The 54,873-nt window shown below is 68.9% G+C and carries 60 protein-coding genes, 1 tRNA gene and 1 pseudogene (2 of these 62 running past the window's edge); 31 read left to right on the top strand and 31 right to left on the bottom strand.

Annotated elements, in window-relative coordinates; all coding sequences use genetic code 11:
- The 5 genes from QSK25_RS31450 to QSK25_RS31430 form a co-directional block, all read left to right on the top strand.
- Positions 1 to 1,217 carry the 3' portion of an NAD(P)/FAD-dependent oxidoreductase gene (locus QSK25_RS31450; RefSeq protein ID WP_285643606.1) on the top strand. It extends 109 nt beyond the left edge of the window, so 1,217 of the gene's 1,326 nt are visible here — the last part of the coding sequence; the start codon falls outside the window, past its left edge; the stop codon is at positions 1,215 to 1,217.
- A 221-nt stretch (positions 1,218 to 1,438) separates the two neighbouring features.
- Positions 1,439 to 1,561: a hypothetical protein gene (locus QSK25_RS31445; protein ID WP_256238980.1), complete on the top strand. Its 123-nt coding sequence runs from the start codon at positions 1,439 to 1,441 to the stop codon at positions 1,559 to 1,561.
- Positions 1,558 to 2,661: an ATP-grasp domain-containing protein gene (locus QSK25_RS31440; protein WP_285643604.1), complete on the top strand. Its 1,104-nt coding sequence runs from the start codon at positions 1,558 to 1,560 to the stop codon at positions 2,659 to 2,661. Before QSK25_RS31445 ends, QSK25_RS31440 begins: the two co-directional genes overlap by 4 nt.
- 118 nt (positions 2,662 to 2,779) lie before the next feature.
- A tRNA-Leu gene (locus tag QSK25_RS31435) sits at positions 2,780 to 2,853 on the top strand.
- A 327-nt stretch (positions 2,854 to 3,180) separates the two neighbouring features.
- Complete coding sequence (locus tag QSK25_RS31430; RefSeq protein ID WP_285643603.1) at positions 3,181 to 4,284, top strand: MrcB family domain-containing protein; 1,104 nt, start codon at positions 3,181 to 3,183, stop codon at positions 4,282 to 4,284.
- A 10-nt stretch (positions 4,285 to 4,294) separates the two neighbouring features.
- On the opposite strand, the gene QSK25_RS31425 is transcribed toward QSK25_RS31430, so the two are convergent.
- The 6 genes from QSK25_RS31425 to QSK25_RS31400 all read right to left on the bottom strand — a co-directional run bounded on the left by QSK25_RS31425 (position 4,295) and on the right by QSK25_RS31400 (position 9,301).
- Positions 4,295 to 5,794, bottom strand: a complete 1,500-nt coding sequence (locus QSK25_RS31425) for a hypothetical protein (RefSeq protein ID WP_285643602.1) — start codon at positions 5,792 to 5,794, stop codon at positions 4,295 to 4,297.
- Between the two features lie 13 nt (positions 5,795 to 5,807).
- The gene (locus tag QSK25_RS31420) at positions 5,808 to 6,350 is read right to left on the bottom strand and encodes a DUF3558 family protein (RefSeq protein WP_285643601.1); all 543 of its coding nucleotides are present in this window, start codon (positions 6,348 to 6,350) and stop codon (positions 5,808 to 5,810) included.
- Positions 6,351 to 6,367: 17 nt separating this feature from the next.
- Positions 6,368 to 6,757, bottom strand: a complete 390-nt coding sequence (locus QSK25_RS31415; RefSeq protein ID WP_285643600.1) for a hypothetical protein — start codon at positions 6,755 to 6,757, stop codon at positions 6,368 to 6,370.
- A 99-nt stretch (positions 6,758 to 6,856) separates the two neighbouring features.
- Positions 6,857 to 7,615 (bottom strand): ESX secretion-associated protein EspG, encoded by a 759-nt coding sequence (locus tag QSK25_RS31410; protein ID WP_285643599.1) that lies wholly within the window; start codon positions 7,613 to 7,615, stop codon positions 6,857 to 6,859.
- A 265-nt stretch (positions 7,616 to 7,880) separates the two neighbouring features.
- A complete protein-coding gene (locus tag QSK25_RS31405; protein WP_285643598.1) occupies positions 7,881 to 8,564 on the bottom strand; it encodes an SDR family NAD(P)-dependent oxidoreductase in 684 nt (227 codons plus the stop codon).
- Positions 8,561 to 9,301 (bottom strand): inositol monophosphatase family protein, encoded by a 741-nt coding sequence (locus QSK25_RS31400; protein WP_285643597.1) that lies wholly within the window; start codon positions 9,299 to 9,301, stop codon positions 8,561 to 8,563. Before QSK25_RS31400 ends, QSK25_RS31405 begins: the two co-directional genes overlap by 4 nt.
- Before the next feature lie 117 nt (positions 9,302 to 9,418).
- Here QSK25_RS31400 and QSK25_RS31395 point away from each other — a divergent pair, with 117 nt between their 5' ends.
- Positions 9,419 to 10,264, top strand: a complete 846-nt coding sequence (locus QSK25_RS31395; protein ID WP_285643596.1) for an SGNH/GDSL hydrolase family protein — start codon at positions 9,419 to 9,421, stop codon at positions 10,262 to 10,264.
- Here QSK25_RS31395 and QSK25_RS31390 read toward each other — a convergent pair.
- The 6 genes from QSK25_RS31390 to pqqA form a co-directional block, all read right to left on the bottom strand.
- On the bottom strand, positions 10,218 to 11,357 hold the full coding sequence (locus QSK25_RS31390; RefSeq protein ID WP_285643594.1) for a PucR family transcriptional regulator: 1,140 nt from the start codon (positions 11,355 to 11,357) through the stop codon (positions 10,218 to 10,220). The two genes, QSK25_RS31395 and QSK25_RS31390, sit on opposite strands and share 47 nt — an antisense overlap.
- 14 nt (positions 11,358 to 11,371) lie before the next feature.
- Positions 11,372 to 12,247 carry a pyrroloquinoline quinone biosynthesis protein PqqB gene (gene pqqB / locus QSK25_RS31385; protein WP_285643593.1) on the bottom strand — a complete coding sequence of 292 codons (876 nt, stop codon included), beginning with the start codon at positions 12,245 to 12,247 and terminating at the stop codon, positions 11,372 to 11,374.
- Positions 12,244 to 13,329: a pyrroloquinoline quinone biosynthesis protein PqqE gene (gene pqqE / locus QSK25_RS31380; RefSeq protein WP_285643592.1), complete on the bottom strand. Its 1,086-nt coding sequence runs from the start codon at positions 13,327 to 13,329 to the stop codon at positions 12,244 to 12,246. The genes pqqB and pqqE overlap by 4 nt, the downstream gene beginning before the upstream one ends.
- On the bottom strand, positions 13,322 to 13,585 hold the full coding sequence (gene pqqD, locus QSK25_RS31375) for a pyrroloquinoline quinone biosynthesis peptide chaperone PqqD (protein WP_285643590.1): 264 nt from the start codon (positions 13,583 to 13,585) through the stop codon (positions 13,322 to 13,324). The genes pqqE and pqqD overlap by 8 nt, the downstream gene beginning before the upstream one ends.
- Complete coding sequence (pqqC, locus tag QSK25_RS31370; RefSeq protein WP_285643588.1) at positions 13,585 to 14,280, bottom strand: pyrroloquinoline-quinone synthase PqqC; 696 nt, start codon at positions 14,278 to 14,280, stop codon at positions 13,585 to 13,587. Before pqqC ends, pqqD begins: the two co-directional genes overlap by 1 nt.
- Before the next feature lie 78 nt (positions 14,281 to 14,358).
- On the bottom strand, positions 14,359 to 14,481 hold the full coding sequence (gene pqqA, locus QSK25_RS31365) for a pyrroloquinoline quinone precursor peptide PqqA (protein ID WP_166045134.1): 123 nt from the start codon (positions 14,479 to 14,481) through the stop codon (positions 14,359 to 14,361).
- Positions 14,482 to 14,821: 340 nt separating this feature from the next.
- Between pqqA and QSK25_RS31360 the strand changes: the two genes are divergently transcribed.
- Positions 14,822 to 15,814, top strand: coding sequence for a PQQ-dependent sugar dehydrogenase (locus QSK25_RS31360; protein ID WP_285643586.1), 993 nt, complete (start codon positions 14,822 to 14,824; stop codon positions 15,812 to 15,814).
- A 13-nt stretch (positions 15,815 to 15,827) separates the two neighbouring features.
- Here the strand turns inward: QSK25_RS31360 and QSK25_RS31355 are convergent, their stop codons facing one another.
- The 3 genes from QSK25_RS31355 to QSK25_RS31345 all read right to left on the bottom strand — a co-directional run bounded on the left by QSK25_RS31355 (position 15,828) and on the right by QSK25_RS31345 (position 19,130).
- Positions 15,828 to 16,976 carry a polysaccharide deacetylase family protein gene (locus tag QSK25_RS31355; protein WP_285643584.1) on the bottom strand — a complete coding sequence of 383 codons (1,149 nt, stop codon included), beginning with the start codon at positions 16,974 to 16,976 and terminating at the stop codon, positions 15,828 to 15,830.
- 70 nt (positions 16,977 to 17,046) lie between these two features.
- Positions 17,047 to 17,757 carry a class F sortase gene (locus QSK25_RS31350; protein ID WP_285643582.1) on the bottom strand — a complete coding sequence of 237 codons (711 nt, stop codon included), beginning with the start codon at positions 17,755 to 17,757 and terminating at the stop codon, positions 17,047 to 17,049.
- On the bottom strand, positions 17,742 to 19,130 hold the full coding sequence (locus QSK25_RS31345) for an MSCRAMM family protein (protein ID WP_285643580.1): 1,389 nt from the start codon (positions 19,128 to 19,130) through the stop codon (positions 17,742 to 17,744). The genes QSK25_RS31350 and QSK25_RS31345 overlap by 16 nt, the downstream gene beginning before the upstream one ends.
- 319 nt (positions 19,131 to 19,449) lie before the next feature.
- Here QSK25_RS31345 and QSK25_RS31340 point away from each other — a divergent pair, with 319 nt between their 5' ends.
- The 3 genes from QSK25_RS31340 to QSK25_RS31330 all read left to right on the top strand — a co-directional run bounded on the left by QSK25_RS31340 (position 19,450) and on the right by QSK25_RS31330 (position 21,081).
- Positions 19,450 to 20,253 (top strand): Bax inhibitor-1/YccA family protein, encoded by an 804-nt coding sequence (locus QSK25_RS31340; RefSeq protein ID WP_285643578.1) that lies wholly within the window; start codon positions 19,450 to 19,452, stop codon positions 20,251 to 20,253.
- A 69-nt stretch (positions 20,254 to 20,322) separates the two neighbouring features.
- Positions 20,323 to 20,658: a HEAT repeat domain-containing protein gene (locus QSK25_RS31335; RefSeq protein ID WP_285643576.1), complete on the top strand. Its 336-nt coding sequence runs from the start codon at positions 20,323 to 20,325 to the stop codon at positions 20,656 to 20,658.
- Between the two features lie 51 nt (positions 20,659 to 20,709).
- The gene (locus tag QSK25_RS31330; protein ID WP_285643575.1) at positions 20,710 to 21,081 is read left to right on the top strand and encodes a GNAT family N-acetyltransferase; all 372 of its coding nucleotides are present in this window, start codon (positions 20,710 to 20,712) and stop codon (positions 21,079 to 21,081) included.
- Positions 21,082 to 21,087: 6 nt separating this feature from the next.
- On the opposite strand, the gene QSK25_RS31325 is transcribed toward QSK25_RS31330, so the two are convergent.
- The 3 genes from QSK25_RS31325 to QSK25_RS31315 all read right to left on the bottom strand — a co-directional run bounded on the left by QSK25_RS31325 (position 21,088) and on the right by QSK25_RS31315 (position 23,653).
- Positions 21,088 to 21,297: a hypothetical protein gene (locus QSK25_RS31325; RefSeq protein ID WP_285643574.1), complete on the bottom strand. Its 210-nt coding sequence runs from the start codon at positions 21,295 to 21,297 to the stop codon at positions 21,088 to 21,090.
- 174 nt (positions 21,298 to 21,471) lie between these two features.
- Entirely contained in the window at positions 21,472 to 22,692 is a 1,221-nt protein-coding gene (locus tag QSK25_RS31320; protein WP_285643573.1) for an acetyl-CoA C-acetyltransferase, read from the bottom strand.
- Between the two features lie 91 nt (positions 22,693 to 22,783).
- Positions 22,784 to 23,653, bottom strand: a complete 870-nt coding sequence (locus QSK25_RS31315) for an SGNH/GDSL hydrolase family protein (RefSeq protein ID WP_285643571.1) — start codon at positions 23,651 to 23,653, stop codon at positions 22,784 to 22,786.
- 117 nt (positions 23,654 to 23,770) lie between these two features.
- Between QSK25_RS31315 and QSK25_RS31310 the strand changes: the two genes are divergently transcribed.
- The 3 genes from QSK25_RS31310 (at position 23,771) to QSK25_RS31300 (ending at position 27,611) form a co-directional block, all read left to right on the top strand.
- Positions 23,771 to 25,141, top strand: coding sequence for a cystathionine beta-synthase (locus tag QSK25_RS31310; RefSeq protein WP_285643569.1), 1,371 nt, complete (start codon positions 23,771 to 23,773; stop codon positions 25,139 to 25,141).
- Positions 25,142 to 25,231: 90 nt separating this feature from the next.
- Entirely contained in the window at positions 25,232 to 26,350 is a 1,119-nt protein-coding gene (locus tag QSK25_RS31305) for an RDD family protein (protein WP_285643567.1), read from the top strand.
- A gap of 115 nt (positions 26,351 to 26,465) precedes the next feature.
- A complete protein-coding gene (locus tag QSK25_RS31300; RefSeq protein WP_285643565.1) occupies positions 26,466 to 27,611 on the top strand; it encodes a cystathionine gamma-synthase in 1,146 nt (381 codons plus the stop codon).
- Positions 27,612 to 27,668: 57 nt separating this feature from the next.
- Here the strand turns inward: QSK25_RS31300 and QSK25_RS31295 are convergent, their stop codons facing one another.
- Entirely contained in the window at positions 27,669 to 27,911 is a 243-nt protein-coding gene (locus QSK25_RS31295) for a hypothetical protein (protein ID WP_285643564.1), read from the bottom strand.
- A gap of 54 nt (positions 27,912 to 27,965) precedes the next feature.
- Positions 27,966 to 29,147: a 4-hydroxyphenylpyruvate dioxygenase gene (hppD, locus tag QSK25_RS31290; protein WP_285643562.1), complete on the bottom strand. Its 1,182-nt coding sequence runs from the start codon at positions 29,145 to 29,147 to the stop codon at positions 27,966 to 27,968.
- Between the two features lie 74 nt (positions 29,148 to 29,221).
- On the opposite strand from hppD, the gene QSK25_RS31285 reads away from it, so the two are divergent.
- Positions 29,222 to 29,731: an Lrp/AsnC family transcriptional regulator gene (locus QSK25_RS31285; RefSeq protein ID WP_285643560.1), complete on the top strand. Its 510-nt coding sequence runs from the start codon at positions 29,222 to 29,224 to the stop codon at positions 29,729 to 29,731.
- Between the two features lie 28 nt (positions 29,732 to 29,759).
- On the opposite strand, the gene greA is transcribed toward QSK25_RS31285, so the two are convergent.
- Positions 29,760 to 30,254, bottom strand: coding sequence for a transcription elongation factor GreA (gene greA, locus QSK25_RS31280; protein WP_285643559.1), 495 nt, complete (start codon positions 30,252 to 30,254; stop codon positions 29,760 to 29,762).
- Positions 30,255 to 30,440: 186 nt separating this feature from the next.
- Entirely contained in the window at positions 30,441 to 30,863 is a 423-nt protein-coding gene (locus QSK25_RS31275) for a DUF4307 domain-containing protein (RefSeq protein WP_285643557.1), read from the bottom strand.
- Between the two features lie 96 nt (positions 30,864 to 30,959).
- Between QSK25_RS31275 and mca the strand changes: the two genes are divergently transcribed.
- Positions 30,960 to 31,829 carry a mycothiol conjugate amidase Mca gene (mca, locus tag QSK25_RS31270; RefSeq protein ID WP_285643555.1) on the top strand — a complete coding sequence of 290 codons (870 nt, stop codon included), beginning with the start codon at positions 30,960 to 30,962 and terminating at the stop codon, positions 31,827 to 31,829.
- 2 nt (positions 31,830 to 31,831) lie between these two features.
- Entirely contained in the window at positions 31,832 to 32,098 is a 267-nt protein-coding gene (locus QSK25_RS31265; protein WP_502881910.1) for a hypothetical protein, read from the top strand.
- Here the strand turns inward: QSK25_RS31265 and QSK25_RS31260 are convergent.
- The 3 genes and pseudogenes from QSK25_RS31260 to QSK25_RS31250 form a co-directional block, all read right to left on the bottom strand.
- Positions 32,095 to 32,853 carry a nucleotidyltransferase domain-containing protein gene (locus QSK25_RS31260; protein WP_285643553.1) on the bottom strand — a complete coding sequence of 253 codons (759 nt, stop codon included), beginning with the start codon at positions 32,851 to 32,853 and terminating at the stop codon, positions 32,095 to 32,097. The two genes, QSK25_RS31265 and QSK25_RS31260, sit on opposite strands and share 4 nt — an antisense overlap.
- The gene (locus QSK25_RS31255) at positions 32,850 to 33,464 is read right to left on the bottom strand and encodes a nucleotidyltransferase domain-containing protein (RefSeq protein ID WP_285643551.1); all 615 of its coding nucleotides are present in this window, start codon (positions 33,462 to 33,464) and stop codon (positions 32,850 to 32,852) included. The genes QSK25_RS31260 and QSK25_RS31255 overlap by 4 nt, the downstream gene beginning before the upstream one ends.
- Positions 33,465 to 33,493: 29 nt before the next feature.
- Positions 33,494 to 34,228: pseudogene (locus QSK25_RS31250) on the bottom strand (metallophosphoesterase); the annotation flags it as partial.
- A gap of 103 nt (positions 34,229 to 34,331) precedes the next feature.
- Between QSK25_RS31250 and QSK25_RS31245 the strand changes: the two are divergent.
- A complete protein-coding gene (locus tag QSK25_RS31245) occupies positions 34,332 to 36,308 on the top strand; it encodes a thioredoxin domain-containing protein (RefSeq protein ID WP_285643549.1) in 1,977 nt (658 codons plus the stop codon).
- 52 nt (positions 36,309 to 36,360) lie between these two features.
- Entirely contained in the window at positions 36,361 to 36,915 is a 555-nt protein-coding gene (gene abmR / locus QSK25_RS31240; protein WP_285643548.1) for an ATP-binding transcription factor AbmR, read from the top strand.
- Here abmR and QSK25_RS31235 read toward each other — a convergent pair.
- The gene (locus QSK25_RS31235) at positions 36,908 to 37,801 is read right to left on the bottom strand and encodes a DMT family transporter (RefSeq protein ID WP_285643546.1); all 894 of its coding nucleotides are present in this window, start codon (positions 37,799 to 37,801) and stop codon (positions 36,908 to 36,910) included. The two genes, abmR and QSK25_RS31235, sit on opposite strands and share 8 nt — an antisense overlap.
- A gap of 47 nt (positions 37,802 to 37,848) precedes the next feature.
- Between QSK25_RS31235 and pdxR the strand changes: the two genes are divergently transcribed.
- Complete coding sequence (gene pdxR, locus QSK25_RS31230) at positions 37,849 to 39,201, top strand: MocR-like pyridoxine biosynthesis transcription factor PdxR (protein ID WP_285643544.1); 1,353 nt, start codon at positions 37,849 to 37,851, stop codon at positions 39,199 to 39,201.
- Here the strand turns inward: pdxR and QSK25_RS31225 are convergent.
- Entirely contained in the window at positions 39,198 to 39,329 is a 132-nt protein-coding gene (locus tag QSK25_RS31225) for a hypothetical protein (protein WP_285643542.1), read from the bottom strand. The genes pdxR and QSK25_RS31225 overlap by 4 nt on opposite strands.
- 91 nt (positions 39,330 to 39,420) lie before the next feature.
- Between QSK25_RS31225 and QSK25_RS31220 the strand changes: the two genes are divergently transcribed.
- From QSK25_RS31220 to QSK25_RS31200, 5 genes are all read left to right on the top strand, one after another.
- Entirely contained in the window at positions 39,421 to 40,950 is a 1,530-nt protein-coding gene (locus tag QSK25_RS31220; protein WP_285643540.1) for an ATP-dependent DNA ligase, read from the top strand.
- Between the two features lie 53 nt (positions 40,951 to 41,003).
- Complete coding sequence (locus QSK25_RS31215; protein ID WP_285643538.1) at positions 41,004 to 41,789, top strand: GNAT family N-acetyltransferase; 786 nt, start codon at positions 41,004 to 41,006, stop codon at positions 41,787 to 41,789.
- A 497-nt stretch (positions 41,790 to 42,286) separates the two neighbouring features.
- Entirely contained in the window at positions 42,287 to 43,726 is a 1,440-nt protein-coding gene (gene guaB1 / locus QSK25_RS31210) for a GMP reductase (RefSeq protein WP_285643537.1), read from the top strand.
- A gap of 4 nt (positions 43,727 to 43,730) precedes the next feature.
- Positions 43,731 to 44,684, top strand: coding sequence for an ABC transporter ATP-binding protein (locus tag QSK25_RS31205; protein WP_285643536.1), 954 nt, complete (start codon positions 43,731 to 43,733; stop codon positions 44,682 to 44,684).
- Positions 44,681 to 45,451 (top strand): ABC transporter permease, encoded by a 771-nt coding sequence (locus QSK25_RS31200; RefSeq protein WP_285643534.1) that lies wholly within the window; start codon positions 44,681 to 44,683, stop codon positions 45,449 to 45,451. The genes QSK25_RS31205 and QSK25_RS31200 overlap by 4 nt, the downstream gene beginning before the upstream one ends.
- Positions 45,452 to 45,504: 53 nt before the next feature.
- Here the strand turns inward: QSK25_RS31200 and phoH2 are convergent, their stop codons facing one another.
- On the bottom strand, positions 45,505 to 46,809 hold the full coding sequence (phoH2, locus tag QSK25_RS31195; RefSeq protein ID WP_285643710.1) for an RNA 5'-3' helicase PhoH2: 1,305 nt from the start codon (positions 46,807 to 46,809) through the stop codon (positions 45,505 to 45,507).
- Between the two features lie 389 nt (positions 46,810 to 47,198).
- Entirely contained in the window at positions 47,199 to 48,449 is a 1,251-nt protein-coding gene (locus QSK25_RS31190) for a DUF885 domain-containing protein (protein WP_285643533.1), read from the bottom strand.
- Positions 48,450 to 48,679: 230 nt separating this feature from the next.
- Between QSK25_RS31190 and QSK25_RS31185 the strand changes: the two genes are divergently transcribed.
- Together QSK25_RS31185 and QSK25_RS31180 are read left to right on the top strand one after the other, a co-directional pair.
- Positions 48,680 to 48,937 carry a hypothetical protein gene (locus tag QSK25_RS31185; RefSeq protein ID WP_285643532.1) on the top strand — a complete coding sequence of 86 codons (258 nt, stop codon included), beginning with the start codon at positions 48,680 to 48,682 and terminating at the stop codon, positions 48,935 to 48,937.
- Between the two features lie 87 nt (positions 48,938 to 49,024).
- Positions 49,025 to 49,294 (top strand): hypothetical protein, encoded by a 270-nt coding sequence (locus tag QSK25_RS31180; protein WP_285643531.1) that lies wholly within the window; start codon positions 49,025 to 49,027, stop codon positions 49,292 to 49,294.
- A 72-nt stretch (positions 49,295 to 49,366) separates the two neighbouring features.
- Here the strand turns inward: QSK25_RS31180 and QSK25_RS31175 are convergent, their stop codons facing one another.
- Positions 49,367 to 50,149, bottom strand: a complete 783-nt coding sequence (locus QSK25_RS31175) for an isoprenyl transferase (RefSeq protein ID WP_285643530.1) — start codon at positions 50,147 to 50,149, stop codon at positions 49,367 to 49,369.
- Between the two features lie 77 nt (positions 50,150 to 50,226).
- Between QSK25_RS31175 and trhA the strand changes: the two genes are divergently transcribed.
- Genes trhA through QSK25_RS31160 form a run of 3 tightly spaced genes read left to right on the top strand, consistent with a single transcriptional unit; the run spans position 50,227 to position 51,599 of the window.
- Positions 50,227 to 50,898 (top strand): PAQR family membrane homeostasis protein TrhA, encoded by a 672-nt coding sequence (gene trhA / locus QSK25_RS31170; RefSeq protein WP_285643529.1) that lies wholly within the window; start codon positions 50,227 to 50,229, stop codon positions 50,896 to 50,898.
- 19 nt (positions 50,899 to 50,917) lie between these two features.
- Positions 50,918 to 51,391 carry a hypothetical protein gene (locus QSK25_RS31165; RefSeq protein ID WP_285643527.1) on the top strand — a complete coding sequence of 158 codons (474 nt, stop codon included), beginning with the start codon at positions 50,918 to 50,920 and terminating at the stop codon, positions 51,389 to 51,391.
- Positions 51,327 to 51,599, top strand: a complete 273-nt coding sequence (locus QSK25_RS31160; protein WP_285643526.1) for a hypothetical protein — start codon at positions 51,327 to 51,329, stop codon at positions 51,597 to 51,599. Before QSK25_RS31165 ends, QSK25_RS31160 begins: the two co-directional genes overlap by 65 nt.
- A gap of 19 nt (positions 51,600 to 51,618) precedes the next feature.
- Here QSK25_RS31160 and QSK25_RS31155 read toward each other — a convergent pair whose 3' ends face one another.
- A complete protein-coding gene (locus QSK25_RS31155; protein ID WP_285643525.1) occupies positions 51,619 to 53,013 on the bottom strand; it encodes a class II fumarate hydratase in 1,395 nt (464 codons plus the stop codon).
- A 63-nt stretch (positions 53,014 to 53,076) separates the two neighbouring features.
- On the opposite strand from QSK25_RS31155, the gene QSK25_RS31150 reads away from it, so the two are divergent.
- Both QSK25_RS31150 and QSK25_RS31145 read left to right on the top strand, forming a co-directional pair.
- Positions 53,077 to 54,045, top strand: a complete 969-nt coding sequence (locus tag QSK25_RS31150; RefSeq protein ID WP_285643523.1) for an NAD(P)/FAD-dependent oxidoreductase — start codon at positions 53,077 to 53,079, stop codon at positions 54,043 to 54,045.
- Between the two features lie 212 nt (positions 54,046 to 54,257).
- Positions 54,258 to 54,873, top strand: the 5' portion of a protein-coding gene (locus tag QSK25_RS31145; protein ID WP_285643522.1) for a hypothetical protein. Its footprint extends 119 nt past the window's final position; the window shows 616 of its 735 coding nt (coding positions 1-616); its start codon is at positions 54,258 to 54,260; its stop codon lies beyond the right edge, outside the window.

The raw sequence follows: 54,873 nt of genomic DNA, 5'->3' as shown, positions 1-54,873 counted from the left end.
CCGTCACTGTCATCGACCCGCAGCCGCACATGACCTACCAGCCCTTCCTGCCCGAAGCGGCGGCCGGCTCCATCGAGCCGCGCCACGTCGTCGCTCCACTGCGCAAGGTGCTCAAGCGCTGCCACGTCGTCACGGGCCGCGTCACCAAGATCGAGCACGCGCGCAAGATCGTGACCGCCGAGCTGTCGGACGGCCACGTCGAGGAGATCGAGTACGACGTGCTCGTCTCCGCGCTGGGTGCGATCTCCCGCACGCTTCCGATCCCCGGCCTGGCCGAGGTCGGCATCGGCATGAAGACGATCGGCGAGGCGATCTACGTCCGCAACCACGTGCTGTCACGCCTGGACCAGGCCGCGAGCACGAACAACGCGGAACTGCGCAAGAAGCTGCTCAGCTTCGTCGTCATCGGTGGTGGCTTCGCGGGCATCGAGACGCTCGCCGAGCTCGAGGACATGACGCGGTATGCGCTCAAGTACTACGAGGGCATCAAGCCCGAAGAGATGAACTGGGTCCTGGTCGAGGCCGCCGGCCGGATCATGCCCGAGGTCTCCGCCAAGCTCGGCGCGTGGACGGTCGAGGCGCTCGAGAAGCGCGGCATGAAGATCTACCTCGACACCCGCGTGAAGTCGCTCGAGGGTGGCCACGTCATCCTCGACGACGGCACCGAGTTCGACTCCGACACGATCATCTGGACCGCCGGCATGAAGGCGAACCCGGTGCTGCGCAACACGGACCTCCCGCTCGACGAGCGCGGCCGCGTCCGGTGCACCGCCGCCATGCAGGTCCAGGGCCTCGACGGCGTGTGGGCCGCCGGTGACTGCTCCGCGGTGCCGGACCTCTCGCGCATCGAGGAGGACCCGACGGCGACGTGCGTGCCGAACGCGCAGCACGCCATCCGCCAGTCGAAGCTGCTGGCGAAGAACATCGTCGCGTCGCTGCGCGGCCAGAAGCCGAAGGACTACTTCCACAAGTACCTCGGCTCGGTCGCCGGCCTCGGCCTCTACAAGGGGGTCGCGGACGTGTTCGGCCTGCGCTTCAAGGGCGTGCCGGCGTGGTTCATGCACCGCAGCTACCACGTGGCGTTCATGCCGACCGTGAACCGCAAGCTGCGCGTGCTGATGGACTGGACGCAGGCGCTGTTCTACGGCCGCGAGATCGTGGCTCTGGGACAGATCAACGACCCGAAGTCGGACTTCGACCGCGCGGTCCAGTCCTGACGTCGTCCTGACGCACGGTTAGACCATCACTCCTTGTGAGTGACGAAGTGCCCCGAACGGGATCCCGTTCGGGGCACTTCGTTGGTCCGGAGGCGGAACTTGAGCCCCCAATCGGAGTAAGCTCCAGGGGCTGCCTTGACATTGCGTTACGTGTTTCGGAGACTACGGCTGGTGCATCACCTGAATGCGTGATTCGCCATGTGGGGAGAGAGGTGATCCCGATGTCTCTCGAGGAGCTGGCCGCACAGCTTCGTCGCGGCGAGATCGAGGACCCCGCGTTGGCGCAGTACGCCGCAGAGTACGCGCAGGCGGGGCAAGTTTTCCGCAGCAAGAAGGACGATTGAGCAGGTCGGCTGACGGGCGGGTGCCAGGTGCCCCGTCCGAGGCTGCCAGGCCTCTCCTCCTCCAGGGCCAGGAATACCTCTTCCGCTCACCGCCCAAGTGCCTGGACTTCCAGGAGCAGGTCCACCGCCTCGGCATGGTCGACGAGGGCGACGGCAACCCGCAACCGTGCGTGCTCGTCCTCGCCCGCGCAGCCGACATGGAGATGAACGAACTCTCCATCGCCTTGGCCGAACGCGGCATCCGCATGGCCCGCATCGACGCCGACCGCTGCGTGGACCTCCCCCTCTCCGTGTACACCGACCAGCCGTTGATCGAACTCGACCGCTGGCTCCTGCGCCCCCTGCTGGTCTGGCGCCGCCACTTCGAACTCTCCGCGGTCCCCGTGGAACCAGGCACCCTCGCCGGCGCCTACGCCGTCGACCAATGGGCCTCAGTGGCCAACTGGCTGTCCTCACGCGCCGACTGGGCTCATGTGAACCCCTCGCGCTTCTCAACGCACCTGGACCGCCTCACGCAGCTTTCCGACGCCTCCGCCTTCGGCCTCCGCGTCCCCCGCACGGCCGTGACAACCCGTCCAGGCCGAACGCGCCCAGGAGGCGGCGCCTGCATCGTCAAGACGGCGGGCAGGCACCTCCTGGAACCCCGCCCGGGCGTCCAGCACGGCCTCTTCCCCAGACCGCTGGAAACCTCCCGCGCCTCCGACGCCCCGGAACCGGCCCCGGTGATCGTCCAGGAGTACGTCCCGTCCGAGACGGAACTGCGCGTCTTCGTGGTGGGCGAACAGTGCATCGCCTACCAGGTGGACAAGCTCGACCCGGCCCAGCTCTGGGTGGATCCCGACGCGGTCCGCGTCACGCCGACGTCGGTACCCGCGTCCCTCTCGGACAAGTTGCTGGCCCTGGCCCGTCACTGGCGGGTGCAGGTGGCGGCGTTCGACCTGCTCGTGACCGGTGGAGACCACGTGTTCCTGGAGATCAACGTCAACTGCGACTGGCGCTGGTTCGAACACCGCGCGGACGACACCAGCGTCTCCACCGCGGTCCACGACTGGGTGGCGCTCCGCTTCAAGGAGCTCCTCGGCGCCGGGAGGGCACGCTGATGTTCGGGTCCGTTCGACGCTTACCCGGATGCTCGCTCTAGTCCAATTCGCTGGGCCGCTCGGGCGAGAAACGACCATCCGCTCACACAAGCCGACGATCAAGGCCTAGGCTCACCGCGCCCCCGTAGCCCAATCGGTAGAGGCAGGTCCCTTAAAAGGATCACAGTACGGGTTCGAATCCCGTCGGGGGTACTTCCGTTCACCTATATGGATCACCCTCTGACCTGCGAAGACGCAGTCGGGGGTGATCTTGTAACTGCCGGTGACGTCGCGTTGCGCGGTGACCGTCAGTGATCATCGTCGACGCCGCCAAGACCATTCACGGTCGCGTTCCGGTGTGGCCTTGATCACGAGTGCCCCCTGGGGACTTCGGCGACCCCTCCTGCTCGTCGATAGGCCTCACGCTGCGACGGAATGGAGTGGAATACCGGCAAGAGAGGTTCGATTGAGTAACACCCGAACGGGCGACATGCGATCTTGTGACTACTGATCGTGCTGTTGGGGGAGGGCCCGTTCTTCATGCGTGAGCACTTGCGCGCTGTTCTGCAGCTTCAGCCCGAGTGGACCTCCAAGAACACGTCCGGGATGAAGCGGCGTGGTCAGCTGGTTCGGGATCAGGTGGCGGACTGGCTGACGGAGCAGTTGCCCACGATCCAGCAGGCAGCACCGGTCGAGATCGATGACTGGCGGGCCGAGGGAAGCGACGGCACGGGCCTCAAGTCGGAGATCCCCTGGGCCCGCGTGCATTCGTTGAGCCGCTCGGACTCCGCGACCAAGGGGTGGTACGTCGTCTACCTGTTCTCCGCGCCGGGCGACCGCGTCTATCTGTCGTTGATGCAGGGTGCGACCCGCTGGCAGAACGGGGAGTTCAGGCCGCGGCCCCGACGCGAACTGCGGGAGCGCGCGCGGTGGATGCGGGCTCAGTTGGCGACGCGTCTGCTCGAGCGTCCGGACCTCGTCGACGAAATCGAGCTCAAAGCGCGCAAGACGGATCTGGGGCGGGCGTACGAAGCCGGAAATGTCGTCGCGTTCGAGTATTCGTTGGACGAACTGCCCACCGACGAGGTGTTGAAGGCCGACCTGACGTTCCTCGGCGGTGTCCTCAGCGAGCTCTACGAGATCGTCGAACGAGCCGTCGACCTTCCCGGCGAGCAGGCGCCCGAGATCGCCGACGCGGAGGTCGAGGCCGAGCGTTCAGCCGGAAAGGCCCGGCGTCGCCGTCGGCTGCGCCTCAGCTCGGCGGAACGCGTCGCGATCGAACGTCGTGCCGTCGCGGTGGCGATGGCGCACCTCGACGGGGAGGGGTACGCGGTGGACGACGTGGGAGCGAAAGAGTCCTACGACATCGATGCCCGACGTGCGGGCGAGCATCTGTTCGTCGAGGTGAAGGGCACCACGACCGTGTGGACGGACAGCTCCGAGATCGTCCTGACGAAGAACGAGGTCGACCTGCACCTGGAGCAGCACCCGAACACGATGCTGATCATCGTCAGCCGCATCGTGCTCGACCGCACCGCGACGCCGCCGACGGCCTCGGGCGGGGAGTTGCGGGTCATCCACCCGTGGCAGATCGCGGTGCCCAACCTGACACCGGTGTCCTTCCGGTACCTCGTGGGGGAGTGACGGGGCCGGGTCAGTCGTTCCAGTCGCCGATCACCGGTGGTGCGACCATCTCGTCGCTGCCGAACGTCGCGTCGGGGTCCGGCTCCAGCAGGTAGGACGGGGTGGTCCGTTCGAGGTCTTCGTCGCCCTGACCCCTTGCACCGCCCGCACCGGCCCCCATGCCTCCCATGGCGCCCGCGCCCACCGCGCCGCGTGCTCCCGCCGCGCCACCCGGTCCGACACCACCGGTGCCGCCGCGGCTGGTCGCTGCCTCACCCGGCAGCACGCCGGCCGAGCCGCCAGGGCCGAATCCCTTGGGAACACTCGATGTGGCACCGCCGGTGGCGCGCAGGCCACCTGACCCACCGATGCCTCCGCCGGAACCTCGGCCGCCGCCACCACCGGAGCCGGTTCGGCTGGTGCCCCTGTCGCCCGGCAACTGGCCGGGCAGGACACCCGGGGTGACCAGACCGGTGCGCGGATTGTTGTGGTCCGTCACGTGGTTGCCGCCCAAGCCAACGTTCTGGTTGCCGCTCAAGCCGCTGGTGTTCGTCGTGGTGTTGCTGCCGGTGTTGGTGAGCGGTGCCGTCCACGCGGAGTTCGTGGTGTCGCCCGGTCTCGGCGGCTGGGAGGCATCGCGATCGGTGTCGCCGGGGCCGGGGTTGATCGGCCGCGGCCTTGGCTGAGGTTGGGGCTGAGGTTGGGGTTGGGGCTGCGGTTCCGGCTGCGGTGGCGTTGGGGGAGCCGGAGGTGGCGGGGCGAACGCCGGTTGGGCTGTCGCGGTCTGCGCGACGGTGCGGTCGTACACCTCGACGGCGTCCGCAGCTGCCTGGTGTTGCTTCTTCTGCTCGGCGAACGCTGCCTGGTCGGCGGAGATCTGCGTCGCGAGCTGGATCGGGTCGGTGATGGCCATCCGCCGCGCGTTGGCCGCCGCAGGGTCGTACGGGACGGCCGGAGGTGGTGGCACGGTGGACTTCACGGTGCTCAAGGCCCGCGACTGCTGGGTGATCAGCGTGCCCGCCAGCTGGGCTGCCCTGCCTGCTTGGGACGCCTTGTTGCCGAGGCCCGCGATGGCCTTGCGGGCGTTCTCGGCGGCCGTGCCCTCCCAGGCGGTCTCGCTGTTGCTGATGGCCTGGGCGATCCGGCTGTGGAACTGGGTGAGCGTGTTGCCGATCGCGTTGTAGGTGTGGCCGGCCGCGCCGACCACGCCGGGATCGACCTTGGTGTTGACCATCTCGTGCAGTTGCTCGTGCGTGATGCCGAGGTAGTGCACACCCGGTGCGGCTGGGGCCTGCCGCCGCGGTACGTCCTTGCTGCCCAGTTCGACGGCCTGGAACTCCAGCAGGTCGTCGACCTGACCGTTGCCCTGGAAGAACGCGAGCAGCGGGCCGATCAACGGGCCGTGGGCGGCGAGGTTGGTTGCGACGACCTGGTCGTGGAGTTGCTGGGCGTTCTGCGCCTGACCGCGCTGCTCCAGGCCGTAACGCGTGTAGACGTCGCCGCTCGACCGACCTGGTGTCGTCTCGTTCATCGCTGATCCCGTCTCACGGAAGCTTCGGTTCGACCATGCCGGCGACCTGCAGGGCGAGGGGACATCCGTCGCCGCCGGCCACGGGGATGCTCAGCACGTCCACGCGCGATGACGACGTGACGCCGAGCGTGACCATGCACCCGCCCGAACTCCTGCCGCTGACCTGTTTCGCCGGTCGGTCACCCACCTTGATCTCGGTGATCTGGCCACCGCTCGCCTGGACCTCCTCCAAACCCAGATTCGTGCGGACCGCGATGCTGAAGCCCGTGTCGCCGATCCGCCACTGGCAGGTGTCGGCGGTGCCGACGGTCTGCCGCTTCGGATTGACGGCGCCGAGGTCGCCCGCTTCCTTCGTCGCCACCAACGAGCACGGGTCCACGCCGCTCAGCGCTACGCCGGCCGCGCTGGACGCCGTGGTGGGGGCGCTGGTCGCGGACGAACCCGTCTCCGTCGGTTCTGCCGCGGGGCGGGCCGTACCGCTGGTCGTTCCTCCGCACGCGGCCACGAACACGAGCGCGCCTGCGGCGAGGGCGGTGAGGCTGAGGCGTGCGGTCACGTGCGTTCCTCTGCAGTTCACGAGTGGGGACCGGCTTGTTTGAGGTCGAGTGCGGAGCCCCTGTCGGTGGCCTCGTACGCGTCCATCGCCTTCTGGACTTCGTTGCGGAACTCCAGCGCTTCCTGCTGGAGCTTCTTGAGGACGGTGGTCGCGCCCTGCACCGGGTCTGAGGCCACTGTGGCGATGAACGGCTTGTACACCTGTGCGGCGGGTGTCGTGCCCAGCGGCAGTTCTTCGGTGAGCTGGTCCGCTTGGAAGGCCAGATCGGAGAGGGCGTCGTACAGCTCGTTGGCCGCGTTGATCAGCGCGTCGCCGCCCGAATCGTTGATGGCCCAGCCACCACCGGCCGACTTCAGGTTCGTCAGCTCGGTCTCCCACGGAGTCAAGTCCGACCAAAACTCACTCATGACAGGCCTCCCCCAGCAGGTGTCTGAAAGTTAGCAAGCCGTCGCTCCCCGTGTCTGAGTGTTGCAGTGTGTGACCACGAGTTGGCCAGGAATTGGCCATCAGACGACCGAACGGACGATTCGGGTCAGCTGGCGGTCCAAGCCGGCGAGGTCGGACGGGGTGTAGGTCGCGTGCAGGCGGCCGTCCTGATCCGTCTCGTTCAGGACGGCGTAGCGGCCGGAGTGGGTGTCGAGCCAACCCATGGTGGTGGAGGTGCTGTTGTGGCGGCTGCGCACGGTCACAACGAAGTCGCCGCCGCCCAGACGCGGTTGGCGCAGCAGTTCGACGGCGGCGGCTCGCGGGGTCGTCGCCTGCCTCACGGTCGAGGTGAAGGTGAGTTCCGAGAAGTCCTGCTCGGGGCGCCGGGCGGGCTTCGGCGGGTCGGCCGCGACGGTGATCGACGTGCCGGGGCCCGGCTTCAGGGGCGGCAGCAGACCGATCAGGCGGCGCACCACCGCGTCTGGTTCGGCGAACGTGAAGTGCAGTGACTCGTGTTGTTGTACGGCGATCACGGCCGTGTGGTCGTCGATGGCCGCCACGGCCAGGTGGTGGTGTTGGTCGGCGTTGCCGCACATCGCGATCGACACGCGGGCCTTGGCGAACACGGTGAGCGTCCGCACCAGTTCGGGGGCGAGGTCGCCGTTGCGGATCAGGCCTCGGGCGGCCAGGTCGGACTGCGCGGTGTGGGCGAGGCGCAGGCGTTCGTCGGTCGCCGTCGCATGGTGCGGGATGGCGAACGGGAACTGGCGCACGTCGAGTTGCAGTGCTGCGCCCAGCAGGTCCAGCTCGGCGAACGTGCAGACGATCTCCCCAGCCAAGGTGGCTTCCCTCCCCCGAAAACACCCCGCTCCCCAACGGTGTGTGACCCGGCAATCATGTCGTTAGTCGCCAAATGGTCTAAGGAGCGTTACAGATTCGGGCGGGTTCCGCTGCGCTGCTCGCGGAGAACCACGCTGCTGGCCTAGCAGTTGTTCCACCTGCTCACGGTCATAGCTGCTTGCTGTGAGTGAGTGTCACGAGGGTGGGCAATTCAGGATGAACCGGACGGGTGATTTGGGGCGGTACGAAGGATGCTGTGGGTGGTCACCAGGTGGGGCGGGTCGTCACGCCGCCGTCCACCACGAGGTCGTGGCCGGTGATCCAGCGGGCCAGGTCGGAAGCGAGGAACACGCAGGCATCGCCGACGTCCGACGGCGTGCCCAACCGCCCCAACGGCGCCGCCTCCTCCCATCGGGCGACGCCCTCCGGCCATTCCGAGGCGATGCCAGGGCGGGCGATCAGGCCGGGCGAGACCGTGTTCACGCGGATGCCGCGCGGTCCGTACTCCAACGCTGCCGCACGCGCGTGCATGATCAGCGCTGCCTTCGACGCGGCGTAGTGGGCGTGGCCCGGCGCGGGGTGGGTGCCCTCGATCGACGCGATGTGCGTGACCGAACCACCGGCCGGCAGCAGCGGGGCTGCTGCCTGGGTGACGGCGAACGGGCCGAGCAGATTGGTGTCCACAACGGACTGCCACTGCGAGACAGTCATGTCCGGCAACGGTTCCACGGGCTGCACGCCCGCGTTGTTGACGACGCAGTCCAAACGGCCATGTAGAGCAAACGCGTCGGAGACCACGCGTGCCGCCGAGGTTCGCAGGTCGCCGTCGGCCAGCCCGCGGTGGCGCACGACGTGAGCGCCCGCATCCAGAAAACGATCGCAGATGCCCGCGCCGACACCGCCGCCTGCGCCGGTGACCAGGACCACCCTGCCGCTGAGATCGATCACGAGACGATGCCCTTCACGTGGGAGACCAGCCAGTCGACGATCTCACCACGGCCCGCGGCGAACGCGTTGCCGGCGACCTCCACGAACCTGCCACCCGCCTCGCGGACCAGCACGGCGCCGGCCGCCACGTCCCACGGGAAGGTGCCGATGTTGGCGACGGCGTCGGCGCGCCCGGCCGCCACCCAGGCCAACGCCAAGGCCGTCGAGTAGACGCGGCGCACGTCGGCGATCTCCAGCAGCGAGCCCAGCAGGTCCATCTCGCCCGAGTAAGGGCTGCCGGGCAACGGGATGTCGGTCAGCACGAGAGGACGAGGACCGGCGGACGGCGGGATCACCAGGCCACCGGACCGAACGGAGAACGGCACGTCGACGGCTGCGGTGAAGAGTTCGTCGCGGAACGGGTCGAGCACGCAGCCCGCGACCAGCACACCGTCCACCGCCGCGGCCACGGAGATGCACGACAACGGGATGCCGCGCACGAAGTTGCGGGTGCCGTCGATCGGGTCGACGTACCAGGTCACCGGGGCCGTGGCGCTGCCGAGCTCCTCGCCGACGACGGCCGAGCCGGGTGCGCCGGCCATCAGGGTCGTGCGCAGGAACGACTCCACCGCCAGGTCGGCGGAGCTCACCTGGTCGTAGGTGCCCTTCGACGACACGTCGACGTGGACGTCGCGCAACAGGACGGCGGCGTCCACGCAGGAGCGGGCGGCCAGGTCGAGCAGTTCGGCTGGGGTCACGGCGCTCATTGTGATCGGTCACAAACACGACCGGATGACTCTGGGCAACGTCCTACCCGCACACGTGACCTGAACCACCACGATGAGCAGACCTGACAACGACGTTGGAGGATCGGGATGCGAATCTTGGCGGGCGTGGCGGCGCTGGCGATGTTGGTCGCCGGAACAAGCACGGCGCAGGCGGACGTCGTCGAGTACGTGGCCATGGGCGATTCGGCGGCGGCCGGGCCGTTGATCCCGAACCAGGATCCGGCGCTGTGGTGCCTGCGCAGCAGCAACAACAACTACCCGCAGGTCGCGGCGAAGATCCTCAACGCGAAGCTCACGGACGTCACGTGTTCGGGCGCGACGACGGACGACTTCGCGGGTCGGCAGTTCGGGTTCGTGAAGCCGCAGTACGAGGCTCTCTCCAAGAGCACCGACCTGGTGTCGATCACCATCGGCGGCAACGACGTCGGGCTCGTGCAGACGGCACTGGGCTGCATCAACCTGCTGCCCGAGCCGATCGGGCTGTCGTGCAGGGACCGGCTCACGGCCGGTGGTGACCAGGTGGCGGCGAAGATCGCCCAGTGGGCGCCCGAGTTCGGGGCCGCGCTCGACGAGGTCAAGCGGCGGGCACCGCACGCCAAGATCCTCGTCACCGGCTACGGGACGTACGTGCGGCCCGGCGGGTGCTACCCGGTGCAGCCGATCTGGGCGCGGGACGCCGACTTCATCCAGGGCTCGGTGAACCTGTTGAGCGCCACGGCCAAGGCGGAGGCGGAGAAGCGCGGCGCGTCCTACGTGGACCTGGCGGCGGTCAGCGTCGGCCACGACACGTGCGCCAAGCCGTCCGAGCGCTACCTGGAGGGCCTGATCCCGACGACGATCGCGGCGCCGTTGCACCCCAACGCGGCGGGCATGCAGGCCTTCGGGACTACGGTCGCGCGCGCCGCGCAGCAAGCGCAGCCGTCAAAAGCGTGACGTGCTCGATGCGCGTCGGGTCGAGGCCGGTCAGCTCCGCCACGCGCCTCAGCCGGTAGTCGACGGTGTTCGGGTGCACGTGCAGCTCGGTTGCCGCGGGACGGCGTGAGCCGCGGCGGAGGTAGACCTCCAGCGTCTGCACCAGTTCCTCGGTCAGCGGTGCGACGATCTCCGCCAACGGCCCGAGCGCGGCGCTCGGCCGGGAGAGCTGGTACTCCAGCAGCACGTCGGTGAGCCGGAAGAGGCCGGGACCGGACGCCACGGCCAGCACCTCGCGCGCCAGCACGGCGGCGGTCGCGACCCCGGAGGGAGGGGCCGCGACCGCGGCCGCCGTCACCGGAACACCGGCCGCGCGCGTCACGTCCGCCACGATCCGCTCCAACGGCAGGTCCTCGCCGGGCAGCAGAGCCAGACCACCCTCCGGCGTCAAGGAGGAAAGCGGCTCGCGGCTGTGCCGTTCCAGCTCCACCCGCAACCGCCGCAGCTTGCGCCGCGACGCCACCGCCGTGTCCACACCCGGCAGCAGCTCGTCCGGGTGCGGCGGCACGGACAACGCCAGCACGACGTAAGGCCCCTGCGCCTCAACGGTTCCGGCGAGCAGGCCGGTCAGCAACGTCGCCCGCGCCGAGCGTTCGTCGTCGAACATCGTCTGCCGCTCGTCGAGGTATCCGGCGCTCACCACGGGCGTCACGAGCTGCAAGTACCGCAGTGCCAACGCGTTCAGCGCCAGCACGTCCTGCACCTCCTCCGGCCGCGCCTCGGGCACCAGCCGTTCCCAGACGACCTGGATGCCCTCGTGGTACGCCGTGAGCACCACGTCGATCGGCACGCCCTCCTCGGCCCGCCGCGCCGCCGACTCGCGCAGGAACCTCAGCTCGTCGGCCGACGGCAACTCGCCCGAGTCGAGCACGAGGGCGAACGCGCGCAACGCGTGCTCGGTGACCCGGTAGATGTCGCCGGACAGCTCCTCCGCGGGCAGCTGGGCGTACGCCGGCACGCGCTCGACCAGCGCCGACACCACCTGGCGCACGAACGACGGCATCTCCGCGACGAGCCGCGCGGCGAGTGGACGTCCACCGATCACGTAGGACATCCGCCGATTCTGGCCTAGATCTCCAGGATCGTGCCGTCCAGCGGGACTTCCACCCCCGCCTCGCGCAGTTTCGCGGACTCGGGTGAGGCCGGGTCGAGTACCGGGTTGGTGTTGTTCAGGTGCGTGTAGATCCGCCGCACGGCAGGGAATCGGCGCAGCTCAGGCAGGCTGGCCGTGATCGGCAGGTGCCCCATCGCGGCCTGCCCGGACGAGCTGCCGGTCGCCGACCCCATCTCCGACGCCGCGTAGAACGTGCCGTCCAGCAGCACGCACGAGGCACCCGCCACCACCTCGTCGAAGCCCGGCGGCCACGACGCCAGGCAGGGCGCGTAGACCAGCACCCCGCCGGTGGCCGGGTCGAAGAACCGGTAGGCCACCACCCAATGGCCGTCCACAGTGGACGAGCGGGCGTACTTCGGCCGCTTGCCGCTGATCGGGATCGCCGACACCCGCAAGCCCCCGAGGTCGAAGTCGCCGTCCACCTGCCGCCACGCCACGGGCGCGTACCCGTCGATCACCGACCGCAGGTCGAACTGGTCCCGCAACGCGTGCAGCACCGGCCCCGGCGCCCACACGGTCAACCCAGCGCCACCGCGCAACGTCAGCAGCCCGAGCGTGTGATCGAGCTCGGCGTCGGTGAACAGCGCCCCGCGCAACGGGGTCTCTCGCGCGCCGGGACCGGGGTCCAGCACCGGACACCCGGCGATCTGCGTGCGGATGTCCGGCGACGCGTTGACCAGCCACCAGTCGGTGCCGTCCGCGCTGATCGCCAGGCAGTCCTGGGTCCGCGAGGGCAACGTCCCCGAACGGGCACGCACGCACAACGCACAAGCGCAGTTCCACTGAGGGAACCCGCCACCGGCCGTCGTGCCGAGCAGAACCGCCTTCACCGCATCTTCCTCATCGCCATCGCCATCGCCGGAACGGGAGCGGGCTCCATCTCCGTCTCCAGGATCAGGTCCACAGTGGACCGGTCTTGGGACAGCGAGCACACGGGGTCAGTCGCCGCGGCGTCCCCGGTCAGCTGGAACGCCTGGCAGCGGCACCCGCCGAAGTCGATCTCCTTGCGCGGGCACGACCGGCACGGGTCCTGCATCCAGTCGAACCCGCGGAACGCGTTGAACGACGGCGAGTCGTGCCAGATCTCGTGCAACGACGCCGAAAGCACGTTCTCGATCTGCAGGGAGGAGATCACCGAGGCGGCGGGGCAGGGGAGCACGTCCCCGTTCGGCGCCACCGTCAACTGCCGCGCACCCCACCCGTACATGCACGGCTTCGGGTGTGCCTCGTGGTAGTCCGCGATGACGTAGACGATCTCCATCCGCCCCTTCAGCCGCGCCTGCGCCGCGGCGACGATCGGAGCGGCGACGGCCAGCTGTTTCCGCGTCGGCAGCAGCACGGCCCGGTTGCGCAACGCCCAGCCGTAGTACTGGGTGTTCGCCAGCTCCAGCCGTTCGGCGCCCAGCTGCTCGGCCATCGCGATGATGCCGGCGATGTTGTCGAGGTTCTGCCGGTGCAGCACCGTGTTCACGGTCAGCGGCAACCCCTCTGCCAGCACGAACGCCGCTGCTTCCACCTTGCGGTCGAACGCCTTGATGCCCGCGATCCGGTCGTTCCCGGCCTTCGTCGCGTCCTGCAACGAGAGCTGCACGTGATCGACACCGCGCGCGGCCAACGTGCGCACCCGGTCGCGCGAGAGCCCGACCCCGGACGTGACCAGGTTGACGTAGCACCCGAGGCTGTTCGCGTGCGCCACCAGTTCGGGCAGGTCCGGCCGCAGCAGCGGTTCGCCGCCCGACAGGTGCACCTGCAACGCGCCGAGCGACCGGGCCTGGTCGAACACCCGTCGCCAGTCCTCGGTCGACAGCTCGGCCTCCCGCCGCACCAGCTCCAGCGGGTTCGAGCAGTACCCGCACTGCAACGGGCACCGGTGCGTCAGCTCCGCCAGCAGTCCGAACGGCGCCTCAGCCATCGACGTCCACCACCCTCCGCTCGACCAGCCGCGACACCAGCGCGGCCACGTCCGACGGCTCCACCCCGCTGTACTCGTCCGCCAGCACCACCGCGATGTCGCCGATCGACCGAACGCCATCGCAGAGCGCCACAACGGATGCGGCCGTCTCGTTCAGCACCAGCACACCCTCGGGGAACAGCACGACGTGCGCCTCACGGATCTGGTCGTAGGTGCACTTCACCCCGCGCCGGATCCGCGGCACGGCCTCCAGCATCACGGCCTGCCCTTGCCCGAGTAGTAGTCGACCGCGTCCAGCACGGCCCGCAGCACGTCGCACTTGAACGACAACGCGGCCACCGCGTCGAGCTGCTGCTCACGGGTCCGCGAGTGCTCCACCACGATGTCCAAAGTGGCCTGTCCCTCGCCGGCGACCGCCTGGATGCGGTGCGTGAAGTAGGCGAAGCCCTCCTCGGCGATCCACGGGTACTGCTCCCGCAACGCCGTCAAACGCTTGCGCATCAACGCACCCGAGAACATCTCGGTGAGCCCGGAGGCGATTCCGACCACCCACGGCCTGGTGCGTGCGAAGTTCACGTACGCGTCCACGGCGAACCGCGTGCCGGGCAGCACGTGCCGTTCGTCGAGGACTTCTTCCCGCGTCAGCCCGACGGCCTCCGCGAGGCGGATCCAGTTCTCCGCGCCACCTTCACCCGGCTGCGTGCCGTCGTGCCAGATGATCCGCTCACGCCACTGGCGCCGGATTTCCGGCGACGGGCAGTTGGACAGGATCGCGGCGTCCTTCTGCGCGATGCAGCGCTGGTAGTACCAGCGGTTCGCGGCCCACGCCTGCAGCTCGTGCTTGCTCAGCAGACCGGCGTGCATGCGCAGGTGGAACGGGTGGCTGTCCCAGTACCGGGGGGCGAGGGCGCGCAACTCGGCGACGAACTCCGCAGGGGCAACGGCAGTCATGGGCGGGAACCTCCAGGAACGACGCGCGGAGCCGGGGTTCCCGGTAGCAGACCAGAAACCCCGGCGCGATGCCTGACGTCAGCTGCGGGCCGCGTAGGCGGTGACCTCCATCGGCGTCTCGAAGTCGCGGAAGTCGGGCTTGACCCACTCGCGCTTGACCTCGGGAAGCTTCGTCTCGGTGGTCGTGACGGCAACGTTCATGGCGCAACTCCTCGGTCTCCGGCTCGCCGGCCGTCAGGCGGGCAAGCGCTTTCCGTGGTTGCGGCGGCGAACCACACGGTATGGGGTGAACGGCATCAAGGTCTAGAGCTGTTCACGAAGTTCCCAGTAGTGATCGGAGGAGTGGCGCAATCGTCCTGCGCTTCGTCCGTTCCGCGAAGCTGTCGATTCCGGAACATCGGACCAGTGTTGCGGGTGCCTTCGATGTGTGATTGCGTAAACACGCCCTGCAACACCGCCGCCGCAGACTAATTCGAGCGGACCCGAAGGAGAGCACTCCATGCGTGCTCGTCGTATCGCAGCAGCGGCAGCCTGCACTGCCATGGCCGCGACCCTGTGCGTCATGCCCGCATCGGCCCAGGACGGGCCGTCCGCACTGGCGGAACGCACACTCGCCACGAAGCTCGACATCCCGTGGGACATCGAGTTCCTACCGGACGGCAGCGGGATCTTCACCGAGCGGGACACCCGCAAGATCAAGAAGATCAAGGGCACCACCGTGACCGAACTGGACACGGTCGAACAGGCCCAGACGACAGGCGGCGAAGGCGGACTGCTCGGCCTCGCCGTGTCGAAGACGTTCGCGACCGACAACTCGGTCTTCATCTACTACTCGACGGCGAGCGACAACCGCGTCGCCAAGCTTCAGCTCGGCGGCACCCCGCAGCCGATCGTCACCGGCATCCCCAAGAACCGCTACCACAACGGCGGCGGCCTCGAGTGGGGCCCGGACGGCTTCCTGTGGGCCACCACGGGCGACGGCCAGAACACGTCCACCGCGCAGAACTGGAACTCGTTGGGCGGCAAGGTCCTCCGCTTCGACACCGCGGGCAGGCCCGCGGCCGGCAACCCTCGCGCCGGCAGCGTCGTCTACTCGATCGGCCACCGCAACGTCCAGGGCATCACGTGGATCGGCAACACCGCGTACGCCACCGAGTTCGGCAACAACTCGACCGACGAGCTCAACCGCATCGAGGCCGGCAAGAACTACGGCTGGCCGACGTGCGAGGGCAACTGCAACACCGCGGGCATGACCAACCCGGTCAAGACCTGGTCGACGAGCCAGGCCGGTCCCGCCGGTGTCGCGTTCTACAAGAACGCCCTCTACGTCGGTGCCGTCACCGGCAAGCGCGTCTGGAAGATCCCGGTCAACGGCACGACGCTCGGCACCCCGCAGGCGGTGTTCTCGAGCTACGGCCGCGTGCGCGCGGTGGCTCCGGCGCCGGACGGCACGCTGTGGCTCGGAACGTCCAACCAGGACGCGAACGGATCACCGGGTGCGAACGACGACCGGATCATCTCCACCGACGGCTGAGCCGGCAGGAGGATCAGTTGCGGGCAGCGGGCATCCGGCGGAGCTGGTCCAGCACCGCCGGGTCCTGCAGCTGCATCCACTGGATCACCTCGGTGTAGGTGGCGCACACCGTTTCCGGCTTGTCGCACACGAACTCCATGAACTGCTCCATCGCCGTGGAGAACGCGTTGCCGTTCCACTCGTTGAAGTGGTTGCCGACGACGATCGGCGCGCGGTTGCCGTTCAACGCGGCCTGGTGCACCGACTTGTAGGTCTCCAGCACGATCTGGGCGAAGTCCGCGGCGCGCTCCGGCTGCTCCGTCGCCTTGTTGAGCGAGTACCAGAGGTTGAAGTCCATCATGACGACCTGCTTGCCCAACCCGGGAACGCGGACCTCGGGCATCGGGAACTCGTACAGTCCGTTCTGGACGGTCGGCCACTGCACGCCGAGCGCGACCTTGCTGGTGTCGTAGACGAGCCCGTTCGCGGCCATCGCCGGGAAGGCCTGGTCCCAGTTGCCTTCCAGGCACGGCGTCCGTCCACCCCGGACGGCGTCGGCGGGCAGGTTCAGGCCGGCGGCGCGCGACCTGTCGACGATCTGCTTGAACTGGGCCAGTTCCGCGTTCCAGGCCGCGGTGTCCCACTTGTCGACCGACGGCTGGGTGCCGTTGGAGCAGAAGTGGCCGTTGTAGTGCGTGCCGATCTCGTGGCCGTCGGCGATCACCTGGTTCAGGTAGGCGATGCGGGACGTGACGTCCTGCCTGCTGCCGCCGAAGTCGATGTCGGAGATGCCGCGCTTGAGACCCGCCGGCGGCTGGTACTGGTTCTTGTCCGGGTCCGCGAGCATGTAGACGCCCGACAACAGACCGGTGACGTGCGCGTTCTTGGCCTTCGCGATCGGCAGGACCTTGTCCCAGTGCTGCTTCGACACCGCGCCGTCGAACGAGAAGAGGACGAACTGCGGCGGCTTCTCGCCGGGGGCGAGCTTGCGCATCCACGGTTGCTTCGCGAGCTGTTCGGGGGAGGGCGCGGGCACCGTCGGCGTCGGCCCGGCGTCCCTGGGAGCGGGCAGTCTCGGTGCCATCGGCAGCGGTCCTGATTCAGCCTGGTTCGCCGGCTCCTTGTTCGAGCCGAGCGTGAACACCATCGCTAGAACCAGCCCCAGAGCCAGGCCCGTGGTCAACCATCCCCACCGTTTCACACTAAAGGAGACGACTGATTACCCGAACGGGTTGCGCGAGGTGCGCGATTGGTCACTGAACGGGTTCGGCGATCACGACCCGGTTCGCCTCGTACCCCTGTTGACCACCGATCCACGTGCCACCACACGTGACGAGGACCAGCCGATGAGGGCCGCGCGGACCGAAGAACTCCATCGCGCGCGCGGGCAGTTCCTCCTTGCGCACGGTCTCGATCTGCTTGATGCGGAACTTGAACTCCTTGCCCGCGCTGTCGGCGATGACGACCTCACGGCCGTTCTGCGCCTGCCACAGCTCCGCGAACGGGCCCTTCGCGCCCTTCCAGTCGACGTGCCCGGCGAGCACCGTGGCGCCCTCCGCGCCCGCGAGTTCGGTGCCCCACCACGTCGCCTCGCCGATGCCGTCCGGCACCGGCAGCACGCCGTCCTTGACCTCCTTGCGCACGAGCGTCGCCGACCCGCCCGCGGGCAGCCGCACCGAGCCCGGTCCGGCCTTGGGTGGCGCGGGCTGTTGTTGCTGCGGTGGGGGATCGGCGGGCTTGGCGTTGGCCGTGTTGGCCCCGCCGAGCAACCCCGTGAGGTCGGCGCCGCGGCCGGTGCTCAGACTGTCCGCCACCGGTCCCGGCCCGACGACCGGGATCTCGTCCGCGACCGCGCGCCCGCGCAGGACCTCGGTCTCGGACGTGCCGACCAGCACGCCGGCGGCGGCAATGCCCGCCACCAGCGCACCGGTCAGAAAAGCCTTCGGACTCACTGCCTGCGCCACACCAGGAAGCCTGCCAGCGCCGCACCGAGCAGCACCAGTCCACCCACGGCGAGCATCAGGCCCGGACGCAGCTGCGTGTCGAACGACGCGGTCGCGACCGGCGTCCGGCCGTCCGCGCCCGCGGGGATCGTGCTCGGCACGACGGGCGTGTTCGGCTTGTTCACCAGTTCGAGCGCGAGCGTCTGGCCCGCGGCCAGCGTGCCGCACGCCGACGGCGGGGCCTTCGGGTCGAAGAACTCCTCGTAACCCTTGGGCGCGGACACCTCGACGAGGCAGATCTCCTGCGGCGTGCGCAGGTCCGGCACCTCGACCGTGCCGTCGGGACCTGTCTGCAGCACGAGCGGCTTGCCGTCGGTGCCGACGAGGTCCGTGTCGTCCTGCTTCTTCGCGGCCTTCGTCTGGTCCTTCGCGGTGACGCGCAGCGCGACGCCCGGGATGGCCTTCTTGGTCTCCGAGTCGATCTTCGTGATCTTCACGGCGCCCGGCGCGGTCTTCGCGGTGGTGTTCGCGCCGGCGTTCAGCTTCTTCTCGCCGCCGGTCGTGACCATGCGCTGCATGTTCTCGGTCTGGATCGGGAAGTGCACGACGGGCCGGTCGGCCGGGGAGTCCGCGGTGACGGCGATCGCGGGCTTCGGGCCGGTGGCCACCAGCTTGATCGCGGCCGGGCTGCCGTCGGCGCCGGTCTTGACCGTGCCGCTGGTCGAACCGTCGGCGAGCTTCGCGTCGGTCAGCGTGAAGGCGATCGGGGCGTTCGTGACGCCCTTGTCGTTGGCCTTGAGCAACGACGTGGTCCAGGTGGACTCGGCGCCGATGATCAGCGGCTCCTTCGGCGCGGTGGCCGTGAGCTTCCACGGGCCGCGGTTGGCTTCGGCGTCGGCCTTGATGCGCGCGACGGTGTCCATCACGGACTGCGGCAGACGCGCGGCGTAGAAGGCGGAGTCGTAGGCGAGGAGCTTCGGGTCGGTCGTGTCGAGCCGCACCGGACCGTCCACGACGGACGTCCACGTGTGCAGCAGGTGCGCGAGCGCCGCGGCCTCGTCCGGCGACTGCGTCGTGGAGTAGCGCAGCAGCAGGTAGGAGATGTTGGCCGCGATGTCCGGGGCGAGCGACTTGCCGGCCTTGGTCTTGAGCTCGTCGCCCTCCTGGTAGCCGACGTTGCTGTCCGGCGCGGGCAGGGCGTACTGCACGCACCACACGTGCTTGCCCTGCCAGACGTATGAGCCGTGCCACTCGCTACCGGGTGTGGCGTTGGGCTGGAGCCCTGACGCGTTGTGGCCGATGCCCTTGACGCCGACAGCTGTCGCCGTCGCGGGGACGGTGAGGAGCGCGAGCCCCGAAACCATCGCCACGGCGGCCAGACGTTTCCAGCCCATGGTGAATCGTGATCCCCTCTGACCTGTGTGTATCCCGCGTGCGAGCTTGTCGGTCCCCCAGAACGGGGACAAGCCGCCACGAGGGGGAAGTCTCGCGCTACCCAGGGTGTGAACGTGATTGAAATGTGACGGGTGTTACTCCCATTGTGGGTGACACGCCGCGACACGCCGTAGTCTCACTACGCTCCGGAGTTAGCGCAGTATTTGCGCACGTGTGATCGTCGTTGCGGGTAAAGTCGCCTTTACCGACGGGGAACACAGCACGGAACGTGCTCGTTGTACCCCGTGACGGCGTAAAGCAACGCCCCAGGAGGACCAGGTGCGCTCGAGCAGCAACCCGGCTTTCCGTAACCTGCCGACAGGCGGCGGGTACGGAGGCTACGCAGGCTTTGGCCAGCCAGAACAGGCTGGCTACCAGCAGGCCCCGCCGCCGCTGACCAGCGAGCGGCCGATGACGATCGACGACGTCGTCACCAAGACCGCCATCACCCTCGGCGTGGTCGCCGTGGGCGCGGTCGCCACCTTCGTGACCGGCCTTTACGCCCTCGCGTTCCCCGCGGCGATCGTCGGCCTCGTGCTCGCGCTGATCATCATGTTCAAGCGCAACCCGAGCCCGCCGCTCGTGATCGCGTACGCCGTCGCGGAAGGCATCTTCCTCGGTGGCATCAGCTACATCATCGGCCGCGCGCTCGACAACGTGGTACCGGGCAACGGCATCGCGGTCATCGGCCAGGCCGTGATCGGCACGCTCGGCGTGTTCCTCGGCATGCTCGTGGTCTACAAGACCGGTGCTGTCCGCGTGACGCCGAAGTTCACCAAGTGGATCACCGGCGCCATCATCGGTGTCGGCGTCCTGATGCTGTTCAACTTCATCCTGAGCTTCTTCGGCTCCGGTGAAGGCCTCGGCATCCGCTCGGGCGGCCCGATCGCCATCATCTTCAGCCTCGTCTGCATCGGCCTCGCGGCGTTCAGCTTCCTGATCGACTTCGACGCCGCCGACCAGGCGATCCGCGCCGGCGTGCCGGCCAAGTACGCGTGGCAGATCGCGTTCGGTCTCACCGTCACCCTCGTGTGGCTGTACACCGAGATCCTGCGCCTGCTGTCGTACTTCAACTCGGACTGACGCTTCGGGTGTGCTGGAGGGGCGTTCCGCTGCGGCGGGGCGCCCCTCCGGTGTTTCAGGGGGACGGGGATGACGAACCACTTCGAGCGGGCGATGTGGCTGATGCGCCGCCGCGACCCGCAGGCCCGGGAGGACGGGTTCGGGCTGCTCCAGCCGCACGCGGCGGAGCACCTCGGCGAGTTGATCGCGGCTTTCCGGGCGGAGGAGGACCACGGCCTGCGGTGCTGGCTGCTTGAGCTGGTCGGTGACGCCCGGTCACCGGAGGCGTTGCCGATCCTGGTCGAACACCTCGGCCACGAGGACGAATCGTTCGCGAGCTGGGCCGTCACCGGTCTGCGGAAGCTCGACACCAAAGAGGCGCGCACCGCCCTCTATCGTCATCGCGCGAACAATGCGCACAACTGAGGGGGAATTGCGGTGGATTCGGCCTATCGGCTCGTCCAGGAACCGCCGTCAGTGGACGACTACCTGCGACTGCGTGCGGAATCCGGACTGAGTGCGCGCACCAGGCAGGAAGCCGAAAACGGCATCGACGGCGCGTGGGCCAGCGCAATCGTCATTCACGTGGAATCAGGTGAAACCGTCGGCATGGGCCGGGTGCTCAGCGACGGCGGCTGGTACTTCCACGTCATCGACATGGCGGTGCTGCCGGACCATCAACGCAAAGGCATCGGTGACGCGATCCTCACCGCGTTGGTCGAGCGCATCAAAGCGCACGCGCCCAACGCGTACGTCAACCTGCTGGCCGACCCGCCCGGCCGTCGTCTCTACGCACGACATGGGTTCGTGGAGAGCGCACCGGCGAGTATCGGCATGCGTCTGGCTTAGCGCGCGTCAGACGCGCCAGCGCACGTCCGGCAGTTCGGTGCCGACCTTGATCAGGCAGTCCACGCAGAGCGCACCCGCCTGGGCCCGCGAGACCCGTTCGTCCGGCACCGAATGGTCGCAAACCGCCTCGTAAAAGCTGCGCGGGCCTTCGGCTTGATCGAGGGAGAAAGCATGGCATTGCAGGTCGTATTCGCTTTGCCACCACACGTAGGGCATGTCCGACCCCTCCTTACTCATCGGTAGGGACGGACTTCCCCTCGCCAGATGACGCCATTGGGCGATGATTCATCTCATCGGCAGAAAGGGGGCTTGTGAGTAGCTCCGTTCGGGTGAAGCGGAGCTACTTGCAAGCGTCAATTTGCAGATCTTGGTGCGAAAGCGAGCAAACGCTCAGCTCAGCCGCTCGATGACCATCGCCATGCCCTGGCCGCCGCCGACGCACATCGTCTCCAGGCCGAACTGCTTGTCGTGGAACTGGAGCGAATTGATCAACGTCGTGGTGATGCGCGCGCCCGTCATGCCGAACGGGTGGCCGACGGCGATGGCGCCACCGTTGACGTTCAGGCGGTCCAGGTCGATGCCGAGGTCCTGGTAGGACGGGATGACCTGGGCGGCGAACGCCTCGTTGATCTCGACGAGGTCGATGTCGGAGATCGACAGGCCGGCCAGCGCGAGGGCGCGCTTCGACGCCTCGACCGGGCCGAGGCCCATGATCTCCGGCGACAGGCCCGAGACGCCGGTCGACACGATGCGGGCCAGCGGCGTGATGCCGAGCTGCTGGGCCTTGGTGTCGGACATGATCACGAGGGCCGCGGCGCCGTCGTTGAGCGGGCAGCAGTTGCCGGCGTTGATGCGGCCGTCGGGGCGGAAGACCGGCTTGAGCTGCGACACGGCCTCGTAGGTGACGCCGGCGCGCGGGCCGTCGTCAGCGGAGACGACGGTGCCGTCGGGCAGCTCGACCGGGGTGATCTCGCGGGCCCAGAAGCCGTCCGCGATCGCCTTCTCGGCGAGGTTCTGCGACCGGACGCCGAACTCGTCCATCTCCTGGCGCGAGACGCCCTTGAGCAGCGCCAGGTTCTCCGCGGTCTGGCCCATCGGGATGTAGACGTCCGGGACGACGTCCAGCGTGCGCGGGTCGACCCACTCGGAGGCGCCGGAAGCGGCGGTGGCGGCCGTGCGCGCCTCCGCCTCGCCGAACAGCGGGTTGTGCGTGTCCGGCCACGAGTCGGAGCTGCCCTTGGCGAACCGCGACACCGCCTCGACACCGGCCGAGATGAACACGTCGCCCTCGCCCGCCTTGATGGCGTGCAGCGCCATGCGGGTCGTCTGCAACGACGAGGCGCAGTACCGCGTCACGGTCGTGCCGGGCAGATTGTCGTAACCCAGCAGCACGGACACGATGCGCGCCATGTTGAAGCCCTGCTCGCCGCCGGGCAGGCCGCAGCCGAGCATCAGGTCGTCGATCTGCGCGGGGTCGAGCTGCGGCACCTTGTCCAGCGCCGCGCGGATCATCCGCGCCACCAGGTCGTCGGGACGGACGTCCTTCAGCGAACCCTTGCCCGCGCGTCCGATGGGGGAGCGGGCGGCGGAGACGATCACGGCCTCAGGCATCACGAAACTCCTCGTTGAGAGTCAAGGTTGCCGTCGAGCCTAGTTAACGCCCGCTCACCCCGGCCAGCGCGAGTGACGAGGATTCCGAAACTCATGCGTGCCGCTTCAGCAGCCACGACGGCACCCGTGACGGCCGCACGGCCAGAGCCGCCGCCGACCGCAACGGCAGCACCGGCGCGACCCAGCCCGGCTGCAGCCCTGCCACCTGGCACAACGGCGCCAGCAGCACACCCGCCGCGGCCTCGTATCCCACCGCGCTCGGGTGGAACCGGTCCGAGCTGAACATGTCGAGCCGCGCCGTGAACTCCGGTGCCAGCAGGTTCGCCAACGACACCGGCACGCCGCCCGCACGGCGCACCGCGACGGTCTGCATGGCCGCGAGCCGCCGGCTGTACTGGCGCCCGACCATCCGCAACGGCTGCGGGATCGGCCGCACGGTGCCCAGGTCGGGGCAGGTGCCGACGACGACGCCACAACCGACGGCGCGGAGCTTGCGCACCTGCTCGGCCAGCAACCGGGCCGACTCGCCGGTGCCCAGCCGCGACGTCACGTCGTTCGCGCCGATGATGATCAACGCGACCTGCGGGTCGTCCAGCACGGCCGCGTCGACCTGGGGCACCAGGTCACGGGTGGTGGAGCCGCTGACGGCGTACGTCGAGAGGCGCACCGGCCGTTCGGCCTCCTCGGCGAGCGCCTCGGCCAGCAACACACCCGGCATCTGCGAGGGATGGGTCACACCGACGCCCACCGCCATCGAGTCCCCGAGCACCGCGAACCGCAACGGGTCGCGGCCGTCGTCGAGGTACACGCCGTCGGGCGCCGGCCAGAGGTGTTCCAGCACCCCGATCGCCACCCGAGCACGTCTGCCCTGCTCGGTGAGCAGGCCGATGGCCGCACCCGACAGCCCTCCGAGCGTCGCGGCCGTCATGGCCACCGCCCGCAGCGTCCTCAGCCCGATCATCCGCACCACCTCTTCTCCAGTGGAATCGTCGGCACCGCCGTTCGAATTAACCTCCGCAGCCACTAGAGCTAGGCTTCGTTTCGCTATCTCGGAGAGTGGAACAGGGAGTGGATACCGGTGGAGTACGTCGAGCACGTCGTCGATCTGGTCGGCAACACGCCGCTGGTCAAGCTCAACTCCCTGACCTCGGGCATCAAGGCCACGGTGCTGGCCAAGGTCGAGTACCTGAACCCCGGCGGCAGCGTGAAGGACCGCATCGCGCTGCGCATGGTCGAGGCCGCTGAGCGCTCCGGCGCGCTCAAGCCCGGCGGCACGATCGTCGAGCCGACCTCGGGCAACACCGGCGTCGGCCTGGCGCTGGTGGCCCAGCGCAAGGGCTACAAGTGCGTCTTCGTGTGCCCGGACAAGGTCAGCGAGGACAAGCGCAACGTCCTCAAGGCCTACGGCGCCGAGGTCGTGGTGTGCCCGACGGCGGTCGCGCCCGAGCACCCCGACTCGTACTACAACGTCTCCGACCGGCTGGTTCGCGAGATCCCCGGCGCGTGGAAGCCCGACCAGTACTCCAACCCGGAGAACCCGGCGAGCCACTACCACCAGACCGGCCCCGAGATCTGGCGGCAGACCGAAGGAAAGATCACGCACTTCGTCGCGGGCGTCGGCACCGGCGGCACCATCTCCGGCACCGGCCGCTACCTCAAGGACATCTCCGAGGGCGCGGTGCAGGTCATCGGCGCCGACCCGGAGGGTTCGGTGTACTCCGGCGGCACCGGCCGCCCGTACCTGGTCGAGGGCGTCGGCGAGGACTTCTGGCCCGAGGCGTACGACAAGACCGTCGCCGACCAGATCATCGAGGTCTCCGACGCCGACTCGTTCGACATCACCCGCCGCCTCGCCCGGGAGGAAGGCCTGCTCGTCGGCGGTTCCTGCGGCATGGCGGCCGCCGCCGCGCTGCGCATCGCGAAGGACCTGCCGGAAGACGCCGTCGTGGTCGTGATCCTCCCCGACGGTGGCCGCGGCTACCTGTCCAAGGTCTTCAACGACCGGTGGATGGCGTCCTACGGCTTCCTGCCGCCCGACTCGACCGGCGCGACCGTCGGCGACGTGCTGCGCCGCAAGGGCGGCATGCTGCCCGACCTCGTGCACGCCCACCCGAACGAGACCGTCGGTGACGCCGTCGCGATCCTGCGCGAGTTCGGCGTCTCGCAGATGCCGATCGTCAACGCCGAGCCGCCGATCATGGCCGCCGAGGTCGCGGGCGCCGTCAACGAGCGCGACCTGCTCGACGCGCTGTTCGCCGGCAAGGCGCAGCTGGCCGACCGCCTGGACAAGCACATGTCGCCGCCGCTGCCCACGCTCGGCGCCGGCGAGCCGGTCGGCATCGCCATGAGCGCCCTCTCCCACGCCGACGCGGCCCTCGTCCTGGAGGACGGGAAGCCCGCCGGTGTCGTGACCCGACAGGACATTCTGGGGTTCTTGGCTGGTCGCTGAGCGTAGAACCCGGTGCGTCCGATAGCGTGACGCCCCAGATCAACACCTGTCTCACTCGTACACGGCCCAGCCAAGGGGGTTGGAAACCGGATGAACGCTCCGCAGCCGCCAGGAAATCCGTTCGGCGGTCAGCCGCAGGAGCCCAACGCGGACGCAACGCAGATCGTTCCGGGAGGTGGCCAGCCGGCAGCGGCGAACCCCAACCCGGACGCGACGCAGGTCGTCTCGCCAGGGCAGGCTCCCGCTGCACCGCAGCAGAACGCGGACGCCACCCAGGTCGTCAGCCCCGGGCAGGTGCCCCCGTCCTCGGGTGGCTTCCCTGCGCAGGGCCCCGGCTCCGGCGGTTTCCCGGCCCAGCAGCCGCCCGCTTACGGTGCTCCGCAGCAGCAGGCCTACGGCCAGCAGCCGCCGCAGCAGCCGTACGGCGCACCGCAGTCCAACCCGTACGGCCAGCCCGCGGCCGGTGCCTACGGCGCCCCGCAGCAGCCCTACGGCGCTCCGCAGTCGAACCCGTACGGCCAGCCGGCCGCGGGCGGCTACGGCGGCGCGCCCGCCGGCTACGGCCAGCCGGGCTACGGCATGGCTCCGATGCCGCCCACCGGCTACGCCGAGTGGGGCCCGCGCGCCATCGCCGGTCTGATCGACTACGTCGCCCCCGGCGTCGTGGCGGGCATCATCATCGCCATCTTCGCCGGCATCGGCGCCTCCACCGGTGACGCGTCCACGGGCGGCATGCTCGTGCTGATCGCGTACGTGGTCGGCTACGGCGGCCTGTTCGGCTTCTTCATCTGGAACACCGTCCTCAAGGGCGGCTCGACCGGACAGTCGATCGGCAAGAAGGTCGCCAAGATCAAGGTGATCAAGGAGGACACGCAGCAGCCGCCCGGCGGTGGCACCGCGTTCCTGCGCCTCCTGCTGAACTACGCGTTCGGCCTGCTCTGCGGCATCGGCTCGCTGATCAACTACCTGTCGCCGCTGTGGAACAAGCCGAAGAACGAGACCTACTCGGACAAGATCTGCGGCACGGTCGTCATCAACTGGCCGGACACCGCGGGCGGTGGCTACCCCGGTCAGGGCGGCTACGGCCAGCCGCAGACCGGTGGCTACCCGCAGCAGCCCTCGACCGGCGGCTACCCGCAGCAGCCCCAGCAGGGCGGCTACGGCCAGCCCCCGCAGCAGGGCTACGGCGGTCAGCAGCAGGGCTGGTAGGCCTTTCCGCGCAGCCCCTGGTCACCACTCGGTGGCCGGGGGCTGGTGCGTTTTCAGGGCGTTCACCTGGTGGACTGTGGGAATCGTCGGCCGGACGGGTGAGTACCCTTCGAACATGAGCACTCCGTACGGCTTCGCCACCAGGGCGATCCACGCCGGTCAGGACCCGGACCCGACCACGGGCGCGGTGAACGTCCCCATCTACGCGACGTCGACGTACGCGCAGGACGGCGTGGGCGGCCTCCGTGAGGGCTTCGAGTACTCGCGCACCGGCAACCCGACCCGCCGCGCCCTCGAGACGTGCCTCGCGTCCCTCGAACGCGGCACGTACGCCCGCGCGTTCTCCTCCGGCATGGGCGCGACCGACGCCGCGCTGCGCACGTTCCTCAAGCCCGGCGACCACATCGTCATCCCGAACGACGCCTACGGCGGCACGTTCCGCCTGATCGACAAGGTCTTCTCGCAGTGGGGCGTCACCCACTCCCCGGCGCCCGTCTCCGACATCGACGCGATCCGCGCGGCCGTCCGCCCCGAGACGAAGCTGATCTGGATCGAGACGCCGACCAACCCGCTGCTGAACATCGGCGACATCGCGGCCATCGCCTCGGTCGCCCACGAGTCCGGCGCTCGCCTGGTCGTCGACAACACCTTCGCCTCGCCCGCCCTGCAGACTCCGCTGGAGCTGGGCGCGGACGTCGTGCTGCACTCGACCACCAAGTACATCGGCGGCCACTCCGACGTGGTCGGCGGTGCCCTGATCACGTCCGACGCCGAGATCGACGCCGCGTTCGGGTTCCTGCAGAACGGTGCCGGCGCGGTGCCCGGACCGTTCGACGCCTACCTGACGTTGCGCGGCATCAAGACCCTCGAGCTGCGGATGGAGAAGCACTCCGACAACGCCGAGCTCGTGGCGGAGGCCCTGGTGCGGCACCCGCGGGTGAAGAAGGTCATCTACCCCGGTCTGGAGTCGCACCCCGGGCACGCGGTGGCGGCCAAGCAGATGCGCCGGTTCGGCGGGATGGTGTCGTTCCTGGTCGAGGGGGGCGAGGCGGCAGCGCTCGAGGTGTGCGCGCGGACGAAGCTGTTCACGCTGGCCGAGTCGCTCGGTGGCGTCGAGTCGCTGATCGAGCACCCCGGGAAGATGACGCACGCGTCCACGTCCGGGTCTCTGCTGGAGGTGCCGGCGGACCTGGTGCGCGTGTCCGTGGGCATCGAGTCCGGTGACGACCTGGTGGCGGACCTGCTGGCCGCGCTGGGCTGAGGTTCCTCGCGTACGCGAAAGGCCCCCTCACGCTGGTGAGGGGGCCTTCGTCGTTCGCTAAGGCTTCTTCGAGCCGAACCTGTCCACGTTCTCGGCCTCGGCCGTCGGCGCCGCCGGCAGGTCGGCGCCGTTGACACAGCCGCCGACGAACTGGATCGCGTCGCCGGTGCGGACGAAGCGGCCGGCCTCGTCACAGCCCGCGTGCGCCACCGTCAGGAACGCCGCGCCGGTCAGTGCCACTGCCGTGGTCACGGCTCCGACCAGCGGAATCACCGCGGCCACGCGTCGTGCGAATGCCATGCCACCTCCAGACGATGTGAGTCCCCCGTAAGGCAGCCTACCGGGGGATCGCCATCAGAGGTTGCCCCGTCGCTCCTGTTCGCGCTCGATCGCCTCGAAAAGTGCCTTGAAGTTGCCCTTGCCGAAGCCCAGCGAGCCGTGCCGCTCGATCATCTCGTAGAACACGGTCGGCCGGTCGCCGATCGGCTTCGTGAAGATCTGCAGCAGGTAGCCGTCCTCGTCGCGGTCGACCAGGATGCGGTGCTCCTTGAGGACCTCGATCGGCACGCGGACCTCGCCGATGCGCGCACGCAGTTCGGGGTCGTCGTAGTAGGAGTCCGGGGTTTCCAGGAACTCGACGCCCGCGTCGCGCATGGCCGTGACGGTCGCGATGATGTCGTTGGTGGCCAGCGCGATGTGCTGGACGCCCGCGCCCTCGTAGAACTCGAGGTACTCGTCGATCTGCGACTTCTTCTTCGCGATCGCCGGCTCGTTGAGCGGGAACTTGACGCGGTGGTTGCCGTTGGAGACGACCTTCGACATCAGCGCCGAGTAGTCCGTGGCGATGTCGTCGCCGATGAACTCCGCCATGTTCACGAAGCCCATGACGCGGTTGTACCAGTCGACCCAGTAGTCCATCTTGCCGAGCTCGACGTTGCCGACGCAGTGGTCGACGGCCTGGAACAGGCGCTTCGGGGCGCCTTCCGGACGCTTCACGGTCGAGCTGCGGGGGACGTAACCGGGCAGGTAGACGCCGTTGTACCGGGAGCGGTCCACGAGCGTGTGGCGGGTCTCGCCGTACGTCGCGATGGCCGCGAGACGCACCGTGCCGTGTTCGTCGGACACGTCGTGCGGCTCTTCCAGCACGGTCGCGCCCTGCTTGCGGGCGTGCTCGACGCACTGGTCGACGTTGCCGACCTCCAGCGCGAGGTCGACGACGCCGTCGCCGTGGCGGCGGTGGTGGTCGAGGAGTTCGGAACCGGGCGTGACGCCGCCGTGGATCACGAAGCGGGCCGAGCCCGACTTCAGCACGAACGACTTGTGGCTGCGCTGGCCGGTCTCGGGGCCCGCGTAGGCCACGAGCTCCATGCCGAACGCCACCTGGTAGAGCCACGCGGTCTGCGTGGCGTTGCCCGCGACGAACACCACGGCGTCCATGGCGCGCACGGGGAAGGGGTCCTTGGTCGCGTCGTAGTCGACCAACCCCACGAGCTGCCGGAGCTGGTCGTAGCTCACGTCGTCAAGCTGCTGCGTCATGCCGTTCAGCATGAATAGACCTAACAGGGTGAGCAACAGTCAGCGATTTCTCAGGGCAATTTGTATAGTGATCTGTGCACAACGACCAACAGAGTGAGCACTCTGACCAGCTCGTCGACGAACTGGACGCGAAGCTCCTCCTGCTCTTGACGGACGAGCCCCGCCTGGGCGTCCTCGAATGCTCGCGACGACTGGGGGTCGCGCGCGGAACCGTGCAGGCCCGACTGGATCGATTGACCGAACGCGGTGCGCTCACCGGGTTCCCGCCGGCGCTCGACCTCGGCGCGATGGGCTACGGGCTGACGGCGTTCGCGACGGTCGAGATCGCGCAGGGCCGGCGCGCGGAGGTGTGCGAGGGCCTGGCCGCGATCCCCGAGGTGTGCGAGGTGCACGCGACGACGGGCCAGGGCGACCTGTTCGTGCGGATGGTCGCGCGGTCGAACTCCGACCTGCAGCGCGTCGTCGATCACATCGTCGACGTTCCGCACGTCCGCCGTCTCTCGACGTCGATCGCGCTGTCGACGCCGGTGCCCCCACGCGTGCGACCGCTCCTGGAACGCGTGAAGGGCCGGCCACCGAAGTGACCGGCCCCTCGCACGTTGTGCGGCGTGACTACGCCGAGTACGGAACCGCGGAGATCAGCGTGACCTTCTGCTGCTTGCCGTTGGGCAGCTCGTAGGACACGGTCTCGCCGTCCTTCGCGCCGTTCAGCGCCTTGCCGAGCGGCGACAGCGGGGAGTAGACCTCCATCTCGCCGTGCGCGCCCTCTTCGCGGGTGGCGAGCAGGAACGTCTCCGACTCGTCGTCGCCCTCGTAGCGGATGGTGAGCACCGTGCCCGGCGCCGCGACACCCTTGGTGGTGGGAGCCTCGCCGACCTTCGCGGCCTGGAGCAGCTCGTGCAGCTGGCGGATGCGCGCCTCCTGCTTGCCCTGCTCCTCGCGTGCCGCGTGGTAGCCGCCGTTCTCGCGGAGGTCGCCCTCTTCGCGGCGAGCGTTGATCTCGGCAGCCATGACCGGGCGGTACGCGATCAGTTCGTCCAGCTCAGCCTTGAGCCGGTCGTAGGCCTCCTGGGTCAGCCAGGTCACCTGGGTGTCGCTCACGGTCACCAACTCCTCGTCTTGCTCTGGTGCACGCGTGTGCACCAGATAGTTCCCGGGCCGGGGCTCGGAACGGAAAAACACGGCCCACACCGGGGCCGTGCTTGAGCTGCAATAGTAACACGGAGACAACGTTCAGCGACGGCGATTTGTTCCCCATCTCGCCGTTTAAACCGCAGATCACCCGCTTGGCCGCTAGCTCGTGGACAAGTAGGCGGGAACCTGGTAGGAGCACCCGAACACTTCGCCGGTGACCGGCGGCTTCGAAGTGCGCAGAACTGTTGTCTCGACGACGACGTCATTTCCCGGCGGTACCAGAACTTCACGCCGACCTGCTTCGTCCCCGTCCTTGGATCGGGCCCGAATGATGCAGACGGCAGCGCGCTCCGGTTGATCGCGGGAAACCTCGAAACTGACCTTCACCTGGTCGTCGCCGAGGAGGATGAACGCGGTCTGCTTCGCCTCGATCGGTTTTGTGCCGAGATTTCGGTAACCGACGAAGGCGATGACGGCACCTACCGCCACCGCTACAGCGAGTAATGCCCAGCGAGCCCACTTCGAGAGCGGCTTGCGGCTCTGCCTGCTGTAGCGCCCCTCGGGGAGCACGCGCTGTGCCACTTGTCCGCGCCCTCCTCGGTCTCTGGGGAACAATGGTGCCCGACGTTCAGTTGATGAGTGTCGCAGGACCGTTCACACAGGAGGACCACGGGGGTCATGGCCGACAAGCTGCGCCTTATGGCAGTGCACGCACATCCCGACGACGAGTCGAGCAAGGGCGCGGCCTCGATGGCTCGCTACATCGCCGAAGGCCACGACGTGATGGTCGTGACCTGTACCGACGGCGGTGCGGGCAGCATTCTGAACCCGGCGATGGACAAGCCGGACGTGCTGGAGAACATCGTCGAGGTCCGCCGCGAGGAGATGGCCAACGCGGCCAAGATCCTCGGCATCCAGCACCGCTGGCTGGGCTTCAAGGACTCGGGCCTGCCCGAGGGAGACCCGCTCCCGCCGTTGCCCGAGGGCTGCTTCGCGCTCGTGCCGCTGGAGGAGTCGGTGCCGTCCCTGGTGGAGGCCATCCGCGACTTCCGCCCGCACGTCGTCGTCACCTACGACGAGAACGGCGGGTACCCGCACCCCGACCACATCCGCACGCACGAGATCTCGATGGCCGCCCTCGACGCGGCCGCCGACGCCTCGTACAAGCCGGAGCTCGGTGAGGCGTGGGAGACCCTGAAGGTCTACTACGGCCACGGCTTCTCGCGCGCCAAGATCGTCGCGTTCCACGAGGCGATGGAGGCCCGCGGCCTGGAGTCGCCGTACGGCGAGTGGCTCGCGAACTGGAGCACCGACCGCCCGGACGTCATGCAGCGCGTGACGACCCAGGTCGAGTGCGCCGACTACTTCGACGTGCGCGACGAGGCGTTGAAGGCGCACGCCACCCAGATCGACCCGACCAGCCGCTGGTTCGGGATCCCGATGGAACTGCAGCGCGAGATCTGGCCGACGGAGGAGTACGAGCTCGTCCGCTCGCAGGTCGACTCGACGCTGCCGGAAACCGACCTGTTCGCCGGAGTTAAGGTCTAGGGGTGCTCTCCCCAGACTTCTCCCTCGGCAGCACGGTGGCGCTCGTCGCCGTGCAGCCGTCGAACACGAACGACACCGACAAGGGCGGCCAGGGCGAGGACTTCGGCAAGTCCTCCCCGGTCGGCCTCGTCCTGCTGATCGTCTTCTTCATCGCGGTGTTCTTCCTCGTCAAGTCGATGAACAAGCACATCAAGGGCCTGCCGGCGTCGTTCGACGAGCCGGCCGAACCCTCGAAGACCGCGGACACCGCTGCGGAGAAGAAGGACTAGGTCAGCCTGAGGTCCACCACGAAGTCGTGGACCTCCTCGAACGCGGGCGGTTCCAGCGGCAGGTCGCTGGTCTCCCGCGCCAGTCGCAGCTGCTCGTGCCAGTGCGCGACGTCGGCCTCCAGCCGTTCGGGACCCGGCCTGTGCTGGACGCCCGCCAGCGCGCGGTGCTCGCCGAGGACCTTCGCCTCGACGAGTCCCGGCAGGTAGTCGGGGCCGTCGAGTTCCTCCACGAGCGTCGGCAGGTGCGCGTTGACCTCGCCGGTGCGCATGAGGTGCACGCCCGTCAGCAACGCACGGAACGTGTACAGCAACGGCTTGATCTCGCCCGTCTTCTCGAACAGCCGCCACTGCGTGACGGCGAACCCGCGGTAGTGGTGCCCGTGTCGTGACGTCAGGCACCCCTTCGCCAGCGCGGTCAGCTCCTTGTGCGCGTCGGTCGTGTGCACCACCAACGGCGAAAGCAGCTGTTCGAGCACATAGCCGTTGGGACGCGTCAGCAGACGGCAGAACTTCTGCACGTCGTGCGTGACGAGGTCGATCTCCACCCCGTCCCGCACCCACATCCGTTCCTTGGTCTCCGGTCCGTGCCTCAGTCCGAGGACCTCGGCGAGCGGCAGCACGTGCACGCCCCGCAGGTCCACGTCCGAGTCGCGGGACGGGAAGCCGTACAGGTGGGCACCGGAGACCGTCGCGAACAGCAGGTCGTGCGACTGCTCGGCGACCACCTCGGTCAGGTCGGGAACCTCGTAGCTCACAACATCCTCCTGCGCACCGACACCACCCAGTCCTCCACGCGTGCCCTGTCCGGTTCCTCGGGCAGCGGGCCTTTCGCTTGCGCGATCTCGTCACCCAGCCGGTGCGCCCACGCGACGGCGTCGTCCCACGGCATCTCCTCGTGGCGGATCTTGAGGAGCTCGCGGTCCGCCGTGATGTCGTATCGGCCCGTGCGGAGCAGGTTGAGACCCACGAGCCGGAGCCGTACGACGTGCATGAGCTGTTTCGGCTTGAGGTTGCGTCCCGCGCGCGACAGCTGCATCTCCGTCGCGCGCGTGAACGCTCGCACGGCGTACTGCGAGAGGAACGCGGGCAACAGTTCCCTGAGTTCCTCTCCCATCGGCGTGCTGATCTCGGTGAGCGGGCTCACCAGCGTCTCGAGCACCGTCGGGTTCGACTTCAGGCCCAGCTTGCAGAAGTGCTCGACCTCCCAGCTGAGCAGCTCCGGTTCGGGACCCTCGACGCTCGTGGGCGGTTTCTCGAAGCGCCAGAACGCTTCCGTGGGCGCGACGAACACCCCGCGTCTGTCCACGTCGGACTGCTCGCCGGCGAGTCCGTAGGCGTGCGAGCCGATGACGACCTGCAGGATCATGACACCACCCTGTCGGCGTTCGGCGGGAACGGCGCGTCGCTGCGGTACCAGGCCTGATGCGCGTGGACGGAGACGAGTTCCTTCTCCGGATAACGCAGCGCGGTCAGCTTGCCGCCGAACACCACGCCCGTTTCGAGGCACATGGTGTTGTTGACCCATTCCGCCTCGGCTGACAACACGTGCCCGTACAGCACCATGGCCGCGCCGCTGTAGTTGTTCGCCCACGGCAGGCGCACGGGCAGCCCGTACTGGTCCTTCTCGCCGGTCGTGTCGCCGTACAACGCGAAGCTGCGTGCCTTGCCGGTCTCGCGGCCGTGCAGTCGTTCGGGCAGGCCGGCGTGCGCGACGACGAGGTTGCCGCCGTCGAGGACGTAGTGCGGAACGAGGCTGTCGCAGAACTTCTCGGCTTCGCGGCGGAATTCGGGCGTTTCCTGCGCGAGTTGGTCGAGCGACTTCTCCAGGCCGTGGCGCACCGTCACGTTGTGGCCCCGCAACGCGCGCACGAGCTTCTCCTCGTGGTTTCCGCGCACGCTGAAGGCGTGGTCGTTGGCGACCATGCCCATGACCAGCCGCAGCACGCCGGGGGTGTCCGGGCCGCGGTCCACGAGGTCGCCGACGAACACGGCCTTGCGCGTTCCGGGCGGGATCGCGTCGGTGGCGCGGCCTTCAGCGTCGTGCTGGATCTCGTAGCCGAGCTCCGCGAGCAGTTCTTCCAGTTCCGCACGGCATCCGTGCACGTCACCGAACACGTCGAAAGGTCCGGTCTCGTGTGTGAGGTCGTGTGCGGGTCTGCCGCTCGTCGAGTCGTCCACGAGGTCGAGTTTGATCGACAGTCGCCTGTTTCGCAGGCGATTTAGGGTGGAAGGCATGGCGAACCGACTCGCGGACGCGACCAGCCCGTACCTGCTGCAGCACGCGGACAACCCGGTCGACTGGTGGCCGTGGTCCGAGGAGGCGTTCGAGGAGGCCAGACGACGCAACGTGCCGGTGCTGCTGTCCGTCGGCTACGCCGCCTGCCACTGGTGCCACGTGATGGCGCACGAGTCGTTCGAAGACGCGTCGGTTGCCTCGTTCCTGAACGAGAACTTCGTGTCCGTGAAGGTGGATCGGGAGGAACGCCCGGACGTCGACGCCGTGTACATGGAGGTCACGCAGGCCATGACCGGACACGGCGGATGGCCGATGACGGTGTTCCTCACGCCGGACGCGCGCCCGTTCCACGCGGGCACCTACTACCCGCCGTCGCCGCGGCCGGGCATGCCGTCGTTCCGGCAGCTCGTGGAGGCCGTGTCGGCGACTTGGGCTTCGCGCCCCGACGAGATCCTGGAGTCCGCTTCCGCCGTGGTGGCCGAGATTTCTCGTCAGGCGGTGCCGTTGCCGCCGTCCGCTGTGGATGCCGATGTGCTGGCTGGTGCGGTGGTGTCGTTGCTGGGGGAGTTCGACCGGCGCAACGGCGGATTCGGTGGGGCGCCGAAGTTCCCGCCGTCGATGGTGCTGGAGTTCCTGCTACGCCACCACGAACGGACCGGGTCGGTCGAGGCGATCTCGATGGCGACGTCCACGGCCGACGCGATGGCCGACGGCGGGCTTTACGACCAGCTCGGGGGCGGGTTCGCTCGGTACAGCGTCGACGCGTCGTGGACGGTGCCGCACTTCGAGAAGATGTTGTACGACAACGCTTTGTTGCTCCGGTTCTACGTGCACCTCTCTCGTGTGACCGCAGCTGAGCGTTACGAGCGCGTGGTGCGTGACACGGCTGCGTTCTTGTTGCGTGAGTTGCGGACTTCTTCGGGCGGGTTCGCGGCGTCGTTGGATGCGGACACCGCTGGCGTCGAAGGCCTTACCTACGTGTGGTCCTACGAGGAGCTGGGGGCTGCCGCCGCCGCGTTCGGCGTGACCGCCGAGCCGAACTTCGAGGACGGCAAGTCGACGTTGCGGTTCGTGTCGGAGCCGGGGGAGGAGGTGCGGGCGTCGCTGCTGGCCGTGCGTGCGGCGCGCCCGCAGCCCGGTCGTGACGACAAGGTGGTCGCCTCCTGGAACGGCATGGTGATCGCGGCGCTGGCCGAGGCGGGGGCGTTCTTCGGAGAGCCGTCGTGGATCGACGCGGCCTCGGACGCGGCGTCGTTGCTGGCGTCCGTGCACCTGGTGGAGGGGCGGCTGCTGCGGACCTCGCGGGACGGTGTCGCCGGGCCGTCGTTCGGCGTGCTGGAGGACTACGGCTGCGTCGCCGATGGGCTGCTGGCGTTGCATCAGGTGACCGGGTCGATCCGTTGGCTCGACCTCGCGTGCGGTCTGTTGGACACCGCACTCTCTCGTTTCGCCGTTCCTGATTCTCCCGGCGCCTACTACGACACGGCAGACGACGCTGAGACGTTGGTCCGGCGTCCCGCCGACTCCACGGACAACGCGTCGCCTTCCGGGGCGTCGTCGCTGGCGTCGGCCCTGCTGACGGCTTCACTGCTGGCCGGCGCCGATCGTTCGTCGCGTTACTACGAGGCTGCTGCTGCGGCCGTCACACGGGCAGGTCTGCTGGCGGCACGGGCCCCGCGTTTCGCCGGGCACTGGCTGACCGTGGCCGAGGCGTTGGTGGCCGGGCCGCTGCAGGTGGCCGTGGTGGGTTCCGACGACACACGGCGCGCGTCGCTGTGGGCGGCAGCCGTGGCCCATGTGCCCGGAGGCGGCGTCGTTGTGGCCGGTGAGCCGTCATCAGTCCCGTTGCTCGAAGACCGGCCGTTGGTCGACGAGGGCCCCGCTGCCTACGTGTGTCGCGGCTACGTCTGCGATCGGCCCGTCGTTTCGGCAGAAGCCCTGGTCACTTCGCTGACGGCGAACACCGGCCGTTGATTGCAGGCGTAACGTCAGTAATGACGTAATCATGTAATCAGAGGTGGTTGTGATGGGACGTGGATGGCGAGGCAGAGGCGGGTGGCAGCAGGCTGACCTGCCCTCGGCCGACGACGCGGCGGCGTGGTTCGCGGGCAGGCTCCCGGACGGCTGGTTCACGAGCGCGGCCGAGGTGATCGTCGACCGCGAGGAGATCACGGTCATCGGCACCCTGCCGGACCTGGAAGGCGACTTCGACGACGCCTCCCGGGCCGCCGCGGAGTCGGGCCGCATCTCGCGCTGGCGCGAGGAAACCCGCGACGAACGCATCGAGATCGCGCGCCAGGCCGAACACCGCTACGGCCGCAAGGTCGCCTGGGGCGCCGTCCAGGGCGGCACGCGCGAACTCTTCACACACCTGGCCGTGCCGGTCATGACGCGCCTGCGCCAGCCGGAACGCCAGGTGCTCGACACCCTCGTAGCCGCCGGCGTGGCCCGCTCACGAGCAGACGCCCTCGCATGGGCCGTACGCCTCGTGGGCGAACACGCCGACACGTGGCTGGACGAACTCCGCGACGCCATGTCCCGCGTGGACGACCTGCGCTCCCAAGGTCCGGATCTCACCTGACCTGCTGCGTTGTCGGAAGAGGCTCGGGGTCGCTCGCACGACGATCTGTCGGCAGCGGCCCCGTTTCCGTTCCCTGCCGCCGCAACCCGATGACGCACCCGAGTGCGACCGTGCTGACGCCAAAGACGGACACGAGAGAGAGTGACTGCGCGCCCAGCAGCACGGACGTCGCAAGGCCGGACACCGGCATCAGTCCGATGAGCACCCCGGCGCGGTCAGACCCCAGGCGGTTCACGGCGAAGTACCAGAGCCCGAACGCCAGCGCGGTCACCACCACGGCCAGCAACCCGAGCGCGAACGCTTGCCGCGCGTCCGGCATCCGCCAGCCACCGACGAACGTCCCCAGCACCGCGCCGATCACCGTCGCGAGGATGCACGTCCACGTGGCCACACCCAACACACCAAGCCGCCGTACGACTCCCACGGCGAAAAGCGTGAAACAGACCTCACCGGCCATGGTGACCAACGCCAGCACGAGGCCAGGGCCGTGCCACGAGCCACCACCGGACAACAGCACGATGCCCGCCGCCACCACCACGGCACCCACGACGGCGGCCACGGTGCGTTGGCGAGAAAGCAGCGCCAACGCGATCGGCGCGCCGCCCATGACGGCCGCGACGAAGCCGGGTTCCGCGTACTGCTGCGCGGCGATGAGCACGGCGTTGAAGCCGAGCATGCCCGTGACGACCACACCGAGCAGTGGCGGCACATCGCGCCACGACGGCATCGGCAGACGGCGCGCCACCAACAGCAGCACCGCCGCACCGAGGGCATAGCGCATGGCCTGACCGGTCAGGACCGGGTAGCCCTCCAACATGCCCGTGATCGGCACCGACGCGCCGACGATCGTTGCCGCTGTCGCTCCCGCGGCCACCCCGAGTTTCATGACTGAAAGCCTTGCGCCGAACTGGTCCAGGCATAAGCTCCACTTCAATGGCCACGAACTGGACCACTTTCCGCGAACTGCTGTTGCCCGGGCACCAGCGGCGCCGCGGGGTGGAGGTCGAGCTGCGCAGAGCGATCCGCGACGGGCGCCTCCTGCCGGGCACGCGGCTGCCGTCCAGCCGGGACCTGGCCGCCCAGCTCGACGTCGCGCGCGGCACCGTCACCTCGGCCTACACGCAGCTCGTCGCCGAGGGCTACCTCACGACGCGGCGCGGCTCGGGCACGACGGTCGCGAGCCTCGGCCCGGCCGGCACGTGCGGCGTCCCGGAACCGCCTCAGCGCTGGCGCTACAACCTGCGGCCCGGCCTGCCCGCACTCGGCGCCTTCCCGCGAGCCGAGTGGGTGGCGGCACACCGGGCAGCGCTCGCCGAGCTCCCCGACGACGACCTCGCCTACCCCGACCCGGCCGGTTTCGTGGGACTGCGCAAGGAGATCGTCGACTACCTGGCGCGCGTACGAGCGGTCGTCGCGAAGGACGCGGTGATCACCAACGGCGCCGCGGACGGCCTGCAGCTCACCGCTCGAATGCTCAACGGCAGCATCGCGATCGAGCAACCGAGTCACCTCGGTGGCGAGAACATGCTCCGTTCGCACGGACTCAACACCGTGCCGGTTCCGGTGGACGACAAGGGAATCCGGGTAGACCTGCTGTCCAAAACGGACTGCAAGGCCGTGCTGGTCACTGCGGCACACCAGTTTCCGCTGGGCGTCGTGCTCCACCCGGAACGGCGCAGGGCGCTCGTCGACTGGGCGCGCGAGCGCGACGGGTTGATCATCGAGGACGACTACGACGCCGAGCACCGCTACGACCGTCCGGCGCTGGGCGCGTTGCAGGCCCTCGCGCCCGACCACGTCGTCTACCAGGGGACGACGAGCAAGGTGCTGGCGCCGGCGTTGCGCCTCGGATGGCTCGTGGTGCCTGAACGTCTGCGTGAGGGCATCGTGCAACGCAAGCAGTACAACGACATGGGCACCGGCACGATCCCGCAAGCCGCGTTCGCGCACTTGTTGCGCACGGGCGGCTATGACCGGCATCTGCGCCGTACGCGCGCGCTCTACCGGAAGAGACGGGATGCGTTGCTGGAAGCCGTTGCGGAACATCTACCCGCATGGCAGCCCATCGGCGTTGCGGCCGGATTGCACGTCGTGCTGCGCATGCCCGACGGAACGGACGACCTCGCGTTGAAGAGCAGGCTCGCGGAGCGTGGCGTGCACGTCTGGGCGTTGGCGCAGTACACGCGCACGCCCATGTGGCCCGGGCTGGTCCTCGGCTACGCGGCGCTCACACCTGACCGCCTGCGCGAGGCGGTCAGGGAGATCGCGGACGTCGCGGTCGCCTAGAGGATGTGCTCGCGCTTCGCGCTCGAGTCGGCGCCGAGGATGTGCTCGCGGTCGCCCGTGGCGGGACCGCCGAACGAAGTGGCGGCGACGGCGACGAACAGCAGGGCGGCAGCGATGAAAGCACGCATGGCGCGAGAAACCCCCAGGTAGAGCGGTTGACGCGCCCAGCCTAGTCCGCGTCTCCAGAAATTGTCAGTGCTCGGGTGCACCATGAGACCTGTGCTCCTCTCCGAAGTGGTCGACACGTCAGCCGCCGTGGCGGCGACCCGGTCGCGCCTGGCCAAGGTCAAGGCGCTGTCCGCGTTGCTGCGCGCGGCGACGGCGGACGTCGTGGTCGCGGTGGTGTCCTTCCTCATAGGCACGCCGCGGCAGGGTCGCATCGGCGCGGGCTGGCGCACCGTCGTCGACCTGGCCGTGGCCCCCGTGGACCGCGCCGAGCTGACCATCGCCGAGGTCGACGCGGCGCTCGCCGAGGTGGCCGCGACGTCCGGCAAGGGCTCGGCGCAACGCCGGGTCGACCTGCTCACCGCGCTCTTCGCCCGCTCGACCGAGGCCGAGCAGGACTTCTTGCGCCGCCTGCTCACCGGCGAGCTCCGCCAGGGTGCGCTCGAGGGCGTGATGCTGGACGCGATCGCCTCCGCGGCCGACGTGCCCGGTGACACCGTGCGGCGGGCGTTCATGCTGTCCGGCCGGTTACCGGAGACCGCCGTGGCCGCGCTGGAAGGCGGCGCACCGGCCCTGGAGGCGTTCCGGCTGGAGGTCGGGCGTCCCCTGCGCCCGATGCTGGCCTCGCCCGCCGAATCGCTCGACGAGGCGCTGACCGAGCTCGGCAGCTGCGTGGTGGAGCACAAGCTCGACGGCGCGCGCATCCAGGTGCACCGCTCCGGCGACGAGGTCCACGTCTACACGCGCACGTTGCGCGAGATCACCAAGACCGTGCCTGAGCTGGTCGAACTGGTCCGCGGCCTGCCGTGCACGTCAGTGGTGCTCGACGGCGAGACGCTGGCCCTGACCGACGAGGGGAGACCCCGCCCGTTCCAGGAGACGATGAGCCGCTTCGGCGCGCAGGACGAACGGGAGCTGCTGCTGCACCCGTACTTCTTCGACTGCCTGCACCTCGACGGCAAGGACCTGCTCGACGAGCCGCTCCGCGACCGCCTGGCCGCCCTCCGGCAGGTGGCGGGCGAGCACGTCATCCGCGGCGTGCTGGACCCGTCCCCTGAGGAGGCTGCGGCCACGGTGGAGGCCGCCCTGTCCGCGGGCCACGAGGGCGTGATGGTGAAGTCGCTGGCTTCGCCCTACGCGGCCGGCCGTCGCGGCCGGGCGTGGCAGAAGGTGAAGCCCGTCCACACCCTCGACCTGGTGGTGCTGGGCGTCGAGTGGGGCAGCGGCCGCCGCCGGGGCTGGCTGTCGAACCTGCACCTGGGCGCCCGAGACCCCGACGGCGGCCCACCGGTGATGGTCGGCAAGACATTCAAGGGCCTGACCGACGAACTCCTGAAGTGGCAGACCCAGGCCCTTCAGGAGATCGCCACCGACCAGAACGACTGGGTGGTCATGGTCCGCCCGGAGCTGGTGATCGAGATCGAACTGGACGGCGTCCAGGTTTCCCCGCGCTACCCGGGAGGCGTGGCCCTGCGCTTCGCGAGAGTCGTGCGCTACCGCCCGGACAAGGACCCGTCAGAAGCAACGACGATCGAGGAGGTGCGGGCACTCCTGCCCAGCGCACAACCGAATCCGGAGGCCTGACACCGCCCCGATATTCGAATGCGCGCCACCGCCGCCGGCCATAGCGTCGCCCGATGACCTCCGCTGCCGCGCTGCTCAGCGCCTTCGACACCCAGGCCCGCCCAGCAGAGTGGACGGCACCGGCTGACGGCGCCGAAGTGCACCAGGACGGCCCGGTGTTCCGCGTGACCTGGCCCCGCCGCCGAGGCTTCATCGGCGGCCCACCGAACCTGGGCGTGCAAGGCACCGACCTGGACGCCCTGATCGCGCGCCAACGCGACTTCTTCACGGCCCGCAACCAGGGAGTCGAGTGGAAGACCTGGGGCCACGACACCCCGGCAGACCTGCCGGCCCGCCTGCAAGCAGCAGGCTTCGAATCCGAAGGCCGCGAAACGGTCCTGGTGGGCCTCGCCACCGACATGACCACCCCGGTCGACCTCGACGGCGTGGTCATCCGCGAGGCAAGGGACGAGTCCGACATCCACAAGCTGGCCGCCACCGCGACCAAGGTCTTCGGCCGCCACCACGACTGGCTGGTAGACCACCTGCTGGAGAAGCAGAACGACCCGAACGTGGTGGCCGTGATCGCCGAAGCCGACGGCGAGGTCGTCTCGTCCTCGCGCATCGAGTTCGTGCCCGGCACCGAGTTCGCGGGCCTGTGGGGAGGCGGCACCCTGCAAGCCTGGCGGGGCAAGGGCATCTACCGAGCCCTGATCGCCCACCGAGCCCGCCTGGCGGTGGCGCGAGGCACCAGGTACCTGCAGGTGGACGCGTCCGAAGACAGCCGCCCGATCCTCGAACGCCTGGGCTTCACCACCATCACGACCACAACGGGCTACGCGTGGACCCCGAAGCCCTGACCTCTCGGCGTGCTGTCGGCGGTGCGACGTGCTGGACGAACTGGCGTCGGTCCCGGTCCTGTCTCGCCTGACCTCGCCTGACCTCGCCTGACTTCGGCCGAGCGAGGTCCGCCGCCAGCCGGGCCGGCCAGCCCCGGCCACCGCAAGATCGCGAGTTATCCACAGGCTCGTGGCATCCTGAGCTGCGGAAACTCGCGCATGGGATAACCTGTGGATAGCCGGGAACCCAAATTGGTTTTCGCTCGTTCCGCAAGGTGAGGAAGCGCGGGGGGCGGTCGGCAAAGGCGCGCCGTGCCGATGGTTCGCCGGTGAAGCTGGCTGGATGCGGTCGGCGAAGTCCGGGCTTGGACACGGGCCACGGCATCGAACTGGCCCGCCACGGTGGGTGAGACGGGCTGGCAAGGCGCGCAGGTGCGGGAGCGACGGCGAGGCGTGCGGGCGTCGGGTGCGGTCGAGGCGCGTGCCCAAGTGAGACGCTGCGGGTATCGTGGAAGCACGTGCGGTTCATCGAAGGGCATCGACCCTCTTACGACCTGACCTACGACGACGTGTTCCTCGTTCCCGGCCGGAGTGCTGTGGAGTCGCGGTTCGGCGTCGACCTCTCCACTTCGGACGGGACTGGGGCCACGATCCCCATCGTCGTCGCGAACATGACGGCTGTGGCCGGGCGGCGGATGGCTGAGACCATCGCGCGGCGTGGAGGGCTGGTGGTGATTCCGCAGGACGTGCCCACCGAGGCCGTTGCGGAGATCATCGCGTGGGTCAAGGAGCGGCATCCTGTTTGGGACACGCCGTTGACGCTCGGCACCGGTGATGCGGTGGCGGATGCGTGGAACCTGTTGCACAAGCGGGCTCATGGGGCCGTGGTCGTGGTGGACGACGGTGGACGGCCGCTCGGGGTGGTTGACGAGGCCGCGTTGACCGGGGTGGATCGGTTTGCGCGGCTTGGGGACGTCATGAACACCGACGTGTTGAAGTTGTCGCTCGAGTCGCGGCCGCAGGACGTGTTCGACGAGTTGCACCACAGTGCGCACAAGGTTGCGTTGGGTGTGGACGAGGCCATGCGGCTTCGCGGGGTGTTGACCGAGTTGACGGCGCTCAGGGCTGAGGTCTACCAGCCTGCAACCGATGACGGCGGCAAGTTGAAGATCGCGGCTGCTGTCGGGGTCAACGGGGACGTGAAGGCCAAGGCCGAGGCGTTGGTCAAGGCCGGGGTGGACGTGCTCGTCGTGGACACGGCTCACGGGCACCAGGAGAAGATGATCGCTGCCCTGAAGGCGTTGAAGGAGGCCGAGCCCGGGGTGCCGGTGGCCGCGGGCAACGTCGTCACGGCGGCTGGGGTGCGGGATCTCGTCGAGGCCGGGGCCGACATCATCAAGGTCGGGGTCGGGCCGGGCGCCATGTGCACCACTCGGATGATGACCGGGGTGGGGCGGCCCCAGTTCAGCGCTGTGGCCGAGTGTGCTGCCGAGGCGCGGAAGTTGGGCAAGCACGTGTGGGCCGACGGGGGTGTTCGGCACCCTCGGGACGTGGCGTTGGCGTTGGCTGCCGGGGCCAGCAGTGTGATGGTCGGCAGTTGGTTCGCGGGCACTTACGAGTCGCCCGGGGATCTGCAGCGGGACGAGCGCGGCAACCTCTACAAGGAATCCTTCGGAATGGCTTCGAAGCGGGCTGTGAGCGCTCGGACGCGGGGGGACAACGCGTTTGAGCGGGCCAAGAAGGGGTTGTTCGAGGAAGGGATCTCCACCTCGAAGATGCGGTTGGACCCGGTGCGTCCGAGCGTGGAGGACCTGCTCGATGCGATAACGTCCGGCGTTCGCTCGGCCTGCACGTATGCCGGTGCGACCTCGCTGGAGGAATTCCACGACAAGGCTGTGCTCGGCGTTCAGTCCGCCGCTGGTTTTGCGGAGGGAAGGCCGTTGCCAGGGGGATGGTGAGAAAGTGGACGAAGCGGTCTCGGTAAGAGATCTCCGCAAAGTCTATAAAACGGGACAAAAGCCTGCGGTGGACGGATTGAGCTTCGACGTCCACCGCGGTGAGGTCTTCGGGTTGCTCGGGCCCAACGGGGCCGGCAAGACGACGACGGTCGGGGTTCTCACCACGCGCGTCCGCCCCACCTCGGGGCAGGCGCTCGTGGAGGGGGTCGACGTGGTGGCCGACTCGAAACGGGCGCGGCAGCTGCTGGCCGTGGTGCCGCAGCGCAACAACCTCGACCGGTCGCTCAACGCGCGGCAGAACCTGTTGTTCCACGCGGCCTATCACGGCATCGGGCCGAAGGAACGGCAGCAGCTCGCCGACGACATCATCGAGCGGATGGGGCTCAAGGACCACCAGAACGCGCTCGTCGACACGTTGTCCGGTGGGCAGGCGCAGCGGTTGATGATCGCCCGCGCGTTGATGCACCGGCCCAAGGTGTTGTTCCTCGACGAGCCGAGCACCGGGCTGGACCCGCAGGCGCGGTTGTTCGTGCACGAGCGGGTCGCGGCGCTGCACGCGGACGGGGTCACGGTCGTGCTCACCACGCACGACATGGACGAGGCCACCAAGTTGTGCGACCGGGTCGGCATCGTCGACCACGGCAAGCTGCTCACGCTCGACGCGCCGGACGCGCTCACCAAGAGCCTGCCCGGCAGCAACACGGTCAGCGTCACGGTGAGCCCGAACGGCCACGACACCGCCGGGACCACCCAAGCACTGTCCGGAGTGGACGGAGTGCAGCGGGTCGAGGAGATCGGGAACGTGTTCCGCGTCTACACCGACGCCGACACCGCGATCACGCTGCCCGCCGTGCTGAACGTGCTGCGGGACCTGGACGTGACGGTCAGCGACGTCGCGATCGGCAAGCCCAGCCTCGAGGACGTCTTCATCCACCTGACCGGCAGGGAGCTGCGGTGAGCCAACTCCGGACGTTCCGGGCGATCCTGTGGCGCGACGTGTTCGTCACGGGCCGGGAGCTGCCGAGCTTCCTCGCCCAGGTGATCATCCAGCCGTTCTTCATCCTCTTCATCTTCGCGAAGGTGCTGGGGGACATCGGGTACGTGCAGGACGACTTCGCGCAGGTGCTGTTACCGGGCATCATCGCGATGAACGGGTTCTTGGGCGCGCTGCAGAACACCACGTTGCCGCTGGTGCTGGACTTCAGCTGGACGCGTGAGATCGAGGACCGGCTGCTCGCGCCGATCTCCATCCCGCTCGTCGCCGTCGAGAAGATCGTGTTCGGTGCCGTCCGCGGCTTCTTCGCGGCCGTGCTGATGGTGCCCGTCGGGTTCGTCATGCTCGACGTTTCCTGGGCCTGGGAAGGGATTCCCGGCGCGCTGCTCGTGATAGTCTTGGGCTGTCTGGCAGGCGGCAGCGTCGGCATGGTCATCGGCACGTCGGTGCCCGCACGGCGGGTCAACGTCATGTTCGCGGTCATCCTCACGCCGCTGCTGTTCACCGGCTCGGCGCAGTTCCCGTGGCGGTCGCTGAGCGACGACCTGCTGTGGTTCAAGGTGGTCTGCGCGCTCAACCCGCTCACCTACATCAGCGAGGGCATGCGCGCCGAACTCGTGCCGGACGTCCCGCACATCCCGCTGCCGATCGTGCTGCTCGTGCTCGTCGTCGCCATCGCGGGCTTCGGGGCGCTCGGCCTGCGCGGCTTCATGAAACGCGCCCTCGACTGAAACGAAACGGCCCCGCGCACCGAAAGTGCGCGGGGCCGTTCCACGAACAGGGACTACGAGGCGTAGTCCTCCAGCATCTCGGTGACGAGAGCGGCGATCGGCGAACGCTCCGAGCGCGTCAGCGTGACGTGGGCGAAGAGCGGGTGGCCCTTCAGCTTCTCGATCACCGCCGCCACGCCGTCGTGCCGGCCCACCCGCAGGTTGTCGCGCTGCGCCACGTCGTGCGTCAGCACCACCCGCGAGTTGCTGCCCAGTCGCGACAGCACGGTCAGCAACACGTTGCGCTCCAACGACTGCGCCTCGTCCACGATCACGAAGGAGTCGTGCAGCGAACGGCCGCGGATGTGGGTGAGGGGCAGGACCTCGAGCATGCCGCGGTCCATCACCTCTTCCACGACCGCCTGGCTCACCAGCGCGCCGAGGGTGTCGAACACCGCCTGCGCCCACGGCCCCATCTTCTCGTTCTCGCTACCCGGCAGGTACCCGAGCTCCTGGCCGCCGACCGCGTACAACGGCCGGAACACCACGACCTTCCGGTGCTGCCTGCGCTCCATCACGGCCTCGAGGCCCGCGCAGAGCGCCAGTGCCGACTTGCCCGTGCCCGCACGTCCGCCCAGCGAGACGATGCCGACATCGGAGTCCAGCAGGAGATCCAGGGCGATCCGCTGTTCCGCGGACCTCCCGTGCAGTCCGAACGCCTCCCGATCCCCGCGCACCAGCCTGATCTGCTTGTCCGCGGTCACCCGGCCCAGAGCGCTCGACGTGCCCGACAGCAACCGGAGTCCGGTGTGGCAGGGCAGTTCGGCGATGTGCTCGAGGTCCTCGTACTGGGTGGGGTCGACGACGTTCTCCTTGAACAGGCTGTCCACCAGGGACTGCGGAACGTCCAGATCGGACATTCCCGTCCAGCCCGACAGGGTCACGTCGTGCGCCCGGTACTCCTCCGCCGGCAGGCCGACCGATCCGGCCTTGACCCGCAGCGGCATGTCCTTCGTCACCAGGGTGACGGCGCGCCCCTCAGCAGCGAGGTTGAGGGAGCAGGCGAGGATTCGGGCGTCGTTGGAGTCCGTTCGGAAACCTGATGGCAACACCTCCGGGTCGGAGTGGTTGAGCTCGACGTGCAAGGTGCCTCCCAGATCCCCGATGGGGATCGGCGAATCGAGGCGACCATGCCGCAAGCGCAGGTCGTCGAGGAGGCGCAGGGCTTCCCTCGCGAACCAGCCCAGTTCGGGGTGGTGGCGCTTGCCCTCCAACTCGCTGATCACCACGAGCGGCAGCACGACCTCGTGCTCCGCGAACCGGGTGGGGGCGAGGGGGTCGGACAGCAGTACCGACGTGTCCAGCACATATGTCGTGATGGCCGGGGCGGCGGACTTGCGCCGGGAGGAAGAACTGCGCGATGAGCCTGAGGTACGGCTCGCGGGACGTCGTGCGTTCACGGCAACTCCCTCACGAACGCGGCACCCGCGTCCGCTCCTCGCTGGGCCAGGCACCACCCTGATCGGTCGTCTCGCCTTCCGCCGGTGAGGGCGTCAGGCAGGTCGACCACGAGGGCCGGGTGCCGGCCCCCTCGCGACTTTTTCTGCCACGATCAGAGCCTCCCTGCGCGGTCCGCAGTGGTCGCGTCCCGCCGCTTTCGAAGTTACCTGTGGAAGTGCCCCATCTGCACGAAGCCACACAGGTGAATCCGAATTTGTCATCTTCCGGACAACCGCCCGAAACATGACCGCAGCCGTGTTCTAGCTGGTCAGGTGGCGTTCTCCTGGGTGTTGCGCGCAAGCCATGACAGACCGTCGCGAACTTGGGATTCGAGTGAAACCGGCACGAGGGGCTCGTCGAGAAGTCTCAGATAGCGGGAGTCGAGCGACTCGCCGGGCGCGCGAACGTCGAGCCACGCACGCACCAGACGCACCCCTTCGACGTATGTGGTCGTGTACGCGCGCCACAACGGGTCCGCCAGAAAACGAACCATTTGCCGCGCGCGGGCCTCGGGGACTAGCAGCCACCTGCACAGATACGCAACCACGTCATCCTGATCCGCACCCCGATCGTGTAGCAGCAGGGCCGCGTCCTGCCGCACCGTGAGCAGGCCGGACGCCGCCGCCTCGACCTTTTCGGACAGTTCGCCGTCCATCCGCAACCCCAGGTCGCCGAGCACCTCCTCCGTCCACCGGCCCCAGCCCGGCCCGACCGCGGCGTGCAGGCCCAGGTCCGCCATGCCCTCGGCCATCAGGCACTGCGGCGTGTTGATCAGGAAGATCGACTGCTCGGCGTGGCCGCGCTTCGCGACCAGCCCGGCCGCCTTGCGGCAGTGCTCGGTGTGGTGGCCCGGGTAGGACTCGTGCGCGACCAGGTGCGGCAGGTTCGACATGCGGTGGCTCAGGTCGGCGTTGATCGCGACCCGGCTGCGGTAGCCGCCCAGGTAGTAGTTGAAGCCGCTCCACGGCTTGTTCGTGACGACCTGGTACTCGACGATCTCCTGCTCGGGCAGCGCGTACTTCTGCCGCACCCGGTCCCTCAGCGCGCTCGACAACGCCTGCACGGCGCCCTGGAGACGGCGCCGGGGCACCTCGTCGTCCGCGCGGAAGTCGCCGAGGCGTTCGGCGAGCGTCCCGGGGCCGTCCAGCACGGCGTTCAGGCTGCGGTGGGCCTGCCGGTACGCGTCCTCGTCGCCGGGGCGGATGCGCACCTGGAAGTACTGGTGGACCTCGTCGACGAACGAGACGGGCTGGCCGTCGAGCTTGCGCGCGGTGCACTCCAACGCCCGCAGGTGCGCGTCGAGGAACTGTTTGCGCTGGTCAGCGAGGTCACTGCCGGGGAGTTCGCGGCGCAGCAGCCGGGCGTGGTCACCCAACGCCCTGGGGTGCAGGCGCGGTTCGTTGTCGACGGCGCGGCTCAGGGCCGGGTCGCCGGTGAACGAGTCGACGAACCCGGACACCAGGCGCCCGAGCCGCAGCCCCAGCACCAGGTACGCGCGCACGAGCTCGTTGGCGTCCATGAGCCGGAGAGCTTAGAGCGTCTACCACAGCGTCTTACTCGCGACCGAATCGTGAATCGACGACCACTCCATCGGGGAATGTTGTTGATCTTGGCGTCACACAATGGGGTCACGCGGGCCGCCAATTGGGATCAACACCTATAGCGTTTCCGCCCGGAGACCCCACCGACTCCGGAGATCCCCGAAGACTCCGGAAATGACGGGGATAACCCGACATGAAGGAGAATCACATGAAGAAGGCTTGTGCCGTGGTGGCTGCTGCCGCCGCGCTGTCGCTCGCGTTCGCCCCGGCCGCCATGGCCGGCGAGGGCCACGGTGGACACCACTGGAAGAACGGCCCCCTGCTGGTTCTGCTCAACGGCAACAACCTGAACGGCACCATCGGCGCCTGCGGCAACAACGTCGGTGTCCTGGGCGGCGCCGTGCCGATCAACTCGCCGTCGATCACCGAGACCTGCGCCGCCGGCGGCATCGTCGACGAGGGCTGATCTCCCTTTGATCCACGTCTGGGGGCGTCATTTCTGGCGCCCCCAGTCGCGTTTTTCCCGCTTTAAACCTTCATGAGGAGAAAAATCGTGCTGAAGAAGGCTGCCGCCGCTCTCGGCGTCGCTGCTGCGTTCGTCGCCATCGGTTCCCCGGCAATGGCCGCCCCCGGCCACCACTGGGTCAACGAGCCGCTGCTGATCGTCGGCAACGCCAACAACCTCAACGGCGTCGTCGGTGCCTGCGGCAACAACGTCGCGGTGCTCGGTGGAGCGGTTCCGGTGAACTCGCCCTCCATCACCGACACCTGCGCCGCCGGCGGCATCGAGGACGGCGACGACTTCGGCCACTACTGGGGCTGATCGTCGTAGCGACGTCAAAGGGGCGCTCACCTTCGCGGTGGGCGCCCCTTCGGCGTTGTGCGGGGGTCCTTCTCAGCCGCCGTAGCGGCGGTGGCGCTTGGCGTACTCGCGCATGGCCCGCAGGAAGTCGGTGCGGCGGAACCCGGGCCAGTAGGCCTCGCAGAACCAGAACTCCGAGTGCGCCGACTGCCACAGCATGAAGCCGGAGAGCCGCTGCTCACCGGACGTGCGGATGATCAGGTCGGGGTCGGGCTGCCCGGACGTGTAGAGGTGCTCGGCGATGTGGTCGACGTCGAGGACCTCGGCCAGCTCCTCGATCGTGCCGCCGCGCTCCGCGTGCGCCTGCAGGAGTTTCCTGACCGCGTCCGCGATCTCCTGCCGGCCGCCGTACGCGACGGCGACGTTGACCTGGATGCCCGTGCGGTTCTTGGTGCGCGCGGTCGCGCTCGCGAGGCGCTCGGCGTGCTCCTTGGGCAGCATGTCGAGGGCGCCGACGTGCCGGACCCGCCACGGCTTGCCGTCCTCGGCCAGCTCGTCGGTGATGTCCGCGATGATGTCGAGCAACGGCGCCAGCTCGTCGTTGTCGCGGCTGAGGTTGTCGGTGCTCAGCATCCAGAGCGTGACGACCTCGACGTTGGCCTCGCCGCACCACTCGAGGAGTTCGAGGATCTTGCGCGCGCCGGCCCGGTGTCCATGTGCGACGTCGGTGAAACCGGCTTCCCTCGCCCACCTGCGGTTGCCGTCGAGGACCACGCCCACGTGCTTGGGCGCCTGGGCGCTCGAGCTCACCTCACGTCGGAGGATCCACTCGTAGAAGTGGATTGCGACGTCTTTCACACGGGTGCGGAGTGCCACGTCCGAACAGCGTACGCCGTGCAAGGTTCATCACTGAGCCGTGGTCGGAAACCTACGGTCGCGTAACCTAGGACCCCGTGACCACTGCGACCGTTCCTCCTCAGCCCGGACTGCGGCCGCGCCTGCGTGGATGGCTGCACTTCTGGTCGTTCATCGCCTCGGTGGCGACAGGCGCGACACTCATCGCTCTCGCGGCGTCCACAGTGTCCGCGCGAGCCGCCCTGGCCACCTCCGTCTACGGCCTGACGGTCCTCGGCCTCTTCGGCGTTTCGGCGTTGTACCACCGCGTGACGTGGAAGTCCGACCGCGTCCGCACGTGGATGAAGCGCATGGACCACTCGATGATCTTCGTGTTCATCGCGGGCACCTACACGCCGTTCGCGTTGCTGGCCATGGACCCCGGCACCGGTTCCACCGTGCTGTGGGTCGTGTGGATCGGCGCGCTGCTCGGCGTGACGCTGAAGCTCGCCTGGCCGCACGCGCCGCGCTGGCTCGGGGTGCCGATCTACATCGCGCTCGGGTGGGTGGCGGTGTTCGTGCTGCCCGAGCTGCTGCACCACGCCGGGGTCGCGGCTCTGGTGTTGTTGCTGGTGGGTGGCGCTTTGTACACCGTGGGCGCGGTGTTCTACGCGACGCGGTGGCCGAACCCGTGGCCGCAGGTGTTCGGGTACCACGAGTTCTTCCACGCGGCGACGGTCGTGGCGGCGATCTGCCACTACATCGCTATTTGGCTCGCGATGTACTCCTGACGTTCCTTACGGTTCGCCCATGCTGCGTGTGGGGTGCCAGATCGTTCGTTGGGTGGACGACGAGTTCGTCGAGGTCCGGCTGACCGATGCCGACGGCACCGACTGGACGCTCGTGGACAAGGCCGCTGTGGTCGGCGACGAGTTCTTCAAGCCCGGTGATCCGCTGCCGTACGCGATCTACCTCGCTTGTGAGGTCGTGCGGGAGGACGGTGACTGTGTCGTCGTGTCCACCGCACGGCCGTGGGGCGTGACGACGGCGGACGGGCAGGGCGAGTTCCGGGTCCGGCGTCGGCAACTGCTCGGTGGCCTGGTGGCCCGGGAGGCGGGCTTCTACGAGACCGCCGACGACATCCGTGCCGCGATGAGCGATGCCCCGCACGACTGGGAGCCGGACGCGCTGCGCTACCTGGGGCCAGGGGAAGCTCGTCGTGATCCCGCTGTCTCACGCGCCCGACCTGCTCGATCCAGGGCGCCGGGTCAAGGAACGCGGTGAGTGGACCGACGGCGTGTGGGTGTGGGACGGCACGCTCGTGCACTACCTGCGCAGATATCACGTGGCCTTGCCCGAGGAGTTCCTCGCGCACATGGCGGCCAACGCGTGGACGGTGCCGCCGATGAGCGACGACGACATGGACGAGCTGTGCCGCCTCAGGTTTCCGTTCTGGGACGGCGGCGTGGCGGCTCCGGTCGTCGAGGCGTGACGACCGGAGCGCCTGAACGTCAGCGGCCGCCGCGGGCCATGTGCAGGACGTCGAGGGCCGCGTCCAGTTGCTCCTCGGTGAGCTTCCCCGGCACGTGGCCGCGTTCCAGCACCACCTCGCGGATCGTCTTGCGCTCCTTCAGCGACTGCTTGGCGATCGACGCCGCCTCCTCGTAGCCGATGTAGCGGTTCAGCGGTGTGACGATGGACGGCGACGACTCGGCGTACTCGCGCATCCGGTCGGCCTGCGGCTCGGTGCCGACGAGGACCTTGTCCGCCAGCAGGCGGGCGACCGCGGCCAGGAGACGGGACGACTCCAGGACGTTGCGGGCGATGACCGGCAGCATCACGTTGAGCTGGAAGTTGCCCTGCGAGCCGGCGAACGCGACGGCGGCGTCGTTGCCGATCACCTGGGCCACGACCATCATCGTGGCCTCGGAGATCACCGGGTTGACCTTGCCCGGCATGATCGAGCTGCCCGGCTGGAGGTCGGGCAGGGCGAGTTCGCCGAGGCCGGTGCGGGGGCCGGAGCCGAGCCAGCGGAGGTCGTTGGCGATCTTGAACAACGCCACGGCGGTCGCGCGGAGCTGGCCGGAGATCTCGACGACGCCGTCCTGGGTGGCCTGCGCCTCGAAGTGGTCGCGGGCCTCGGCGAGCGGGAGGTCGGTGGCGGCGGCCAGTTCGGCCGAGACCAGGGCGCCGAACTCGGCGGGGGCGTTCAGGCCCGAACCCACGGCGGTGCCGCCGATCGGGAGTTCCGCGAGGCGCGGGACGGAGGCCGCGAGGCGTTCCACGGAGTAGCGGACCTGCGACGCCCAGGCGCCCGCCTCCTGGCCCAGCGTGATCGGGACCGCGTCCATGAGGTGCGTGCGGCCGGACTTGACCAGGTCGGACCACTCGGCGGCGCGGGTCTCCAGGACACCGAGGAGGTGTTGCAGCGACGGGATCACGTCGGTCATCACGGCCTCGGTGGCCGCCACGCGCAGGGTCGTCGGGAACGTGTCGTTGGACGACTGCGAGGCGTTGACGTGGTCGTTCGGGTGCACGTCACGGCCCAGGGCGCGGGTGGCCAGGGTGGCGATGACCTCGTTGGCGTTCATGTTCGAGGACGTGCCGGAGCCCGTCTGGAAGACGTCGACCGGGAAGTGGTCGTCCCACTCGCCCGCGGCGACCTCGTCGGCGGCGGCGGCGATGGCGGAGGCCACGTCTTCGTCGAGGACGCCGAGGCGGGCGTTGGCACGGGCGGCCGCCGCCTTGAGCAGACCGAGCGCGCGGATCTGCGCGCGTTCCAGGCCTCGACCGGAAATCGGGAAGTTCTCGACCGCGCGTTGGGTTTGGGCGCGCCACAATGCGTCGACCGGCACGCGGACCTCACCCATCGTGTCGTGCTCGACGCGGTACTCCTGTTCAGACATACCTCCGAGTCTCTATGGTCGATCACAGCACTGCCACCCACCACTGGCAGAAGGGCACCACTCATGGAGCGTGACGTCGACCTCCTCATCGTGGGAGCGGGTCCGACTGGGTTGTTCGCCGCTTATTACGCAGGCTTCCGGGAGATGGACGTCGCGGTCGTGGACGCCCTGCCCGAACCGGGCGGTCAGGTCACCGCGATGTATCCGGAGAAGATGATTTTCGACGTGGCCGGGTTCCCCGCCGTGCGAGGACGTGACCTCGTCAACGGCCTGGTGGAGCAGGCCGGTCAGTTCAAGCCCACCTACCTGCTCGGCCGGCAGGCGCGCACCTGTGAGTCCATTGAGGACGGTCTGCGGATCGGGCTCGCGGACGGGTCCTCGATCACCACGAAGGCCGTGCTGATCACGGCCGGGATGGGCGAGTTCAACCCGCGGCCGCTGCCCGCCGGCGACGGCTGGCTGGGGCGCGGCATGGTGCACTTCGTGCCGGTGCTCGCCGAGCACGCGGGGCAGCACGTGGTGATCGTGGGCGGTGGCGACTCCGCGTTCGACTGGGCGCTGGCGCTGCACCCGATCGCCGCGAGCGTCACGATCGTCCACCGCAGGGCCAACTTCCGCGCGCACGCCGCCACCGTGCGGCAGGTCCGCGAACTCGGTGTCGAGATCATCACCGACGCCGAGGTGCTCGCGTTGCGCGGCGAGCCGCTGTCCGAAGTGGACGTCAAGGTCAAGGGTGGCGACGCGCGGACGTTGCCCGCGCAGACCGTCGTGGCTGCCCTCGGGTTCACCGCCGACCTCGGCCCGATCGAGTCGTGGGGGCTCGAACTCGACCACCGCGCGGTGCTCGTCGACTCCACCATGAAGACCAGGCTCGACCGGGTCTACGCGGCGGGCGACGTGGCCCAGTACCCCGGCAAGGTCAAGCTCATCGCGACCGGCTTCGGGGAGGCGGCGACCGCGGTCAACAACATCGCGGTGGCGCTCAACCCGTCGGCGCACCTGTTCCCCGGGCACTCGAGCGACGGCACCTGACCCCGCGGCGCCGGGGACCGGATCGTGTTCGGCCAGGTGCTGGAAGGTGATCGACGTGCGGAAGCCGACGATCTCCTTGCGATGACTCAGGCGTGGCCGGGTTGCCGGCGGAACGCGGGACCGAGGTGGCAGCGGGGCGGGTGTTGCGTCAGCGGGAGGACAGCGGACCTGCGTAGCCTGACCGGGTAGCACAATTCCTGGGGGGGGGGCTTGTGATTCACGTGTACTGGGCCGACGTGGTGCCGGGCACGCCGTGGTGGGCCGGTCCCATCTCGCGTGCCCAGCGCACCGTGTACTGGCAGCCGTTGTCCGACCTCGTCGAACGCCGCGTCAACGCCGCCGTCGACACCTCGCGCTGGGGTTCGGACGTCCTCGTCGAACTGACCGTGCCCGACCTGATCGTGCCCGACATCGCGGTGCTGCCCGGCTTCGCGGTCGCGCAGCTCGCGTTGCCGGAGGCGCTCAACCGGTCGCGGGACGTCGAACTGGTCGTGGCGGCGCTGGAGGACGGCGTGCACGCGACCGTCGACCGCGTCGCGCGCCGCCTCGGCAGGCCGTACGAGCGCACCCGGACCGAGCCGGGCAACCTGGAGCACCCCCTGCGGCTCAGCACGCTCGCCGGGCGGTTCGGCGGGACTATCGCGCTCGTCGCCCCGCACGCGGGCCTGGACGCGCTGAACGCCGCCGAGGTGCCCTGGGAGGGGTACGAGGGCTGGCGGGTCGTGCGGGCGCACGACGAACCCGCCGGTCGGCCGATGTCCGATGTGGACTTCAGCGCGGTCGACGTGCCGGTGCTGCTGGACAACCTGTCCGCGGACCCGGCGACGG

Origin of the sequence: Lentzea sp. NBRC 102530 (assembly GCF_030269365.1) — a bacterium.
Lineage (GTDB): Bacteria > Actinomycetota > Actinomycetes > Mycobacteriales > Pseudonocardiaceae > Lentzea.
The sequence above is the reverse complement of the archived record's forward strand: the minus strand, read 5'-3'. Positions and strand labels throughout refer to the sequence as shown.

Coding starts and splice junctions, on each gene's coding strand:
- QSK25_RS31445 (WP_256238980.1), top strand. CDS start 1,439: ATGTCTCTCGAGGAGCTGGCCGCACAGCTTCGTCGCGGCGAGATCGAG.
- QSK25_RS31430 (WP_285643603.1), top strand. CDS start 3,181: ATGCGTGAGCACTTGCGCGCTGTTCTGCAGCTTCAGCCCGAGTGGACC.
- QSK25_RS31425 (WP_285643602.1), bottom strand. CDS start 5,794: ATGAACGAGACGACACCAGGTCGGTCGAGCGGCGACGTCTACACGCGT.
- QSK25_RS31415 (WP_285643600.1), bottom strand. CDS start 6,757: ATGAGTGAGTTTTGGTCGGACTTGACTCCGTGGGAGACCGAGCTGACG.
- QSK25_RS31395 (WP_285643596.1), top strand. CDS start 9,419: ATGCGAATCTTGGCGGGCGTGGCGGCGCTGGCGATGTTGGTCGCCGGA.
- QSK25_RS31390 (WP_285643594.1), bottom strand. CDS start 11,357: ATGTCCTACGTGATCGGTGGACGTCCACTCGCCGCGCGGCTCGTCGCG.
- pqqE (WP_285643592.1), bottom strand. CDS start 13,329: ATGGCTGAGGCGCCGTTCGGACTGCTGGCGGAGCTGACGCACCGGTGC.
- pqqD (WP_285643590.1), bottom strand. CDS start 13,585: ATGCTGGAGGCCGTGCCGCGGATCCGGCGCGGGGTGAAGTGCACCTAC.
- pqqC (WP_285643588.1), bottom strand. CDS start 14,280: ATGACTGCCGTTGCCCCTGCGGAGTTCGTCGCCGAGTTGCGCGCCCTC.
- pqqA (WP_166045134.1), bottom strand. CDS start 14,481: ATGAACGTTGCCGTCACGACCACCGAGACGAAGCTTCCCGAGGTCAAG.
- QSK25_RS31360 (WP_285643586.1), top strand. CDS start 14,822: ATGGCCGCGACCCTGTGCGTCATGCCCGCATCGGCCCAGGACGGGCCG.
- QSK25_RS31345 (WP_285643580.1), bottom strand. CDS start 19,130: ATGGGCTGGAAACGTCTGGCCGCCGTGGCGATGGTTTCGGGGCTCGCG.
- QSK25_RS31335 (WP_285643576.1), top strand. CDS start 20,323: ATGACGAACCACTTCGAGCGGGCGATGTGGCTGATGCGCCGCCGCGAC.
- QSK25_RS31325 (WP_285643574.1), bottom strand. CDS start 21,297: ATGCCCTACGTGTGGTGGCAAAGCGAATACGACCTGCAATGCCATGCT.
- QSK25_RS31320 (WP_285643573.1), bottom strand. CDS start 22,692: ATGCCTGAGGCCGTGATCGTCTCCGCCGCCCGCTCCCCCATCGGACGC.
- QSK25_RS31315 (WP_285643571.1), bottom strand. CDS start 23,653: ATGATCGGGCTGAGGACGCTGCGGGCGGTGGCCATGACGGCCGCGACG.
- QSK25_RS31305 (WP_285643567.1), top strand. CDS start 25,232: ATGAACGCTCCGCAGCCGCCAGGAAATCCGTTCGGCGGTCAGCCGCAG.
- QSK25_RS31300 (WP_285643565.1), top strand. CDS start 26,466: ATGAGCACTCCGTACGGCTTCGCCACCAGGGCGATCCACGCCGGTCAG.
- QSK25_RS31295 (WP_285643564.1), bottom strand. CDS start 27,911: ATGGCATTCGCACGACGCGTGGCCGCGGTGATTCCGCTGGTCGGAGCC.
- hppD (WP_285643562.1), bottom strand. CDS start 29,147: ATGACGCAGCAGCTTGACGACGTGAGCTACGACCAGCTCCGGCAGCTC.
- mca (WP_285643555.1), top strand. CDS start 30,960: ATGGCCGACAAGCTGCGCCTTATGGCAGTGCACGCACATCCCGACGAC.
- QSK25_RS31255 (WP_285643551.1), bottom strand. CDS start 33,464: ATGATCCTGCAGGTCGTCATCGGCTCGCACGCCTACGGACTCGCCGGC.
- QSK25_RS31245 (WP_285643549.1), top strand. CDS start 34,332: ATGGCGAACCGACTCGCGGACGCGACCAGCCCGTACCTGCTGCAGCAC.
- abmR (WP_285643548.1), top strand. CDS start 36,361: ATGGGACGTGGATGGCGAGGCAGAGGCGGGTGGCAGCAGGCTGACCTG.
- QSK25_RS31235 (WP_285643546.1), bottom strand. CDS start 37,801: ATGAAACTCGGGGTGGCCGCGGGAGCGACAGCGGCAACGATCGTCGGC.
- pdxR (WP_285643544.1), top strand. CDS start 37,849: ATGGCCACGAACTGGACCACTTTCCGCGAACTGCTGTTGCCCGGGCAC.
- QSK25_RS31225 (WP_285643542.1), bottom strand. CDS start 39,329: ATGCGTGCTTTCATCGCTGCCGCCCTGCTGTTCGTCGCCGTCGCCGCC.
- QSK25_RS31215 (WP_285643538.1), top strand. CDS start 41,004: ATGACCTCCGCTGCCGCGCTGCTCAGCGCCTTCGACACCCAGGCCCGC.
- QSK25_RS31190 (WP_285643533.1), bottom strand. CDS start 48,449: ATGGACGCCAACGAGCTCGTGCGCGCGTACCTGGTGCTGGGGCTGCGG.
- QSK25_RS31185 (WP_285643532.1), top strand. CDS start 48,680: ATGAAGAAGGCTTGTGCCGTGGTGGCTGCTGCCGCCGCGCTGTCGCTC.
- QSK25_RS31165 (WP_285643527.1), top strand. CDS start 50,918: ATGCTGCGTGTGGGGTGCCAGATCGTTCGTTGGGTGGACGACGAGTTC.
- QSK25_RS31155 (WP_285643525.1), bottom strand. CDS start 53,013: ATGTCTGAACAGGAGTACCGCGTCGAGCACGACACGATGGGTGAGGTC.
- QSK25_RS31150 (WP_285643523.1), top strand. CDS start 53,077: ATGGAGCGTGACGTCGACCTCCTCATCGTGGGAGCGGGTCCGACTGGG.